The sequence below is a fragment of the Rossellomorea aquimaris genome (assembly GCF_003315075.1).
GTDB lineage: Bacteria > Bacillota > Bacilli > Bacillales > Bacillaceae_B > Rossellomorea > Rossellomorea aquimaris_C.
Genome location: NZ_QNRJ01000014.1, coordinates 1 through 57671 on the forward strand (window position 1 = coordinate 1; position 57671 = coordinate 57671).

General features: G+C 41.0%; 47 protein-coding genes, 23 tRNA genes and 1 pseudogene. 23 read left to right on the forward strand and 48 right to left on the reverse strand.

What is annotated here, in order from left to right; genetic code table 11:
* Positions 1-17: 17 nt before the first annotated feature.
* From DET59_RS15410 to DET59_RS15520, 23 genes are all read right to left on the reverse strand, one after another.
* Positions 18-94: transfer RNA gene (locus DET59_RS15410), tRNA-Ile, on the reverse strand.
* 9 nt (positions 95-103) lie between these two features.
* Positions 104-177, reverse strand: a tRNA-Gly gene (locus DET59_RS15415).
* A gap of 10 nt (positions 178-187) precedes the next feature.
* Positions 188-261 (reverse strand) — tRNA-Cys (locus tag DET59_RS15420).
* 2 nt (positions 262-263) lie between these two features.
* Positions 264-338: transfer RNA gene (locus DET59_RS15425), tRNA-Gln, on the reverse strand.
* Positions 339-346: 8 nt separating this feature from the next.
* Positions 347-419, reverse strand: a tRNA-His gene (locus tag DET59_RS15430).
* 17 nt (positions 420-436) lie between these two features.
* Positions 437-510 (reverse strand) — tRNA-Trp (locus tag DET59_RS15435).
* Between the two features lie 89 nt (positions 511-599).
* A tRNA-Tyr gene (locus DET59_RS15440) sits at positions 600-683 on the reverse strand.
* Between the two features lie 36 nt (positions 684-719).
* Positions 720-795: transfer RNA gene (locus tag DET59_RS15445), tRNA-Phe, on the reverse strand.
* Between the two features lie 49 nt (positions 796-844).
* Positions 845-921: transfer RNA gene (locus DET59_RS15450), tRNA-Asp, on the reverse strand.
* Between the two features lie 114 nt (positions 922-1035).
* Positions 1036-1109: transfer RNA gene (locus DET59_RS15455), tRNA-Met, on the reverse strand.
* Between the two features lie 34 nt (positions 1110-1143).
* A tRNA-Ser gene (locus DET59_RS15460) sits at positions 1144-1236 on the reverse strand.
* Positions 1237-1242: 6 nt separating this feature from the next.
* A tRNA-Ile gene (locus DET59_RS15465) sits at positions 1243-1316 on the reverse strand.
* Between the two features lie 35 nt (positions 1317-1351).
* Positions 1352-1425: transfer RNA gene (locus DET59_RS15470), tRNA-Met, on the reverse strand.
* A 78-nt stretch (positions 1426-1503) separates the two neighbouring features.
* Positions 1504-1579: transfer RNA gene (locus tag DET59_RS15475), tRNA-Ala, on the reverse strand.
* A gap of 8 nt (positions 1580-1587) precedes the next feature.
* Positions 1588-1664: transfer RNA gene (locus DET59_RS15480), tRNA-Pro, on the reverse strand.
* A gap of 5 nt (positions 1665-1669) precedes the next feature.
* Positions 1670-1746 (reverse strand) — tRNA-Arg (locus tag DET59_RS15485).
* Positions 1747-1820: 74 nt separating this feature from the next.
* Positions 1821-1909: transfer RNA gene (locus tag DET59_RS15490), tRNA-Leu, on the reverse strand.
* A 5-nt stretch (positions 1910-1914) separates the two neighbouring features.
* Positions 1915-1989, reverse strand: a tRNA-Gly gene (locus tag DET59_RS15495).
* Between the two features lie 8 nt (positions 1990-1997).
* Positions 1998-2082, reverse strand: a tRNA-Leu gene (locus DET59_RS15500).
* Positions 2083-2149: 67 nt separating this feature from the next.
* Positions 2150-2225, reverse strand: a tRNA-Lys gene (locus DET59_RS15505).
* Between the two features lie 21 nt (positions 2226-2246).
* Positions 2247-2322 (reverse strand) — tRNA-Thr (locus DET59_RS15510).
* Between the two features lie 117 nt (positions 2323-2439).
* Positions 2440-2515: transfer RNA gene (locus tag DET59_RS15515), tRNA-Val, on the reverse strand.
* A 31-nt stretch (positions 2516-2546) separates the two neighbouring features.
* Positions 2547-2621: transfer RNA gene (locus DET59_RS15520), tRNA-Glu, on the reverse strand.
* Between the two features lie 304 nt (positions 2622-2925).
* Between DET59_RS15520 and DET59_RS15525 the strand changes: the two are divergent.
* Both DET59_RS15525 and DET59_RS15530 read left to right on the forward strand, forming a co-directional pair.
* Positions 2926-4050, forward strand: a pseudogene (locus DET59_RS15525) (IS4 family transposase).
* Between the two features lie 345 nt (positions 4051-4395).
* Positions 4396-5166, forward strand: coding sequence for a metal-dependent hydrolase (locus tag DET59_RS15530; RefSeq protein ID WP_113970532.1), 771 nt, complete (start codon positions 4396-4398; stop codon positions 5164-5166).
* A 165-nt stretch (positions 5167-5331) separates the two neighbouring features.
* Here the strand turns inward: DET59_RS15530 and DET59_RS15535 are convergent, their stop codons facing one another.
* Complete coding sequence (locus DET59_RS15535) at positions 5332-5634, reverse strand: DUF5658 family protein (protein WP_113970533.1); 303 nt, start codon at positions 5632-5634, stop codon at positions 5332-5334.
* Between the two features lie 415 nt (positions 5635-6049).
* Between DET59_RS15535 and DET59_RS15540 the strand changes: the two genes are divergently transcribed.
* Entirely contained in the window at positions 6050-6529 is a 480-nt protein-coding gene (locus DET59_RS15540) for a hypothetical protein (protein WP_113970534.1), read from the forward strand.
* Positions 6530-6825: 296 nt separating this feature from the next.
* On the opposite strand, the gene DET59_RS15545 is transcribed toward DET59_RS15540, so the two are convergent.
* On the reverse strand, positions 6826-12420 hold the full coding sequence (locus DET59_RS15545) for a pullulanase (RefSeq protein ID WP_113970535.1): 5595 nt from the start codon (positions 12418-12420) through the stop codon (positions 6826-6828).
* Between the two features lie 353 nt (positions 12421-12773).
* Here DET59_RS15545 and DET59_RS21730 point away from each other — a divergent pair, with 353 nt between their 5' ends.
* Positions 12774-12920: a hypothetical protein gene (locus tag DET59_RS21730; RefSeq protein WP_181778189.1), complete on the forward strand. Its 147-nt coding sequence runs from the start codon at positions 12774-12776 to the stop codon at positions 12918-12920.
* 172 nt (positions 12921-13092) lie between these two features.
* Here DET59_RS21730 and DET59_RS15550 read toward each other — a convergent pair whose 3' ends face one another.
* The 5 genes from DET59_RS15550 to DET59_RS15565 all read right to left on the reverse strand — a co-directional run bounded on the left by DET59_RS15550 (position 13093) and on the right by DET59_RS15565 (position 20856).
* The gene (locus DET59_RS15550) at positions 13093-15195 is read right to left on the reverse strand and encodes an SA1320 family protein (RefSeq protein ID WP_113970536.1); all 2103 of its coding nucleotides are present in this window, start codon (positions 15193-15195) and stop codon (positions 13093-13095) included.
* A gap of 14 nt (positions 15196-15209) precedes the next feature.
* The gene (locus tag DET59_RS15555) at positions 15210-16085 is read right to left on the reverse strand and encodes a DUF1672 domain-containing protein (protein ID WP_258549700.1); all 876 of its coding nucleotides are present in this window, start codon (positions 16083-16085) and stop codon (positions 15210-15212) included.
* Between the two features lie 404 nt (positions 16086-16489).
* A complete protein-coding gene (locus tag DET59_RS15560; protein ID WP_113970538.1) occupies positions 16490-17224 on the reverse strand; it encodes a DUF1672 family protein in 735 nt (244 codons plus the stop codon).
* A gap of 36 nt (positions 17225-17260) precedes the next feature.
* On the reverse strand, positions 17261-17419 hold the full coding sequence (locus DET59_RS21735; RefSeq protein ID WP_181778190.1) for a hypothetical protein: 159 nt from the start codon (positions 17417-17419) through the stop codon (positions 17261-17263).
* A gap of 356 nt (positions 17420-17775) precedes the next feature.
* Positions 17776-20856, reverse strand: coding sequence for a S8 family serine peptidase (locus tag DET59_RS15565; protein ID WP_113970539.1), 3081 nt, complete (start codon positions 20854-20856; stop codon positions 17776-17778).
* Positions 20857-21267: 411 nt separating this feature from the next.
* On the opposite strand from DET59_RS15565, the gene DET59_RS15570 reads away from it, so the two are divergent.
* The 3 genes from DET59_RS15570 (at position 21268) to DET59_RS15580 (ending at position 24681) form a co-directional block, all read left to right on the forward strand.
* The gene (locus DET59_RS15570) at positions 21268-21591 is read left to right on the forward strand and encodes a DUF2628 domain-containing protein (RefSeq protein WP_113970540.1); all 324 of its coding nucleotides are present in this window, start codon (positions 21268-21270) and stop codon (positions 21589-21591) included.
* 355 nt (positions 21592-21946) lie between these two features.
* Entirely contained in the window at positions 21947-24049 is a 2103-nt protein-coding gene (locus DET59_RS15575; protein WP_113970541.1) for a GDYXXLXY domain-containing protein, read from the forward strand.
* A gap of 413 nt (positions 24050-24462) precedes the next feature.
* Positions 24463-24681, forward strand: coding sequence for a helix-turn-helix transcriptional regulator (locus DET59_RS15580; protein ID WP_113970542.1), 219 nt, complete (start codon positions 24463-24465; stop codon positions 24679-24681).
* Positions 24682-24728: 47 nt separating this feature from the next.
* Here the strand turns inward: DET59_RS15580 and DET59_RS15585 are convergent, their stop codons facing one another.
* A complete protein-coding gene (locus tag DET59_RS15585; RefSeq protein WP_113970543.1) occupies positions 24729-24965 on the reverse strand; it encodes a mersacidin family lantibiotic in 237 nt (78 codons plus the stop codon).
* A 13-nt stretch (positions 24966-24978) separates the two neighbouring features.
* Positions 24979-25218 carry a mersacidin family lantibiotic gene (locus DET59_RS15590; protein WP_113970544.1) on the reverse strand — a complete coding sequence of 80 codons (240 nt, stop codon included), beginning with the start codon at positions 25216-25218 and terminating at the stop codon, positions 24979-24981.
* Positions 25219-25384: 166 nt separating this feature from the next.
* Here DET59_RS15590 and DET59_RS15595 point away from each other — a divergent pair, with 166 nt between their 5' ends.
* The 3 genes from DET59_RS15595 to DET59_RS15605 are packed head-to-tail and all read left to right on the forward strand — an operon-like array spanning position 25385 to position 27805.
* Positions 25385-25672 carry a hypothetical protein gene (locus DET59_RS15595; protein ID WP_113970545.1) on the forward strand — a complete coding sequence of 96 codons (288 nt, stop codon included), beginning with the start codon at positions 25385-25387 and terminating at the stop codon, positions 25670-25672.
* 14 nt (positions 25673-25686) lie between these two features.
* Positions 25687-26586, forward strand: a complete 900-nt coding sequence (locus DET59_RS15600) for an ABC transporter ATP-binding protein (RefSeq protein WP_113970546.1) — start codon at positions 25687-25689, stop codon at positions 26584-26586.
* Positions 26579-27805, forward strand: coding sequence for an ABC transporter permease (locus tag DET59_RS15605; RefSeq protein ID WP_113970547.1), 1227 nt, complete (start codon positions 26579-26581; stop codon positions 27803-27805). The genes DET59_RS15600 and DET59_RS15605 overlap by 8 nt, the downstream gene beginning before the upstream one ends.
* Positions 27806-28475: 670 nt before the next feature.
* On the opposite strand, the gene DET59_RS22150 is transcribed toward DET59_RS15605, so the two are convergent.
* The 9 genes from DET59_RS22150 to DET59_RS15645 form a co-directional block, all read right to left on the reverse strand.
* Positions 28476-28598, reverse strand: a complete 123-nt coding sequence (locus tag DET59_RS22150) for a hypothetical protein (RefSeq protein WP_258549701.1) — start codon at positions 28596-28598, stop codon at positions 28476-28478.
* A gap of 18 nt (positions 28599-28616) precedes the next feature.
* Positions 28617-31721: a type 2 lanthipeptide synthetase LanM family protein gene (locus tag DET59_RS15610; RefSeq protein WP_113970548.1), complete on the reverse strand. Its 3105-nt coding sequence runs from the start codon at positions 31719-31721 to the stop codon at positions 28617-28619.
* A gap of 198 nt (positions 31722-31919) precedes the next feature.
* Positions 31920-32147 (reverse strand): mersacidin family lantibiotic, encoded by a 228-nt coding sequence (locus DET59_RS15615; protein ID WP_113970549.1) that lies wholly within the window; start codon positions 32145-32147, stop codon positions 31920-31922.
* 24 nt (positions 32148-32171) lie between these two features.
* Positions 32172-32399 carry a mersacidin family lantibiotic gene (locus DET59_RS15620; RefSeq protein WP_113970550.1) on the reverse strand — a complete coding sequence of 76 codons (228 nt, stop codon included), beginning with the start codon at positions 32397-32399 and terminating at the stop codon, positions 32172-32174.
* 77 nt (positions 32400-32476) lie between these two features.
* Positions 32477-33883, reverse strand: coding sequence for a S8 family serine peptidase (locus DET59_RS15625; protein WP_113970551.1), 1407 nt, complete (start codon positions 33881-33883; stop codon positions 32477-32479).
* Positions 33864-36020, reverse strand: coding sequence for a peptidase domain-containing ABC transporter (locus DET59_RS15630; RefSeq protein WP_113970552.1), 2157 nt, complete (start codon positions 36018-36020; stop codon positions 33864-33866). Before DET59_RS15630 ends, DET59_RS15625 begins: the two co-directional genes overlap by 20 nt.
* A 10-nt stretch (positions 36021-36030) precedes the next feature.
* Complete coding sequence (locus DET59_RS15635) at positions 36031-36276, reverse strand: response regulator transcription factor (RefSeq protein WP_113970553.1); 246 nt, start codon at positions 36274-36276, stop codon at positions 36031-36033.
* Between the two features lie 404 nt (positions 36277-36680).
* Positions 36681-37061: a hypothetical protein gene (locus DET59_RS15640; protein WP_113970554.1), complete on the reverse strand. Its 381-nt coding sequence runs from the start codon at positions 37059-37061 to the stop codon at positions 36681-36683.
* 5 nt (positions 37062-37066) lie between these two features.
* A complete protein-coding gene (locus DET59_RS15645) occupies positions 37067-38302 on the reverse strand; it encodes a helix-turn-helix domain-containing protein (protein ID WP_181778191.1) in 1236 nt (411 codons plus the stop codon).
* A gap of 507 nt (positions 38303-38809) precedes the next feature.
* On the opposite strand from DET59_RS15645, the gene DET59_RS15650 reads away from it, so the two are divergent.
* Positions 38810-39709 carry a helix-turn-helix domain-containing protein gene (locus DET59_RS15650; RefSeq protein WP_113970556.1) on the forward strand — a complete coding sequence of 300 codons (900 nt, stop codon included), beginning with the start codon at positions 38810-38812 and terminating at the stop codon, positions 39707-39709.
* A gap of 255 nt (positions 39710-39964) precedes the next feature.
* Here the strand turns inward: DET59_RS15650 and DET59_RS15660 are convergent, their stop codons facing one another.
* Complete coding sequence (locus DET59_RS15660; protein ID WP_220154068.1) at positions 39965-40699, reverse strand: plasmid pRiA4b ORF-3 family protein; 735 nt, start codon at positions 40697-40699, stop codon at positions 39965-39967.
* A 769-nt stretch (positions 40700-41468) separates the two neighbouring features.
* On the opposite strand from DET59_RS15660, the gene DET59_RS15665 reads away from it, so the two are divergent.
* The gene (locus DET59_RS15665; RefSeq protein ID WP_113970558.1) at positions 41469-41831 is read left to right on the forward strand and encodes a DUF948 domain-containing protein; all 363 of its coding nucleotides are present in this window, start codon (positions 41469-41471) and stop codon (positions 41829-41831) included.
* Between the two features lie 294 nt (positions 41832-42125).
* On the opposite strand, the gene DET59_RS15670 is transcribed toward DET59_RS15665, so the two are convergent.
* From DET59_RS15670 to DET59_RS15680, 3 genes are all read right to left on the reverse strand, one after another.
* On the reverse strand, positions 42126-42536 hold the full coding sequence (locus DET59_RS15670; RefSeq protein WP_113970559.1) for a hypothetical protein: 411 nt from the start codon (positions 42534-42536) through the stop codon (positions 42126-42128).
* A 236-nt stretch (positions 42537-42772) separates the two neighbouring features.
* Complete coding sequence (locus tag DET59_RS15675) at positions 42773-43084, reverse strand: hypothetical protein (protein ID WP_113970560.1); 312 nt, start codon at positions 43082-43084, stop codon at positions 42773-42775.
* 84 nt (positions 43085-43168) lie between these two features.
* Positions 43169-44203, reverse strand: coding sequence for a DnaD domain-containing protein (locus DET59_RS15680; RefSeq protein WP_113970561.1), 1035 nt, complete (start codon positions 44201-44203; stop codon positions 43169-43171).
* A 276-nt stretch (positions 44204-44479) separates the two neighbouring features.
* Between DET59_RS15680 and DET59_RS15685 the strand changes: the two genes are divergently transcribed.
* From DET59_RS15685 to DET59_RS15715, 7 genes are all read left to right on the forward strand, one after another.
* Positions 44480-45292: an alpha/beta fold hydrolase gene (locus DET59_RS15685; RefSeq protein WP_113970562.1), complete on the forward strand. Its 813-nt coding sequence runs from the start codon at positions 44480-44482 to the stop codon at positions 45290-45292.
* 439 nt (positions 45293-45731) lie between these two features.
* Positions 45732-46112 carry a YwqH-like family protein gene (locus DET59_RS15690; protein ID WP_181778192.1) on the forward strand — a complete coding sequence of 127 codons (381 nt, stop codon included), beginning with the start codon at positions 45732-45734 and terminating at the stop codon, positions 46110-46112.
* Complete coding sequence (locus DET59_RS15695; RefSeq protein ID WP_113970564.1) at positions 46105-46383, forward strand: DUF5344 family protein; 279 nt, start codon at positions 46105-46107, stop codon at positions 46381-46383. Before DET59_RS15690 ends, DET59_RS15695 begins: the two co-directional genes overlap by 8 nt.
* 13 nt (positions 46384-46396) lie before the next feature.
* Entirely contained in the window at positions 46397-47938 is a 1542-nt protein-coding gene (locus DET59_RS15700; protein WP_181778193.1) for an LXG domain-containing protein, read from the forward strand.
* Between the two features lie 22 nt (positions 47939-47960).
* Positions 47961-48305, forward strand: coding sequence for a hypothetical protein (locus DET59_RS15705; RefSeq protein ID WP_113970566.1), 345 nt, complete (start codon positions 47961-47963; stop codon positions 48303-48305).
* A gap of 60 nt (positions 48306-48365) precedes the next feature.
* Entirely contained in the window at positions 48366-48710 is a 345-nt protein-coding gene (locus tag DET59_RS15710; RefSeq protein WP_113970567.1) for a hypothetical protein, read from the forward strand.
* A 48-nt stretch (positions 48711-48758) separates the two neighbouring features.
* Positions 48759-49565 (forward strand): hypothetical protein, encoded by an 807-nt coding sequence (locus DET59_RS15715; protein ID WP_113970568.1) that lies wholly within the window; start codon positions 48759-48761, stop codon positions 49563-49565.
* A 731-nt stretch (positions 49566-50296) separates the two neighbouring features.
* Here the strand turns inward: DET59_RS15715 and DET59_RS15725 are convergent.
* Positions 50297-50587: a hypothetical protein gene (locus DET59_RS15725; RefSeq protein ID WP_113970570.1), complete on the reverse strand. Its 291-nt coding sequence runs from the start codon at positions 50585-50587 to the stop codon at positions 50297-50299.
* A 222-nt stretch (positions 50588-50809) separates the two neighbouring features.
* Between DET59_RS15725 and DET59_RS15730 the strand changes: the two genes are divergently transcribed.
* Both DET59_RS15730 and DET59_RS15735 read left to right on the forward strand, forming a co-directional pair.
* The gene (locus DET59_RS15730) at positions 50810-51865 is read left to right on the forward strand and encodes a YeiH family protein (RefSeq protein WP_113970571.1); all 1056 of its coding nucleotides are present in this window, start codon (positions 50810-50812) and stop codon (positions 51863-51865) included.
* 33 nt (positions 51866-51898) lie between these two features.
* Positions 51899-52801 carry a selenium metabolism-associated LysR family transcriptional regulator gene (locus DET59_RS15735; protein WP_113970572.1) on the forward strand — a complete coding sequence of 301 codons (903 nt, stop codon included), beginning with the start codon at positions 51899-51901 and terminating at the stop codon, positions 52799-52801.
* A 183-nt stretch (positions 52802-52984) separates the two neighbouring features.
* On the opposite strand, the gene DET59_RS15740 is transcribed toward DET59_RS15735, so the two are convergent.
* Positions 52985-53869, reverse strand: a complete 885-nt coding sequence (locus DET59_RS15740) for an alpha/beta hydrolase (protein ID WP_181778194.1) — start codon at positions 53867-53869, stop codon at positions 52985-52987.
* A 124-nt stretch (positions 53870-53993) separates the two neighbouring features.
* The gene (locus DET59_RS15745) at positions 53994-54866 is read right to left on the reverse strand and encodes a LysR family transcriptional regulator (protein WP_181778195.1); all 873 of its coding nucleotides are present in this window, start codon (positions 54864-54866) and stop codon (positions 53994-53996) included.
* Positions 54867-54994: 128 nt separating this feature from the next.
* On the opposite strand from DET59_RS15745, the gene cuyA reads away from it, so the two are divergent.
* Entirely contained in the window at positions 54995-55990 is a 996-nt protein-coding gene (gene cuyA, locus DET59_RS15750) for a D-cysteate sulfo-lyase (protein WP_113970575.1), read from the forward strand.
* Between the two features lie 76 nt (positions 55991-56066).
* The gene (locus DET59_RS15755) at positions 56067-57488 is read left to right on the forward strand and encodes a Na+/H+ antiporter NhaC family protein (RefSeq protein ID WP_113970576.1); all 1422 of its coding nucleotides are present in this window, start codon (positions 56067-56069) and stop codon (positions 57486-57488) included.
* Positions 57489-57671: the final 183 nt, after the last annotated feature.

The window sequence follows — 57671 nt, forward strand, 5'->3', positions numbered from 1 at the left end:
ACTGCGGAATAATGAAATGGTGGGCCTAAGTGGACTCGAACCACCGACCTCACGCTTATCAGGCGTGCGCTCTAACCAGCTGAGCTATAGGCCCATTAAGAATTGGAGCGGGTGAAGGGAATCGAACCCTCATCATCAGCTTGGAAGGCTGAGGTTTTACCACTAAACTACACCCGCATGAATAAATTGGAGGCGGCAACCGGATTTGAACCGGTGATAAAGGTTTTGCAGACCTCTGCCTTACCACTTGGCTATGCCGCCGTTGGCTGGGCTAGCTGGATTCGAACCAACGCATGTCGCAGTCAAAGTGCGATGCCTTACCGCTTGGCTATAGCCCAATATAAAGGGCGACTGATGGGAATCGAACCCACGAATGCCTGAACCACAATCAGGTGCGTTAACCACTTCGCCACAATCGCCATGTTATAAATTTCTTTGGCAGGGGCAGTAGGAATCGAACCCACACCAAAGGTTTTGGAGACCTTCGTTCTACCGTTAAACTATGCCCCTAAGAAATATAATTAGTTTTCAGAAGACCCTCATGCTTCGCAAAGTTTAAGGAATATTATTTTACTTCGCTGACGCTTCGTAAAAAATCTTGGTGGAGGGGGGCAGATTCGAACTGCCGAACCCGAAGGAGCGGATTTACAGTCCGCCGCGTTTAGCCACTTCGCTACCCCTCCAAATAAAAGAAATACTTAAAGGTTCTTAAGTATAAATGGTGGCTCAGGACGGAATCGAACCGCCGACACATGGATTTTCAGTCCATTGCTCTACCAACTGAGCTACTGAGCCATATTATATAGAAGATGAAATTATCAAATTGAACATTAAAAGAAATAAATGGCGGTCCGGACGGGACTCGAACCCGCGACCTCCTGCGTGACAGGCAGGCATTCTAACCAACTGAACTACCGGACCAAAGCTTTTTGCGCCAGCAAAATAGGTTTCAATTCTGCGACAGTGAAAATAACTATCCATGCGTGACTCATGAAAGATTAGCGATAACTCTTATAAAACAAGCCAAAAATGGTATTGCGGGGACAGGATTTGAACCTGCGACCTTCGGGTTATGAGCCCGACGAGCTACCGAACTGCTCCACCCCGCGACGATAAAAATGAAATTTTCCATTAAAGTAAATATGGAGGAGGAAGGGGGATTCGAACCCCCGCGGGCTGTTACACCCCTGTCGGTTTTCAAGACCGATCCCTTCAGCCGGACTTGGGTATTCCTCCGTATAATGGACCCTGTAGGACTCGAACCTACGACCGGACGGTTATGAGCCGTCTGCTCTAACCAACTGAGCTAAGGGTCCTTATAAATTTAAATTGCATGTTATGTATTAAGTAATAGCGGCGGAGGGGATCGAACCCCCGACCTCACGGGTATGAACCGTACGCTCTAGCCAGCTGAGCTACACCGCCACGAAAGTTTTACTATTGTATTTGATTTTTGCATGAGCGAAAATCAATGAAGTTTATTTTACTTTAGTGAAACAAACTTGGTGGAGCCTAGCGGGATCGAACCGCTGACCTCCTGCGTGCAAAGCAGGCGCTCTCCCAGCTGAGCTAAGGCCCCAAAAGAAGTGGTCGGGAAGACAGGATTCGAACCTGCGACCCCTTGGTCCCAAACCAAGTGCTCTACCAAGCTGAGCTACTTCCCGATATATGGCGCGCCCGAGAGGAGTCGAACCCCTAACCTTTTGATCCGTAGTCAAACGCTCTATCCAATTGAGCTACGGGCGCTAAATGTATGTTGGATTTATAGATATTTCACTGTAGCACCTTAAGGTAAGATATTTTGCTGACGCAAAAATCTTTGGTGCCGAGGACCGGAATCGAACCGGTACGGTAGTCACCTACCGCAGGATTTTAAGTCCTGTGCGTCTGCCAGTTCCGCCACCCCGGCTAGTCTGGAGCGGAAGACGGGATTCGAACCCGCGACCCCCACCTTGGCAAGGTGGTGTTCTACCACTGAACTACTTCCGCGCTAGTATTGGTGCGGGTGAAGGGACTTGAACCCCCACGCCTTGCGGCGCCAGATCCTAAGTCTGGTGCGTCTGCCAATTCCGCCACACCCGCATGTAATAGATGATTTTCGTAATAACGAAAACCCTATGGTAAGATATTTTGCTGACGCAAAAATCTTTGGTGAGCCATGAAGGATTCGAACCTTCGACCCTCTGATTAAAAGTCAGATGCTCTACCAACTGAGCTAATGGCTCATCCTATAACAGGAAACCAAATGGTGCCGGCAAGAGGACTTGAACCTCCAACCTACTGATTACAAGTCAGTTGCTCTACCAGTTGAGCTACACCGGCGTGTTTAATTTTTGATGAAGACTACTTAATGAAAAATTGTTTTCATATAGGGAATTCAAGAAGAGATATTTTGCTTCCGCAAAAATCTTTTGTTTATTTTACTTGCGTAAAAAAACTTGGTGGAGGATGACGGGATCGAACCGCCGACCCTCTGCTTGTAAGGCAGATGCTCTCCCAGCTGAGCTAATCCTCCATATAGATTTACTTTGCTTCGCAAAAAACTTTGGTGACCCATACGGGATTCGAACCCGTGTTACCGCCGTGAAAGGGCGGTGTCTTAACCGCTTGACCAATGGGCCTTATTTTCTAAGCGTCCCGCTTAAGGACATGTATAACTATATCAACTAATTTCGCAGAAGTCAACTTCTAAATCACGATAAAAAGAGATATTTTTTCAACTTACGCATCTTAACATTTTTGTAAGCCGAAAAAGAATATACCATATTATTTAAGTTTATATCAATAGTTCACTAGCGTCGCATTAAAATAATTTTGCACTATTAATAAAACTGAATTTTCTAAATTATAATCCAGGTATAAAAAAAGCCTTTATAATGGTAGGACGGTAGTAAACCTTCCAAATCCAAAATAAAGGACAATCTCATGGATAAGTTTACACGAAAAACATCATTTGAACAATGGTTTTCACCAATTCCACCCTCAAAATTAGAGGAACTGGCTGAACACCATCAATTAAATTACTATACCAAGAAGCTATACATTGTCTCATTTCTGAAGTTACTACTGTTTGCGCAACTGAACGAAACGGAAAGTATGCGTGCAGTCAGTGATACATTGTTTTCAGATGAATTACAAAAAACCACGAATTTAAAATCGATTAGCTTTTCTCAATTAGGACGTCGATTACATCAAGTTCCTACACACGTTTTTCAAGAGATTTTTCTGGACTTGGTGGCACAAATTCACGAAAAAACGCACTTTGAACAACGACGAAAGACCATGACACCGTTGAAAATCATTGACTCGAGCACGTTGCCATTGAATTTGAACAATCATAAGTGGGCTGATTTTCGGAAAACGAAATCGGGCATTAAGCTTCACTTGCGCCTTGTGTACTTAGAAAAAGGTTGTTCGTATCCGGATAAAGCCGTGCTGACAAACGCAAAAGAACATGATCGTGGCCAACTTGAGGTGCTCGTTGATGATAAAGAGTGCATGTATGTGTTTGACCGTGGTTACTTGGATTATGACCGATTTGATCGCATGACTGATGACGGATTTTTCTTTGTCTCACGCTTGCGCAAAAATGCGTTTACACGTGTGTTAGAGTCGTTTGAGCTCCCTGAAGATTCCGCTGTTTTATCAGATGAAATGACTTTGATTGGCACCACCCAAAATCGTGCTGAGAATGCATTTCGTCTCATTAATGTCTTGGATTCAAAAGGGAATGAGCTGCATCTGATTACAAATCGTTTCGATCTAAGCGCAGATGAAATCGCTGAACTGTACAAATCTCGTTGGGCAATCGAGCTATTTTTCAAATGGATGAAACAGCATTTAAACATCAAAAAATTTTAAGGGCAGAGCGAACAATCCGTACATAATCAAGTGTACATCGCGATGATCGTCTATTGTTTAAATGTACTGGCTCAGCTCAACACAAATAGTGCACGCAGCTACTTGCAGATCAGTCGGTGGTTGAAAGCAGCACCTTGGAAATCAGCACATATCTGGATTCGGAAAATCTCAGGGAAAGCTGTTCCGTAAAGGTTTTCACGTTTCTGTTGCCCTCGCCAAAGGTTATAGTAAAAAAATGGATGTTCACTACCTCTGCTTAGGTATCTTCGTTTTTATTCTAATAAGCAGAAAGTGAAAAACAGAAAATTCAGTCAAAATTCATGCGACACTAGTGTCAATAGTTAATTTAATAATTTCCCCAAATGTACTGTTGACTTCTATTCCATAAGAAAGATTATAGAACCCCCGTCTCATATAGTGAAGGTTAATACACTAACAATTATCTCTTTCCTTTTCCTCACTAAAAAACAGTTCTATCTCCTTCACACTCACATAGATATAGGAAATGAAAATAAGATAACAAAGGAGTTTTTTATGAATATAACCCGCTTAGGTCATTCATGTTTTGTCATTAAAACGAGTACCGGAAAGAACATTATGGTAGATCCTTTTTTAAAACAGAATCCCGCTTGTCCAAGAGAATTTGTTCAAGAGGACTATTTAAAACAGATAGATGTGGTTTTTCTCACACATGGTCATTTTGATCATGTTTCAGGGCTGGATGAAGTTAAGAAGTATAAACCCGACGCACTGGTCGTTGCTCAATATGAGCTTGCATTGAAATTAATGTCTGAAGGATATAACGTCTTTCCATTAAACTATGGTGGAACGTATAGGGAAAATAATTTTGAAGTAACGATGGTAAACGCAGTCCACACCTCTTCTTTCGGTGAAACACAAGGAGTTCCAGGACTGGTAGGACTACCGTGTGGATATATATTAAATGTTTTTGGAGAACAGGTTGTGTACATTTCCGGAGACACCGATGTGATGGCCGACATGAAGATCATCCAAGACATCTATCAACCGTCCGTTGCCATTCTTTCATGCTCCGGCCAATTCGTCATGGGGGTAAAAGAAGCAGCATACGCACTAACTCATCTATTAAATGTAAAGAAAGTTATCCCCTGCCATACCTTCCCTAAAGTAATGGATGCTGCCAGCCCGGAAATGATGGCGGAATTAGTAGAAGGTTTTCCGGTGATCCAGTATATGATGGGGCAGGATGAGGAATTAAAGGAGGTAATGAAGAATAGTGATGTTGAAGTTACGATTCTAGGGTTTGGAGAAACAAAGGAAGTGTAAATGTGGGTCATAAAGACAGGTCCATTGTTCAAGATCATTATTTAGCGGGAAGTAATCTGCCCTCTTGTCCCTCCCCCTCTTTATAAAGAAAGTAGATAAAGAAAGTTTACATTATACCTATTTGAATAAGGTGCTTCATCACTCATCCACTTATCTCACTACAGTTCAGATAATCTCCATTAGCCAATAACCATGCATCAAACAGATGAAACTATAGGAGACTGCCGCAATGACTGAAACACTGAATAGAACATTGGAAGACCTTTTATCCGGTTTGAGTCTATAAAGAAGAATAAATAAGGTTACTGAAAGTCCACCTTTCAATAGTAGAAATAACCAGGGATTGGTGAAGTAGAGATTACTCATAAGAGGATTGGCTTCTGTTATGTAATCGAAATGTAAGCCATACATGGTCAGAGATGTATCTAGGAGGTTTAGTATTGCGATGTAAAGGAGTAGTAGCCTCATGGTAAATTCTCCTATTCATATTATTAAGAATTAGCCATTCTTTTTAAAGAACGACTAATTCCATTGTAATACAATTCAACTTCATAAACTAGAATTTAATTCTTTATTAAGAACAACAGTGACCATTGTATGTAAAGCATTGTGTCTGAATTCTCGCCCGTCCCTAAACATGCGATGTGACCCAGCCTCTCATTCCAATTCCACTAAAAGCCCTCCAAATGATACCTACATAATACATATTTTTTGTTGTAAATTCCTTATTCCAACCTTTCATCTAAAAGAATACTTTTAGCAACCCTTTGTTTACGATATGTAAATTAAAGGAATAGCACAGGCCTATTTACTCATACATTCAAGGGTGAAGTTACTTATCGACTCATTCTGGCAAGTACATGATAGGAGAGGAGGATAAAGGATGAGGTTAAACATTTTTCTAATAGGGTTTGTCCTTTTAGCGATGTTATCAGGGTGCAGCGATCCAGTACAGGATGATTTACTGAACTACATCAATGAAGATATGAAGCCATTGGCTGTATTGGAGGAAGACGCTATTGCAGAGTATGACAGTGTGACAGGCAACAACTATGTGGATGATTTGACCACCTATATTCACATCGAAGAAGTAGTCGTACCCATGTACCGGGATTTTATTGAACAACTTGAAGCAGTAAACCCGAAAACATCAGAGGTGCAAGAGTTACACGAAAGCTATATAGAAGCTGTGAATATTCAAAATAACGCTATGATCAAAATACTTGCTGCAATCGATCAGCAAGACTATGACATGGTCGCGGATGCGAATAAAATGTTAGCTGAAGGAAGAGCAGGTATAAGAAGCTTTACAAATGAACTTGAAAAATTGGCTGAAGAACATAATGTTGAAATAACAGATTAGGAATTGGATCGGTAAGATCGCCCTCGTCCAAACAGTTTCCATCTAAAAAACACCCACTTACACGGATTTGGTAGCTTAAAAACTTCAATACTCTTAAACAAGCGTTTGTTTAGTTGATTTCTTGTCTGTCCTCATAAGGTTTTAGCAATTAATCAAACGTTTGTTTAAAAAACGAAATCTACTTGATACTTCCTCACTCTATCAATAGTCTCAATACCAAACAAAACCTCAACCCTTTTTACCAGGGTTGAGGTTTTATGATTTTGTATGTTGCTATAGATCCTCAGTGGTCAAGTCTATTGCTTCTTTTTCTTCCCCTTCTCCTCCACCTTAATCACAACAGTGGTCAAAGGATCCAAAGTCAACGTATCTTCCGTCAATGTAAATCCGGACTTCTTGGAAACCGGCTTGGTTCCCGCTTCGTCGTTGTCTACTACAACCTTGCCTTTCGAGAAGTCATAGTCTCCTATTGATAGGGTACGTGCTTCGCTATCCGCATTGACGAATACGTAATACTCACCCGTACCATCCGTGGATACATTCTTGTAGGCAAGCATTAAGTCTGTAGCAGCAATTTCAGGTAAATCAAGCAGCGATACATTCTGATCGACCAGCTCTTGCTCACCTAAACGGAAAGCGTTGGTTGATCTTCTTAGCTCAATCAAACCTTCAGTATATTCTCTCGTCGTTGTATTGATTCCATACTTCTTCTTGTTCGTTGCTTTTTCCCAGTCAAACTTGTTGATGGCGTCTGATGAGTCGTATGAGTCGTGGATGAAGTAACCGAATGGGTCTCCATTCTCATCCTCCAGCTCATGATATTTCTGTTCCGGTACGCCTTCACCAAGCCATTGCTTCGTTCTTCCATATTCCTGGCCTGCGTGGATAAAGGCCGTTCCTTGTGATGTCAGAATCATGGAGTTACCAAGTCGAATGCGCTTGTGAATCTCCAGGTTGTTTTCCGGAATGGCCGGGTCCTTTTTGATCGATTGGGCAATGACGTCGTATAACGGCAGGTTGTCATGTGCTGCGATGTATTGGACCATGTCGCCCGGGTCGTCGTCTGCCGTGTTGCCTGGCTGCCCTTTGATGTTGTTGAAAATCGTGCTGATGTCGCGTGCGCCGCCTGTCAGGAATCTCGGCTCTCCTTCTGAACCGAATCCGGACTTCAGTTCATTTCGGATTTCGTCGGAGAAGACTCCCACGTCGTCGGTTTTGTCCATCCAATCCTGGTCGGCACCCATTCCTTCAAGGGAAGGATCGGATAGGTGTCCGGCAAATGTTCTCCAGCCTTCACCGATGAACAATGCATCCGGGTTGATTTCAGCCGCAGCGTCATAGGCTTTTTGGATGGATGGATACGTTGCGTCACCCATCATATCGAAGCGCATGCCATCGATCTTGTATTCGTCGAACCAGTATTTCACTGAGTCGACCATCAATTTTTCAGCCATGGTATGGTTGGTTGCCAGGTTGTTCCCGAACCCTCCAAGGAAGTTTCCTTTGTCATCCTGGAACGCATAGTAGTTAGGCACGATATCGTTCAGAGTGCTTGTTTTCGCCATATGCGTGTAGACGACGTCGAGGACGACCCCCATACCCTTATCATGAATGGCGTCGATCAATCGTTTTGTTTCTTCGATTCGTAATTGCGGATCAGTGGCATCCTGTGAATACGCACCATCCGGGGAGAAGTAGCTGTGTGGGTCATAGCCCCAGTTGTACTCATTGCCTCCCGCTGAATACTCAAGCTCACGTTCGCCCATATTCGTTTCATCGCCGTAGTACCAGGCCATGATCGGAAGCAGTTGGACGTGTGTCACTCCCATCGACTTGATATAATCAAGCTTTTTGATGAAGGCGTCATAGGTGCCCCATCTTTCCTTCTTCAAATCTTTTTCAATCGAAGGGTCGGACGTAAAGTCACGGACGTGAACCTCATAAATGACCGCGTCTTCACGTTTTTCATAGCCATCAATGGAAGCATGGCTGAATTTCTTGGGATCGGTTCCTTTTAAATCGACGATCGCCGCTTTTCCGACGTTATCGCCGTCAGGTCCCGCTTCACCCTCTGTGGTCACTGTAAAAGCAGCCATAGATTTGGCGTAAGGATCCAATACTTTTTTCGTTACGCCGTCGTTGGTTACTTCATATTGATAGTAGTAACCCTTCAGATCTTTCACCTTTAAGTCTTTCGCTTTCACGTCTGTTGACCAGACGCCTTTTTCACCAAGGGTCAGTTCCACACTGCCGATCGGTTTCGCAGCATCTTTTTTATCAAAGAAGTTCGCGACGACCTTGCTTGCTTTCGGTGCCCATAGTTTTAAGGTCGCGTTTCCTTTTTTATAAGTGGCACCGAGATCGTCACCATCGTAGGCATACTTGTTATCAATCAGTCTCCAACCAGCTGCCGCTTTAACGGTTCTGCCTGAGTAGGTGATGGATAACGGCAGTTTTCCCAGGTCAAAATCAGCTTTTACTTCCACTGTTTTGTCTCCGGTGATTTCAGCACTTTCCACTGTCACGTCGGATCCAGCGCTGTCTTTGATGGCTAAACCTGACAATAACGCTTCTTCTGTCAAACCATCTGTCATCGTGAAGTTCAGACGGATCGTATCGTCAGAAGTGACCTCGGAAGAAATCAGTCCTGTTGCGACATCCCCGTGTGGAGAAATGTAGACGGTATCGTCACCCTGCTTCACCCATAAGTGATTATATTTATCTAACAGATTGAACGTTTTGTTGCCCCCATCCTTACCGGCATCGCCTTTCGACTCATCCAGCATAAGGAAGCCGATTTCTTTCGCATTTTCGTTTAACGGGATGTCTACATAAGCACCATAACGGTCTTTACCCGCTAAATCAGCCGCACCTGTCGGCCAGTTATCCGATGGAGCCGCGACATCTCCCCAATTCCAGACACCGTAGTTCTCATAATTCCCGTCTTCACGCTCATAATGAATACGCACCGTGTTCTCCGGCAGATCAACCGGCTCATACGTATACACCTTATCAGAACCTTGTTGGATCCAAATCTCGTTTACCTCCGGTGAAGGAATGGTAAATCCTTTATCTCCACCATCTTTACCGGCATCCCCTTTGGTTATATCCATCACCAGGAAGCCGATATTTTTCGCTCCTTCAGCAAGTGGTACATCAATGTACGCACCGTAGCTGTCGGTCTTTTCGAACATAGTAGCACCTGTTGGCCAATTAGCCGATGGTGATTCCACATCATTCCATAGCCATGCACCGAAGTTTTCGTAGTTTCCATCGGTACGGTTGTAGTGAATGCGGATGTTGTTTTCCGGAACAGGCTCTACTTCAGGATCTTCTCCCCCTGAACCTGACCCTGCTTCAGCACCTGTAACCTTACCGCCTTCAACGGTCAACAACGCAGTACCGCCTTCTGCTTTAGAAGGAAGTGTCAACGTAATTTCATTTCCTCCGTCAGCATTGAATGCTTCCCCGGAATACGCATTCGTCACGACTGCATCCGGAGAATCCACTGTCAACGTAATTTCTTTCGCTTCGTCCGCCACGTTCAAACCAACGTATACGGAATCCTCTTTATAGTCACGAGAGAAAACGAGGAATTTATCGCTATTCGAACCACCGACAGTTTTCCTCTCCCCTTTAGCGAACACATCGGAATGCGCCCCTCTAAAGTTTAAAATCTTCGTATAGTGCTCCAACACGTCATTATTTTCTACATCATCCCAGGCAAAATCATAGCGGTTATCATATTCCGGATAATTATTCGCCCCGCTTTGCCCAAGCTCTTCACCGTAATAAATGACCGGCTGTCCTTTCGACGTTGCCTGAAGAGAAGCCGCCACTTTCAGCTTGCCTTCATCTCCGCCTAACGAATGCAGGAATCCGTCTTCATCATGACTTCCTAAAAATTGACCGAGTGTTGCCGTGTTATCGATCTTTCCGTTTCGTGCCGTCAGTTTATCATTGGCTGCTTTCAGGTCGCCGTCCACAAATTCACGGGCGATTCCTTTGAAACCAAAGTCCAGAAGGGAGTCCATCATTCCAGTATCAAGATACCCTAACTGGTTATCTGCGCTGGCTCCCCACGCTTCACCAATCATTTTGTGCTTAGGCATTTTTTCCGTGATGGCGTTTTTAAAGGCCATCCATGTCGTATCTTCCACGTGCTTCACAGTGTCGACGCGGAAATAGTCGATCGTATTCCCTTTTGCAGTTGTCGCTTTTTCAATCCAATCCGTTTGCCAATCGATGATTTGTTGGCGAACTTCTGGATTTTCCGTGATGACGTCTGGAAGTCCTGCTAGTTCTCCGACCACTTCATCATCGCCGACATCGGTACCTTGACGAACGATGTCGCTGTACTTGTCTCTTTCTGCATCCGTCGGATAACCGGCAGGACGCTGCTCCTCAGCAAGTTCTCCATTGATTTCTTTCAATCCATATCCCGTATGATTCAAGACCACATCGACCATAATTTTAATACCCCGGTCATGTGCTTCATCAATTAAGGTATGGAACTCCTCCATGGATCCAAAGTGAGGATTCAGCTCACCGAAGTTACTTGCCCAGTAACCATGGTAACCAAAATAAGGCTGATCCGATTCTCCGTTTGTTTCAACGGAACGGACATCATACTTGATGTTTTCCACGACCGGACTGATCCAGATCGTATTCACACCAAGGTTATCCAGGTAATCAAGCTTCTCCGTGATCCCTTTAAAATCTCCACCTTGATACGTACCGCGTTTGCTTTTATCATAATTCAGATTGTAAGGATCATCATTCGATGTATCCCCATTGAAGAACCGGTCCGTCAGCATGAAATAAATGATAGATTCATCCCAATCGAGATCCGAATCACCGACAGACTGTCTTGCCTTCACTTCGATTTCAGCCGTTCCCTCATAATAGTTCCCGTAAGAATCCACTACGGTCAGAGGAATCGATTTTGTTCCTGCCGTTATGTCATCATTGACAGCTAATGTCACTTCTTTTAATGAAGGATCGATTTCAAGTTTCTTTGATCCTCCCAGTGAAGAAACATCCGCCGTGATCTTTTGGATTCTCACATCCTCTGTCAGTCCATCGACATCAACAGATAAGACAGCGTTTTCATTATAGTCCACGGCAGTTGGTGACACTGAACCCGTAACCGTCAGATCCGCTTTTTGGAAATCAAGAAACGATTCCCCGTCCACTGTATTGTAAGGGTCACTAACTTCTGTCGTTTCACCATCCTTCGTTACTAAAAAGGAGTACGGGTTTTTCCCGTTTGGAATGTTGTCGTAGGCAAGTACGAATCTCTCATTCTCCGGTTCATACGTCATTTCTCTCGTTTCCCCGTTGTACTTCAACTCTACCTTTTCAATCGTATCCATCGCATCGTTTGCGAATAATTCTTTATCACGATAATAGAACGTCGCATTTCCCTGATCGATGACAGGAGCCGATCCATCCGGTACAATGCGGATCTCCTCGACACCGCTTGTTATGTATGCCTTGGTGATGGAGTCGTTTTGGTTCACTTTAATAAAACGGTCGCCAAACTCCTTCTCCGCCGTACCCCAATCCTCGGTACTGCGAAGAACAAAGCCGAATTGCTCTGTTTCAGGTGCAACGGCAATGTTTGCTACCGCCACTCCGTTTTCGTAGGAGTCAAAGTTGATTTGATCATTCTTTACTCCTGTGTTCCAAGCCCAAATATTCCAGCCGTCATACGTTTGGTCTTCACGGTCATACGTGAAGCGTACTGTGCGATCACTGGACTCTGCTGATTCCACCGTGGCATTGCCATCTGCCACTGCAGATGCTGTCGGTGCAAATGGTGACCACAGACTGATGAGCATCATTAAAGTCATAAAAATTGAGAATCGACGCTTAGTCCAATTTCCCATTCATGTTTTCCCCCTCTTAAATTGGATTAATAGAATAATAGTAGTGCTCTTGATGATTATGAAAACGTTTGCGCAAGTAGTTAAAAAAATGTGAGGTGATTCTTATGGTAGTTATTTCGAACTAGTGCAAACGCTTGCAATTTTCTGTCTTTTTTATTTTACAATAAATTCAAAGGAGTGGCTATATGACAAAAGGGGGGTTTTTTTCCTATTTTCTAAAAGGCTTTTATCGTAAACAAAGAAAAAGTAGTAGCTGATTTACCTGCAGGCTGCTTCTTTTAGGATGGCGCTGTGCTCGTTTGGAGATCCAACGGCTAGAATGTGTCTGCTTTTGGACGAAAAATGAGGTTAGATTGTCTTTTTTAAGCTGGAGTGGGAAACTGGACGGATTGGAGGGGGCCGGTGTGGCTTATGATCCTGATACGAAACCTTCTCGCAGAGAAATCGATCCGGATTGGGCAATTTTCAATCCTAATATAAAATTTTCAATCCTGATTTGAGATTATTAATCCTGATTTTGATTTTTTGATCCTCTTTCCGAATAATTGATCCTCCGTGTCGAATTTTCATCTAGTAGGGGCTGCTCAGAAGCAGTGATCACCTGAGTCGAAGTTCCATATTTATTGATTACTAAAAAAAACAAAAAAATAGGAACAAGCGGATGCCTTGTTCCTACAATGTCACACGATCCACCTGTTGACGCAGTTGGATCATGTTGTCTTTCACTCGTTGTGAGATTTCACATAGAGCTTGAATGGAATTTCCCTTGTGTTGACTGAGCTGGTGGACGATGTCGTCAAAGAGCATTTCCATTTCTTCATGGATGGCCATGGCGGATACATTGTAAATATGGATATTGGAGTAGCTCGTCAGATCAAAAATCGCCGAGTCGATATAAGGTCTGAAGCTGTCAAGTAACGCGGGAAATCCAATCGTCAATCTGGTTAATCCATCACGGAGTCCCTCTATGGTTGCAGCCAGCTCGTCGATCGGCTCCAGTGCGGAAGAAACGTACGAGCGGATTTTGTCATCGAAGTCCGAGAACATACTGATGAGCTTTCCAGGGACCGTTCCACTCAGGGCAATATTCATGGCACCCTTGATTTGAGCGGAAATGACCTCCAATGTGTTTTCGATGGCAAAAGCAAGTCCAGTCAACCCGCCTAAAAGCGGTAGAAGAAAGCGGTGGGAAACTCCCTTGAAGGCTTCAAAGGATCCATCCAGGTAGATCTCTTTCACCTTCATACCGATGAGCATGTGGTTAGACGTTTCAAGAACGTAGTCATTTTTCTTCGGCATCACTACTTCATGTTGAACCGAAGCTCCTCCAGAGATACTTGCACTTAAAGAAGAATCACGTTCTCCAAAGTTTTTGGCAAGGTCCCCAACCTGACTCTGAAACTCTGCTATGTGACTATTCATTTTCACACTATTGGCTTTGATAATCTCATAGTGTGCCAGCATCTCGTTCACAAGGAGATCCTCCAGGGTTTCCTTTCCCCCGCTAAACAGTTCCGGGATTTCTTTATGAAGGATGTTCTGCAGGAATCCTGTCAGACTGGTAATCTCCTGTTTGAATTCAAGCAGCTGATTCCGAGCCTGGCCGAAAATGCTTTCGACACTGATGCTTCGGTTGAATAAATGCTCCACGAGTTCGACAGGTGGGGAATTCAACACACCATTGAGAGATTTACTGGCGTTTTCAGCCATATTCAAAAGAGAAATAAGATGGTCGATTTCCGAGGTCAGGCGATGTCCCGTCGTCGTGATTCCAATGAATAAAGGATTTCCGATCAAGTTTTCGAACGACTCCTCAAAGGTCATCTGCAGGCGGCTCAACCGCTCCGAGTATCGGTCTCCTTCATGCTTGGCGATTTCCTGTGAATTGGACAGGTAGTCCTGGGCATACCCCAACCTTGTACTGACATCCCCGGCCAGGGCCTCAGCCAACAGGTTCAGATTGTCTCGATTGATTTCAATTCTATCCGAATGGCCGCCATAGAGGGGTTCTCCCGTCCAGATGCTTGTCATGATATGGGCATCAGCTTCGTCATGGATTTTGCCGTAACCAGGTTCTCCTAGTTGACCAATCTCATAGGCTCCTTTGTCGTTATAACCCGTATGATTGTTCGTCAGAATGCTGAAGTTCTCGCCGGTGACCGGTATGCCTGTCGAAATATCGTATCTCTTTCCAGGGATACGGGAATCGAGATTCAGGGCGATAAGAGTTCCGGTTAAGACGTCATAGTTGGTGAAGTAGTTGGTGATGTTGTCGTAGCTTTTGTTGGGATCGGCCATCCCTTTTGGAAGAAGTGCAGGGTTAAGCGTCACGGATGTAACTTCGGGATGATTAATGGCGACAGAGTTGGCCAATGGTCCACCCAATGAATTACCCGCAACGGATTTAACCCCTCCAATAGATTCATATTTTTTGTTCATTTTATTATAGTAATCCTGTGCTGCTTCCAGCTGGGGAAGGGTAAGGTCACTAAGGAGTTGAGCATCGGTTAGTAAGTCTTGTTTTCCGTTATCGGCTGCTGCATCAGTGCCTACATAGATAATAGATACTTCCCTTGACTTTTGGTTGATAACCGTCATTGCATCCAAGCCCGTGATGTCTCCATATACGGTATCCAATACCAAATAATCTACTTCATTTACAGTTATAATTTCTCGCGTAGGGATATCCTTATAAGCGTGTAATCCTGCTAATTCAACTAAATTTTTATCATTATTTACTGTTGTGACTCCGGTTTGACTGTTTGGACTACTCATTAGGTTATACCCCCTTACTCTTTAATAATCTCATCTGGGGTCGTTTTTTCGAGCGAATTTTCTTTTACCCCTTCAAACGACTGTTTGAGGACTGTATTGTCATTGACGAAAATACTGTATGTTCCTTTTGGTATATCATCCATGCTTTCAATATCGTTTACAACTCTATTAAATACCTTCTCATCCGGGTCAGTTTCTTTCTCTTTCATAAATAAATTAATGACTACCTCAAAATAAGTTGGATTAAACGCTTTTTTATTGTAAGCAGCCCTTAATTTTTCTCTACTAACTTGGGGATCTTCCATATATAGCTCAAAAACTGGTTTAATTGCTTCATCATTTGAAACGGAGGAAGATAAAAAGTAATAAGGCGTCATATATCCTGAACCACCAACATTTTGAAGGGATTTAATCGTTCTTCCAGTAACAGCTTCTTCATTTGCAATTTTCTCTAAATACTCATCCAAACGATCAAACTCGTCTTTAAATATTTCCCTGTATAAACCTTCTGTTATGGCACTCTCCACCTGTCCTTCTTGGGAAAACACTTTGTCTGACAGGATTTTTTCATTTGATTGATCAATTGGAACAACTGCATACGTGTAAAAATGAAGCGGATCAGTTGATTCCACAAATACTGTAGCTCCGTCTACATTACCCACAATATTATGAACCTTTACATCTGTCTTATATTCTTTCAAGAAAAAATCTTTAACCGCTTTCTCTACTTCTTCACGATTTTCTTCCGCAATCTTGTCTGTTTCTTCCCCATTTTTTAGGGTGTATCCCTCCCCATTGTACTCCTGCACACTTACATATTGATTCTTAACTTGCTTTTCAGCTTTCTCTTTTTCATCCACACCATTACCATTCGCATTATCCATATTCATACATCCTCCAAGTAGTAATGAAAGTCCGATTCCGCATATAATCCATTTATTTTTCGTATTCATGAATGTCTGATCCTCCTAATTGGATGGGTTCATTTAAAGAATTACCTTTATATTGTATAAAAGTCTGTAAAGTATTAACAGTTCAATCGGGTAATACTTAAAGTAATCAGGTAAAACAGGAAAAAAGTAGGGGGAACAGACTTCCTTTTCACATTTCTTTAATCCTATTGATTTAGCTTATTCAACTCATGTCTTCAGACTCATATATTTGTATAATTACCCCAATTATTCAAATGATAACCTATAAGTCCTGAAAATAATCTCCTGAAATTTATAACTAACCGACGTTATCACCAGACTGGGAGTAGTTAGATAAGGTCATACAGCTCACCACTTTAACATCACTTCTTAACAATGGCATCCGGAAACGATAACTGCAAAGAATTGTCTTTGATCCCATCGTCTACTTTTTCATTAATTAAATTATCATTAATGATTACACTGTAATTTCCTTTAGGTATCGAACTCATTGACTTAATATCCTGTTGAACTTTATTGAATATTTCTCTATCAGGTTCTACATTTTCATTCTCCATATATAACTGAATCGTAATATTATAATCTTCTGCTACAAAATCATCTTTTGAGAAGAAAGATTTAAGTTCACTGATGGGTGTGCGAGGATCTTTCAGATACGCCTCATACACTGGTTGGATAGCCTTGTCGTCCGGTGGAGTGGATAGATAATAATAGGGGATCATATAACCTGCCCCTCCGACATTTTCAAGTGATTCTTTCCTTTTCCCTACAACTTCATTTTCGGATATTATCTTACTTAGATACTGATCAAGGTTATTAAATTCATCTTCAAATATAAGGCGGTATACGCCTCCTTGAATAGCACTCTCAATTTCTCCATCTAAAGATGTAATACTATCTTCTAAAACCTTTTTTTGACTCAAATCAATTGGCACTATAGCGGGCGTATAGAAGTGAACAGGTCCTGTTGATTCTACAAACACAGTCGCACCATCCACATTCCCTACTATATTGTGCACTTTGACATCTATTTTATATTTTTCCATAAAAAAATCTTTAACGGCTTTTTGAACTTCATCACTCTTCTCTTCTGCAATTTTATCTGCGTCTTCTCCATTTCTGAGTACATATCCTTAACCTTTGTAATCTTGCACTCTCACAAAAGTATCTTTATATGGACCTGTTACCTCTTTTGAATCCACATTATTTTTTTCATTATCCCTATTCATACATCCTCCAAGTAGTAATGAAAGTCCAATTCCGCATATAATCAATTTATTTTTCGTATTCATGAATGTCTGATCCTCCTAATTGGATGGGTTCATTTAAAGAATTACCTTTATATTGTATAAAAGTCTGTAAAGTATTAACAGTTCAATCAGGTTAAGTATCGAGATGGCTCTCACATTTTTGCAGTAATCATGGATACTTGTCCATCTGCTATGGAAAACGTCTTTAACGGGACCTGATTCTAGAGGGTTTTGGTGGATGTAAAGGTGAATTGGGGTTAGTTGTAAATATCACTCAACATTAGTTCTACAAATCCTGCAATCCACCTTCCAAATGTAGAAATCCTTTTAATCATTTATACTGAAAAAGAAAAAGAAGCCAAGAGAACTATCCCCTTTGGCTCCTTTACTAATCCACATCAATCCATATACTTTAATACCTCTCCAACGACTCCTTCATTAATTCCTCCACCAATCTGATGAACTTGTGAAGAAGTCTTATCTTCTATAGTAGCAATCTGAGATCTTTCCAGACCTTTTTGTGAAACGAGCAGTACTGGTACGCCGAGTTTAGACGCAAGCGGACCCGCTGATAAGGCGTCAACCAGTTTAGCTGTTTCGGATTTGGCAATTAAAATAGTTGGATAGTGATTTTCTGTGTAGAATTTTTCTATCACTTTCGCATTGGTATCATGGCGGGAAAGACCGCTGATTCGGTTGCCCTCCACATTCTTAGTTGTGATGCTATTCATTTCTTTCATGATGGCTGAATCAAGTACCGCCGCTCCCCCGATAAAGTGAGCGTTCGATAAACTTTCTGATTTCAACCATTCATAGGTAGCTTTAGGAACAGACTTTTTCTCTGAAAGAATGATTGGCTGTTTCACTTTCCCGGATTGGGCCGCAATCGATAGGGCATCCGGCTCCCCTCTTCCATAAGCAATATACGCTTCCGTCACATCGACTGATTTATCGAGCTGTTTCGCAATGAATAAAGATGTTTCGTAGCGATCTTTTCCTCCAATACGAGAAACATTATACCCCAGCTTCACAAGTGCTCCTTTTACCTCATCGGAGATCACTCCGCTACCACCGATTAATACAATATTCTTCGTGCCTAGTCGTTTTAATTCTGCTTCTGTTTCTGCTGGCAACGTCCCCTTTGTAGTCAGGAGAATAGGTGCATCATGGGCAGAGGCTAATGGAGTAGCCGTTAAACCATCCGCAATGGCACCACCATTAACTAAAAACACTGTAGAAGATGTGTCCCATCCCTGCTTTGATACTTCAACCGCTGTTGAATACCTTGTTGTACCGATCAGGGTTTTCAGTTGAGGCTTTTCATTCGCAACCTGCACTTTTTCAACAGCACTTATGTTACCTGCTTGATCTACTGCATACACATTGATTTCTGTGCCTGCTTTTTGCTTGCTGATGGATATCGTGAATTCTCCATCTTTGTTTGCCGATGTTTTTCCGATCTCGGATGATCCGGCTTTTGCATACACAGTAGTATTCGCTTCCGCTTTTCCTGAAATAGAAGTTGATTGATCTCCTACTGGATTAACAGTCGGCTTTGTTGGTGCCGTTTTATCATCAACTGTTACTTTTACAGTTTCACTCTGGTTCCCTGCAGCATCCACTGCATACACACTTACTTCGGTACCTATTTTTTGTTTGCTGATTGTAATGGAATAAGCACCATTACTGTTAGTCTTTGCTCGTCCCAGCTCTGTAGAACCCACTTTTGCAACCACAGTAGAGTTCGCTTCTGCATTCCCTGTGACGGTAGTCGAGTTGTCTCCTACCGGATTAACGGTGGGCTTCACTGGCGCCGTTTTATCTTTTACCGTGACCATAGCTGAATCACTTTGATTTCCGGCTCCATCGATGGCATAAACGCTTAATTCCGTTCCCGCTTTTTGTTTAGCGATTGCGACTGTGAATGATCCATTGCTTGTCGAAGACCCGATGGTTTCAGATCCGGCTTTGACTTCTACCGTCGATCCAGCTTCCGCTTTTCCAGTTACGGAAGTGTGGCGGTCGGTTACTTCGTTCACCGTTGGAACATCAGGGCTTGTCCCATCCATTACCGTAATCGTAGTTGCTTCACTTGTGGCATCACCGTCTGTCAAGGTTACCCATAGAGTGGTCTCTGCCGTTTGTTTTGGTATATCAATATTAAAACTTCCCCAATAGGGATAGCCGTTCCCAATGACTTCTTCTCCATTGCTTACTTCAATGTAACTGTCATCGTCTGTATCTACGGTTCCACTTACATATGTAGAGTAGTCATATACTTGTGAAACCTGAGGCGGTGCTACATATCTGGCAACTCCGACTGCTTTTCTTGCATTCACCCGGCCATGGCCGTAGAAGTAATCCTTCCCGGATGTTCCAAGATCATCAGCCGAAGTATACAATCGGTCCGCTACCTGATCATTTGTCAAATTAGGTTCATTGGCTAGAATAAGCGCGGCCACTCCCGCTACTACAGGTGAAGCCATGGAAGTCCCGCTCATGTATTGATAGTCAAAATATGGGAGCGTTGATAAGATGTTAGACCCTGGTGCCGCGATATCAATGTCATACCCATAGTTAGAAAAACCTGATTTAGTATCATACTCAGTAGTCGACGCGACTGAGATGACATTTGGATAAGAAGAAGGATAATGTGAATCACTTGTATTATCGTTGCCTGCCGCTGCAATCACAACTACTCCATTATCGTACGCGTATTGAATCGCATCATTATAAATACTGCTGTAATAATAATTTCCTAAACTCATATTAATGATGTCCGCACCATTATTCACCGCATAATAAATACCCTCGATAACATCGGAAGAATAAGCAGATTCTTCATTAAAGAATGCATCAATTGGCATAATATTCGTCTCTGGTGCAACACCGGTCAAGCCCATCCAATTATCCATGGAACTCCCTATTATTCCTGCTACATGGGTCCCGTGGTCACCTTTCGTCATGGTTGTTGTACCGTACACCGTATCATAGGGAGCAACAATCCGCCCCGCAAATTCCGGATGATCCACATCCACACCATTATCAATCACAGCTACCACTACCTCAGAAGAACCTTTTGTCTGATCCCAAGTTCTCTCCGACTCAATGTTTTGATGGAGCCATTGAAGACTATAATAAGGGTCATTCGGTACGTGGTTCAGTTTAATTAAGTGATCAGGTTCCGCATACTCTACATCACTATTATTCTCTAAATCTTTTATAAAAGATTCCACTTTCTGCCCTTCAGGGACATCCACCGTCACGATAGGAGCAGCAGCATTTTCTTGATTTGCCAACACCTCATATCCCTCAATGGCTGCTTTATCCACTGGTTTTTTCAACTTCACAATCACTCGGTCTGCTATCTTATTATCTGAAGGAACATCAGTATCTCCATTTGCCTTTGCCACTTCAACAGAATAAAAAGGCATGCTAAATAAACCTAAAACCATCATCCAAATCAAAACTTTTTTCATACGTAATCCCCTTTTAATATATTGTTTAGTCAACCGAATGTCACATAGAAAAAGGGACAGTACCGTACCTGTAACCTTTTATACAAATAGGAAATTTTTGGTTGTAAATACACAATACTTTTATCCTATAAAATTAGCAATATGTGTTGGTGAAAACTTCATATTAATCCTCTAATACTTAAAGGTGTTAATACCTGAATGCGAATAGGCTGTTTCTGCTAAAAAAGTCAGTCTGGTTTCAATCACTTTTTATTAGATGAAACCTTAACTAGTTTCTTGCATCCTTCAAGCAATAGTAATAGATTTACCAAAATATTAATAAATTAATATTTTTTTCTTGTAATATTTTGAAATAATTACAAAATTTTATTGTATAATCTAAAAGAACTATTACAAAAGGAGGATAAAATAATGAAAGCAAAATTTCGAAACGAAGCAGGTGTCACAAAGGAGGTTAAAATTGGATTCAGCTGGACTACATTTTTTTTTGGTTTTTTTCCGGCACTTATTAGAGGAGATTTAAAATGGGCAGCCATAATGTTTATTACTGCTGCTATAGTTGGAGCATTTACCTTTGGGTTTGGAGCTTGGATTCCTGGAATCATATTTTCTTTTGTATATAATAAGATTTTCATTAAAGATCTACTTGAAAAGGGCTACCGTCCTGCAGATGAACAAACCCAAACAGAACTGCAATCCAGAGGAATTATTTCACCACTTTCTAAAGCAGTTTAATAGATTAAAAGCTGATTATTTTGTAATCAGCTTTTTTATTATTTAAATATAATTGAATAAATTTATGATACTTTGTAAAAGTTTAAAGATTATCTTATAAACTAAAGAACTGGCACATGAAGCACGGGTCCTTTGTAAGAAATCAGAAGGTGCTTTTATGATATATAAAGAAGAAATGACTCCTAAGATTGGTACGCGTCATTTCTTTTTTTTTGAAACTTTCAACAAGACACAATCCCAATTCACTTATTATCCCTTCCCCCGTCCTGTACGGCTATATTTCCCCTTTCCCTCATATATTAGAGTAAGGAATATGTATCCTAAAGGTTGAATCAACCAAAAAGGGGTGAACCATATGAAAAAAGTGATTTCACTGACGTATTTATTCGGGGTTGTGTTTCTTTTGGCAAGTGCACTTTATTTTTTTGCTTCTAACTGGCAGGTGTTTTCCCGACTTGAGAAAGTCGCTCTGGCGGGATCTTTGATTGTATTGTTCTATGGAGCAGCTTTTCTGTTGGACCGTGTTTTAAAGGGGGCCCATTTTCTTTCAAATTGGCTGTTGGTCGGCGGATTGATTTCCTTTGGCTTGTCCGTAGCTTTACTAGGTCAGCTGTACAATTCCCACGCTGACAGTTACTTGTTGTTTCTAGTGTGGTCTATTCCGGCCCTACTGTTCAGCTTGTACACAAGGTACGGCGGATTTTACGCATTAACCCATATCCTCATCCATTTGACGATTTACTTTTATCTGTTCCCTTCGTCTCCATTCGAGCTCTGGACACTCGCCCATACATGGATCACGTTTGGAGTCGGAATTCTGAACACACTCTTATTTTTAATCATAAAAAAGGGGGACATCGCTTCAAAGCCCTTGCTTTATCTGAGTCTGATCTCAGCGAATCTCCTTCTTATGGTCACTGCATTCGATAACGAGTATTCGGTTTTCTTCACCCTGTTTTATATAGTCATGTTAGGAGTTGGGGTGTATCGCTTCTTTCATAAAGAAACATCCATCTTCATCATTCTTTCGATATTCGGCACGGGCTTTATCATCATCAAAATGTTTGAGTTAATGGCCCGATATGTATCCAGCCTTTTCTTTGTCGGTCTCCTGTTAGCAGCCGTTCTGTTATTAACGGGAAGTGTTTTCCTTGTGAACTACTTACGGAAGCATTCCTCTTCCCGTCATTGGACAAAGACGATCTTCGTTGCAAGTGTCACCACGATCGCCTCTGTCTTCATCGTAGCATCAGTTTTCGGACTGCTTTCATTGCTCATGGTGAATGTCTCAATGGTCACTCTATTTGTTTTCGCGACGGTGTTTCTCGTCATCCCAAGTACGTTGACCAGCTGGCCGTCTCCTGTAAAGTATTCACTCATGATGACCGGCATCATCATCGGAATGATGGCAAGTGTGTTTGATGAATTTTCCTTTGTTATGTTCTTCGTTTTGACCTATGTGTTTTATGTTGAGAAACGATTCACCGCGAGGTTTGTATTCTACGTTCTGTTTCAATTGAACACAGCGATCTTCTTAGGGCAAACGATGAATTTAGGCGCTCATGCCCTCCTCGTTGTGATGATGCTCTTGAATGTTGCCGTGTACCTTGCTACTTATAAAAAACATGTCCTCCAATATGGAGCGTTTCTCATTGGTTTCCTTGCCTTTTTCTCGTTAACTACGATCGACCTATCATTGACGCTTCACATTACCTATACCGCTCTGTTCTTTCTGACCGCAACAGGCTGCGTCTATTTTTTCAAAAAGCAGGATCGCACCTTCTATTGGGTTTCATCCCTTGTGTTCTGGTTCATGCTTATCGTTCAGCTGTATTACGATTTGGCCTGGAAACTCGTTCATAAATCCCTGCTCTTTGCCGTGTTGGGGATCCTCTTCTTGATGGTGGCGGTTTACCTGGATAGGAAGGTTGGCTCCGGTCAGCAATCGCACTCAGTGCTTGCCGGGAAAAGAATGGGAATCCTCCTCATCATCTGCCTTCAAGCGGGGTGGATAGGGTATCAGGTCTATTCAAACGAAACCCTTTTACAAAACGGGGAAACAATCGTATTAGAACTTCAACCTGTCGATCCGAGATCTCTCCTCCAGGGTGACTATGTGGAATTGAATTACACGATTTCTCAGCTTGAAGACACCTCCATTGATGACAACGGTTCTATCACCATTGTTTTACGTAAAAATGCACAAGGCATCCACGAATATTCAGGTGTTCATAGCTTTAATGGGAAATGGAATGCTTCTTACGAAAAGAAGCCCGGGGATGTGCTCCTAAACGGAAAGGTTACAAGCTCCTGGGATAACAGTGCCCAGGTCACTTACGGAATCGAACATTTCTTCATCCCGGAAGGAACGGGGCTTGATGTGGAAGGGAAAGTGAAGGCTGCGGTGGTGAAGGTGAGTGATAAAGGGGATGGGATTTTGGAGCGGTTGCGGGACTAGGGAACAGGTCCCTTGTCCCATTTCATAATAAAAGAGGTTGACTAATACTGCTTATTAGTCAACCTCTATTTCATTTAGCTTTTTATAAAAATTGGTAGCTTGAGCTATTTCAATCATAATAATTAATGCTCTCTCTGTATAGCTGAGAGAGCTCCAAGTCTCATCCTCCTGGCCAAGTGACTGTTTTCAACTCCACGTCTACATCTATTTAGCTGAAGGATTACCGATCTTTTGATTATTCTAGAATTCGTCCATTTGAGGCTCATTTCATCCCTCGACTCTACAACTTTAGAATAGTACAGGAGGACCTTCCTACCCCCTAGTAATATATTTCAAACTTTTTGTAATATATTTTTGACATTTAGTTTAGAATATATTACAATGAACGTAATCAAATAAAAGAGGGTAGGTATATGAAGAAAAAAGGCAGTTATACAAATCGAATCCATGTATTTAGGGCTGAAAGGAAATGGTCACAAGATGATCTGGCAAAGAGAGTCGGTGTTAGCCGGCAGACCATTGCTTCATTAGAAGGTAATCGCTATAACCCTTCATTACTATTGGCTTTTGAAATTGCACGAGTATTTGATACTACGATACTAGAGATATTCACTTATATTCCAGATGAATAAAAAAACGCCCAGCATATTAATATGCTGAGCACTTTGCAAAGTTACGTTTAGCAGAATTGAAGAGATAGAGTGACACCTACACCGATTGTTGTTACTGCACAAAATCCAGAACTTGCAATGGTAGTAGTTGGAGTCGTCTCTGGCTGAACATCTCCCGCACCTTGGATATTCATCATTTCTTCTGTAGATAATTCACCATAAGATAAACCGGCAGGGTGGCTAAAAGAGATATTTGCACGAGCTTCCGGGTTTTTCCAAGCATTGATAATTTCAGTTTTAGTCATTTTATTTTCCCCCTTAACAATTTTTAACGCTATATACGATTGAAATTCCGGCAGTCAGACCAGCAATGCATGGTGCAGAGCTTGTAGAGATAACAGTAGCTGGAGTCGTTTCCGGCTGCACATCCCCTGCCCCTTGAATATTCATCATTTCATCTGCGGATAATTCCCCAAATGACTGTCCTGCAGGATGATGAAGACTTGCACCACGTAATTCCGGGTTTTTCCATGCTTTAATGATTTGTTCGTTTGACATTCTAATTCCTCCTCACTTGATTTATGGTACAACTAAAGTCTATCACGTGGTTGAATATGGAAAAACGTACATCTTTAGGAAGTATTGTAATATTTTTTTGACATTTAGTTATAAATATTTTACAATTTAGTCAAAATTAACAAAAAATTATTCAGGAGGATCCATTATGTTATCTACACTAAGCTATATCTTTACACTCGTTTTAATGTTTTCAGTCTTTTACTTTGGAAACTTTGTGGCGACAGAAGGCAAGGATGAACGAGGGAAACAAATATTAGGGATGGCAAGTATATGGATATACGTACTTGTTACAGTAGGGTTTGTCATTACCGTTCTTATAGAACTAACAACTGAATTAACCGTTTCAGAACTGATCGATCTATTAACGATTCTATATGGCCTATTGGCATTTATTCACTCGGCACTCATCTTTCATTATAAAAAGAAAATCTAGGGGGTTTGTGGGGAATGGGATTAGAATTACGGAATATCAATAAGATTTTTGGTGATTTTGTTGCAATTGAGAATTTATCTATACATGCAGGAGACAACAGGATATTTGGGTTAATCGGACAAAATGGTGCAGGGAAGACCACTACATTCCGAATGGTCTTAGGTCTATTAAAGCCTGACAAAGGGGAAATCATTTGGAATGGTAAGAAAGTACGAAGCATTGATCCTGATCAAATCGGGTATCTTCCTGAAGAACGGGGGCTCTATCAGGACTTATCATTAGAGGATCAATTGCTCTTTTTTGGGAGATTAAGAGGGAAAAATAGAAAAGAACTATTGCCTAAAATTAATTATTGGCTGGATCGATTGGAACTCAGTGATAAAAGGACCCAAAAAGTGAAAACACTTTCAAAAGGGAATCAGCAAAAACTTCAACTGATAAGCACTATTCTACATGAGCCCAGTATCCTTATATTAGACGAACCATTTAGTGGGCTTGATCCTGTAAACGCTGAATCACTTAAAGATATCGTATTGGAACTCAGGGACACTGGAACAACCATTATATTCTCAAGTCACCGAATGGAACACGTAGAGGAAATGTGCGATGATATCTGCATGTTAAGAGCAGGAAGATCCATACTTCAAGGAGACATCTATCAAGTCAAGAAACAATTTGGCACGAAAAAAGTAATATTGAAATCCAATCATAAGGAAGAAGAATTAAATATGCTGCCTTATGTATCTTCGGTAAAGAAGGAATTAGATAAATTAAATATATATGTCCATCACGATAGAGATATTGAGAAAATATTTGATTATGTCACTAAAGATGGTTTCGTTTCCACATTTAGCGCAGAGACACCCAGTTTAAACGAAATTTTCAAGATGAAAGTGGGTGAGCTCAGTGTATAAATTTTGGGTGCTGGTATCTCAGACATATAAAAGCAAAATTAAATCCAAAGGGTTTGTTTGGTCAACTCTGTTAACGATGATTTTCCTATTCGCAGGCGTTACAGTACCAAATTTAATCGATAAGATGAATAGTAACAAAGAACTTCAATCTATTGCAGTTGTTGGTTCAGATGAGGTTACAAAGGACATACTTGAAAACAGCTTGGCAAATATTTCAGTTCAAACGGCAGACAGCAGCGAAGAAGCAAAAGAGTGGTTAAATCAAAAAGAAGTCAGCGGTTATTTAGAAATGAAGAATGATGAAAACACTTTAGTAACATTAGACCCTGTAAACTCAGAGGACATCACTTCCCTGTCACAGGCTCTTCAAATGACAAAGGTACAGCAGGTTTCAAATGAGCTGGATGTGAGTGGATCGGACTTACAAAACATATTGTCACCCATTAACTTGGATACAACAGTTTTAAATGATAATCAAAAGTCCCTGTCAGAAAAAGAAAAGAACGCTGCAGAAAATTTAGCGATCGGATTATTGTTTCTTTTGTATACTTTCGTCACATTGTATGGAACGATGATCGCGATGGAAATTGCAAAGGAAAAAGGATCTAGAATAATGGAAGTCATTATCTCAAGTTCTTCAGCTACCACGCATTTCTTCGGGAAGCTTGTTGGAGTGTTTCTGATCAGTGTCACACAATTAAGTATATTCGGGATCCTTGGTTACTTCATCATCACTAATTTTGGATCGGATATGATTAAAGGTTTCATGATCGACACCATTCAAAGTGTATCAAGTGTTGTATGGGTCTATGCAGTGATTTTCGCCTTGCTAGGCTATCTATTCTACGGGGTTTTAGCAGCTTTTGTAGGCTCTTTAGTATCCAAAGTAGAAGACATCAATCATTATATGTCTCCACTTTCGTATATCCTGATGATTGCCTTCATCCTCTCACTGCTTGGTGTAAGTACCCCATCGTCACTCTTGGTAACTGTCGGATCATATATTCCTTTCTTTGCTCCTATGCTCATGTTTATCAGGATCAGCCTGCTGGAGACTTCTAACCTTGAAATCATCGCATCGATGTTGATTCTCATTACTTCGGTGGCCTCACTGATGTGGCTATGCGTAAGATTCTATCAAGGAAGTGTATTGATTTACAGTAACCAGTCCATTTTAAAATCAATAAAAAGCGCTTGGAAGCTAGCAGCAGAAAAGTGAAACTTGATTTGCCCATCAGCTATTAAATGAAAAAAAGCTCAGAACTCTGAGCTTTTTTTCATATGCGAAATAGGTGTTTTCATTCATTCCATGCTGCAAAAGGGCTTCCAGCTTAATTACCAGAATTCATTGGAGAAGGCTTTTTTGAGGCATACTTTGGTCTCAAACTTTTCCCGTCCTTCTTCTTCTGGCTTTGTGTAATAGGAATCGTTTGTTCGATATGCAGATTAAAGGAATGCCAGTCGACTATGCGAGGTGACCAGAAGGAACATCCGCAAACAACATTCCTACTCCCTCCTTTTTATGTTGCCATTTAAAGAAGGTAGTAGTAGCTGATTGGCTGCAGTGTTCCCGCTTTTGCGAAAAGACGTTGAGAGTGCCCCGCTTCGGCTAAGGGCTCTCTACGTAAAATGGGCAAGATGTCAAAGAAAATCATCTGAGGCCGTCTCGTATAGCTTATGTTGGCCGTCGTGTCTGAACGAGATGCATACGTTTTTCATACTGTCCCACTTCTTCACCGGGAGCCGGGTACCTTATCGCTCCATTCAACTTTATCAGCATGAGGGGGGCTCCCCTCAAATTTCGCGCAATAAGACCAACCTTAGGGAGAGTGACATATAAATAACAAAACACTCCAACCTAAAGATTGGAGTGTTGAATGCAGTATGGTTTAATCCAACTTACCTTCTGCGTGATCGGAAAGAAATCCAATCAGTTTTTGGCCTGGTTGATTCTTTTCTTCATTCTTCTTTTTACTTGCCTCGTTTTCTTCCATCAATGTCTCATTTTTCATTTTTCACGTCTCCTTAAATTAATATAAAAGCGAAGGAACAGATTCCGGCTTGGCCAACCTTAATAATTGATACCCTACTCCAGCCTGGCCGGTAAATAAACCAATCGCATCAAAGCCTGGAATATCTCTTAGAGCATAACTGCCTTTTTGTTTCATTCTATCCAGTACACTTTGGGTGATAGCATGGGCCGTGTGAAGATGGGACGGGTCTTTAAGCTGTTTGTAGAGCGTTAAATACAGCTCAGTATCCCCCATGTTCCCGTGACAGATGCCATCATCTGTTTTTAATCCTTGCTTAAGAATATTTTTTGCAGCTGTGTTCATTTCACTTATAAGATTATTATCTTGATAATAGGTGTTAGTTAAAGCGCGGCTTAATCCAATCCCGGCACTGCCGTGACACCATTGATGCAGGCATACCTGATCTTCTTTTCTTCCGTCTTGCCACGCTCCGGTTTCCTCAACATAATAGTTCCTGTCTATCTCCAAGAGCTCGATTGCCGCTTGATAATATTTAGCATACGTAAGCTGGTCATGCAATCTGAATAGCACATAGCTTATCCCTGCTGCTCCATGAGCCATCCCCCCGATAAGGGACTGTTTTTCTGTCTCCAATGCTGTAAGCAGTTTATCACCATAAAGTCCTGCTATTTCCAACAGCCTGTCTTTCTCATCCACATTCTTTTCCGCTAAGTGTAATAATGCTTGAATCACTCCTGCAATTCCACTTAAGAAGTCGATATGATCGGCTTCTTCATTCAGACTTTTCTCCAGTTCTTCAACCTGTTCCAGCCATAACTCGGTGCTGCTTCCATCTGTTAATCGGCTTCCTAATTGAAGAATGGACGTTTTCCCGTAATATGCGGATATTTGCTTGGTGAACTCAGGGACACTTTTAATATTCTCGACTATTTTTTCATATGCTTCCTTGTATCTTGCTTCCTCTGTCACTTCATAGAGATGATGATAAAATAGGGCAACCCCCGAAAGCCCATCGTAGAAATCTGCAGGAAGAGCTTCGATCGACCACGATTGATTACGCCCTAATGTTACATCCAGCCAGGTCATGGTTTTTTCATCCTCAGATAAGATGCTGCTCTTTAATAAATGGTCTCCAATTTTCTGAGCTTCACTGATCAATGTTTGGGCGTCAATCATCGTTTCATTACCTGGATCAACTATTTGATTGGAATATTTCTCCTGCTGATTCACATCATAATCCCCAAGAGAAACTCTTAACCATGAAACCTGGGTTTCTATTTCATCAACGCTTAAATCCCTGATTCTTTCCCTTACAAGTTCATAGGAGGATCTGTCCAGGAAATTGGTTATCCGATTCCCGTTTCCGTCGATCAGGTCCCGGGAATCCGGATAATTAAAGAACACAGGAATATCTCCTTCAAGCATATCGTTGATTTCATGAAGAATGACTTCTTTATTTTTAAACGGATATGTCCACATGTTTTCCATCAGGTGTTCTCTGTATAAAGCATCACGGGTGTAGTCCGGATGGGTCCCTTCACTTAACATATTGACATATCTTTGAGTTGCTCTCAGGATGACTCTGACAACCTTATCCTTGAAATCATCAATTAAACCGTCATTCAATAGCTCAGATTTATACTTTACAAAAAGGGCAGTAGAATTCCTGAAACCATCGATGATTTGTTGAACATAGGCTGTAAAGGAAACAGGTTCATTATTCAGTTTCGGTAAGTTGTCCTTGTTTGTCAGCATGATTTCAGAGTAGTCAAATACCATTTCATCCGTTGAGAAATTTTTCGGTGACAATACTTTATATGGAAGCTTTTGTTCTTTTCCATTCAGGCCGCTCATGTCGATTCCCTCAGTATCTGTTACATCTCTGTAAAACCTTTGAGGTAATAATGAAGTGAACAGTACAGACTCTACATGAGCGTCTTTTGCTTTAATATTGGCAAAGTCCGGAAAGTTCAATGGCGGAGATTGTTGAAACAGTGTTTCTAAATCAATAATATAAGGATATTCCCCTTGGGCTATAAGATTTTCATAGTGAAAGTCCCCACCTTTAAGGCAATACATGATGCCCAGTATTTGCCCGAAGCGCTCATAAAAGTTAGCTATCTGTTTTTCGTTCACACATTCTTTTTTCTCTATATTATATTCCCAGCTGTATGTGTCCCGGCAGATGATTTTATAGAACGGCATATCGAGAAGCTCATTCTTACTATTAATCCATTTGATCAAATGATTATAGGATAGAGCCACCTTCAGATTCTTAGGCTTATAAAAGACGGTTTGCCCAGAGTCAAACTCAAAACGGATAACAGTGTGACCTTTTTGATGAGTATCCCCCATCCCCGGCTTTAAAGCGACGATCTTTGCATTTCCTATTTCCATGGTCGATACTAACTCGTCATAATCCGCAACATAATGATCAAGGGTTTCTTTCATATTATTAACAAAGAATATCGTTCTCGTCGTTAATAAACGGGCCAATGTCACATATTCTGTATAAAAACTTACCAGTTGATGCGGATCGCCAAATTGTTTCTCTATAAAGGAGGAAAATCTCTCTTCCGGTGTATCTCCTGTCAGCTCTTCCTTCAGTTTATATATATGTAGTTCAAGGACGGCGCTTCGACTAAGGAGCGAAACCAGCTCATTCGCTAAGTTTTGTATTAATTCCCGCACGATGACTTCTACGGACACTGAATGATCTTTTATTTTCTCAAAGTGATTCTTCCATTCTTCAACTGCCCATAGTAAAAAGGGTTTAACAGGATAGGACCAATCAAAACTGGGTATTGGAGTTTCATCTTCTTCCAACAATGCCAGAGAAGTGTTAAACACCTTAAACCATTCACTATTTTCAACTGCTGAAGTGTAATGGTGGAGTTCGTTATCAGGAATCACTTTCGTCAAGTTATTATATTCCTCTTCTAAATACCCCTCATAATCAAGCTTTAGCTGAAACGCCTCATCCGAAACAATGTTCTTTTTTTCTCTCCATTTTTTCAATGAAGATAATTCGTCGTCAAGTCCAATGGGGTTATTCTTGAGAATGTTGTAACGCTCTCTCATCCAAAGGGCATGTACGGCAGCTTTTGAGTCAAGATGAAGTCCAAGTTTTGTGGTGGTCATATAATGTTAACTCCCTTTTTTTCTAGATTATGTATAATCCGCCCTTGCCCCCATAAAGGTCAAAGACGGATGAAAGATTTCATTAAACTATCAGGAATTAGTAATAAAGTATGGATCACGATTCTTTATGTAAAAGTGACATTCCTTATACTGATCCTTATTTTTTGATTAAAAGATTTTTGGCTTGCCGACAACTGATCAGCAAGTGGCATATGAGATGGTAATGGATATTCCCACTGTCGCCCAGCCAAGGCAATAGCCGCTGGAAAGGCTTGGAGTCGTCTCCGGTTGAACATCGCCAGCACCTTGAATACTTCTCATTTCATCGGCTGACAGCTCAGAGAAAGCCTGTCCTGCCGGGTGATTCGTAAGATCACTTCGTAGTTCTGGATTCTTCCATGCTTGAATCATCATTTCTTTCGTCATTTGTCATTCCTCCATTCAATTTGATTAACACTTGGCGTAAGATACTGTGATCGAGATTCCTACAGTCAACCATCCGGCGCAAGGAGCACTTGAGAGAGTAGGAGTCGTTTCCGGCTGTACATCTCCGGCACCTTGAACGTTCATCATTTCTTCGGCTGACAGCTCAGAGAAAGCCTGTCCTGCCGGGTGATTCATGAACTCTTTTCGCATTTCTGGATTCTTCCATGCCTGAATCATCATTTCTTTCGACATTTGTCATCCCTCCTTTCCCTTCTATTTAATTGTATAATTTTTCTTTATTTTCAAAAAGATTCCTTTTTATGAACCGTTCACTTCACCAGTTGCAATGATTGGTAGGCATTCACAATGCCATGTTTAAATTGTTTGTTCTTTCTGGCCGTTTCATTTTCTTCCGCACCTTTAATAAGGGTTTTTTCGATTTTGTTAAGAGAGGGTTTTTTTCCATGTTTATCTTTATACTCTTCAATGATCAGACCGGCTGTAGCTGCGACCTTAGGGGAGGCAAGACTGGATCCGGCACTGAAGTCATATCCTTGTGGAATCCCAAGATATGTAGCAAAGATGGATTGCGGAATTTGAATCGGGTAAGTGGTTAAGATCATTGATTGAATATCAAACACTTGTTCCTCTTTGAAATTCACGCCATAGTCCCCTCCAGGAGCTCCCATATCCACGTTCTTTCCATAATTCGAGTAGGATGCCATTGTATTTTCTTTCGTAGTGGCCGCAACCGTAAATACGTCTTTCATACCGCCCGGCAAGTGAATGACGTCTTGAATATCTTCGTTCTGATCAAATGGCCGGGAAATATCATACCCGCTTGAACCCGCAGAGGCTACTACAAATACCCCATGCTTCTTTGCATATTTAACTGCTTTTTCATACGCTTTGATCACCATTTTATCTTCTTTATTTTTGGGAGATTTATAAGTTCCCAGACTTAGATTAATGACATCCATTCCATCATTTGCTGCCTCAACAATCGCTTGAATGATCCAAAAAGAATCAGCCGAACCATCATGGAATACTTTGTAGGGAACGATGCCAAGTTCCGGTCCTACCCCGATTTGCTCACCGTCAGCCGCAATGGCACCAGCCACCATCGTACCGTGACCAAGGACGTCTTGCGTGTCTTCAATCCCCGGTACAAAGGATTTACCCGGACCCACGATATTTTTCATAAGATCGGGATGTTGAAAATCGACACCACTATCAATTAGTCCGATCTTGACATCATGACTACCTTTCTGGAGATGATGGGATTCACCATTATTCGTCACTGCCTCAATATCCCATTGAGCATTACGGAGAAAGCTCATTGAGTTTGTTTGTACGGTTTGCATGGGAACACGTTCAGCACTTGTTTCCAACGTGACTCTCTCTTCATCACCAAGCTGATCAGAATCTAAATGGAATGTCTGCTTCAAGTGCTTTTCTATCAATTCCTTTTGTTTGGCGGAGCTTGCCTGAACCTTCATCACATTGATTTCTTCAATTTCAACTGTTTCCACTTCAGGCTGCAATGAATTTAAAAAGCTTTTAATATCGTTTTCTTCTCTTATATTTTCAAATTCTATTAATAATTGAGATTCGACATTCTCTTTACCAACTGAATTTTGTGCCTGGGTTGTGTCCACACTCCAATGGGCCGTCCCACCCAGGAGTACTAATAGCACAATGAATAACTTTGTAAAATTAGGCATATATTTTTTCATTTACTCGATTCCCTTTCTTATTGGCGGTATACAACTCAGCGTAATAACCAGACTGGTCCAGAAGGCTTTGATGGTTACCTTCCTCAATGATTTCCCCATCCTTTAATACAAAAATCTTATCAGCATTAATAATGGTACTCAGCCGATGCGCGATAATGATCCTTGTACAATTCAGCTCGGAAATACTCTTATCGATTTTTTTCTCTGAAATATTATCGAGGGCACTTGTGGCTTCATCCAGAATCAATACTGCCGGTTCATTATACAAAGCCCTTGCCAAAGCAAGACGCTGTCTCTGACCTCCGGAAAAATTGACCCCTTTCTCTGAAACATTCGTCTGGAATCCCAGTGGACATACTAATATATCCTGGAGAACATCCGCTCTCCCGCATGTTTCAATTAATCTTTCTTGATCTATATCTCCATCTTGCATCGCTATGTTCTCAATGACAGGTTTATTAAATAATTTGGTTTCCTGTAAAACTGTGCCCAGTTGACTACGAAGTGTGTGCAGATTGAAATCTTCTATATTCGTATTATCGTAGTGGATTTCTCCCGAGGAAGGAGTATATAGACCAAGAAGGAGCTTGGCTATCGTACTTTTACCAGACCCCGAGTCTCCGACGATGGCCACCTTCTCACCGGGCTTCACGTCTAGAGAAACGTTTTTTAAAACAGGATCGGAAAACTTGCTGTAACGGAAAGAAACGTTCTTTAAGGAAACGGCCCCTTTCAGTTTGGCATGATCCCTGTCAGGATTGAGGTTTTCTTTGTTGCTTTTGATTACATCGTACAAACGTTGAATATAGGATTTTAATGAAATGATTTCTGTGTATCCTAAACCCAAAGATGATATTGGTGCGATAAACGATAAAGCCAAGGTGCTGAATGCCACTAATGTTCCTAGCGTGATGGACCCATCCACAACAAGATAACCACCCGACCATAATAAGAAAATCGGCAGGCCGAATTGAATGGTGGACGGAAGTATGTTCAAGGTAGTAGTCCAAATACTGCGTCTTTCTGAGCTCTTCAGTTGTTGTTTAAATGAACGGCTCCACTCATTAAAGAACGTATTTTCTAATCCCATCACTTTAATGTCTGAAATTCCATTGATCGATTCAGCCAGCACATTTTGTACCTTTGTTTGATTGGTTACATCCTTACTGGTTATTCTGTGTGTGATATTGGTACTTAATAAAAGGGATCCGAATAATAAGATTCCCATCCCTAATACACCCGCACCCAGAATACTTGACATATTAAACATTAAGATGGCATAAGAGAAAAGCATGATCCCATCGATAATAAATGTAATAAGTCTCGTTGATAAAATCTGTCTTATGTACACATTCGAATTTGCCCTGAAAATCAGTTCTCCATTAGACCGGTTTTCGAAGAACTGATAGGGAAGCCGGTAAAGATGCTCCATGAAATGACTCATCATTTGGTCATCCATCGAAGTTTGTAGTTTGGCAATCAGGACCCCTCTACAAAAACTTAAAATCTTGTATGCCACTAAGATGAGGAGTACCGCATACCCGATTGTGTTTAAATAACTAATATCTTTCGGAACTAACACATGATCCGTCACCCATTTGGTCACAAGGGGCAAAACAATTCCCAATCCCTGCAGCAGCAACGAAAAAAGCAAAATGCTCACGACAAGTTTTGGTTTTTTGAAAGCAAATGTCAGGAGAAATAAGTATGGATTCAGGCGTGCTTTCTCTTCGAAATTCTCAGACGGTACAGGGACAAGCATGATTTGAGAAAAGTGCTTAGTGAACTCTTCTCCAGACAGTTTCACCCGACCCACTGCAGGGTCGACGATATAGAACATCCCCCTGTGCACTTTCTCCAGGACCACGAAATGCTTGGAGTCCCAAAATAGAATGGCAGGAAGAAAGCCATTATTCTTCACTCCTTCAGCATCAACCCTGAATGCTTTGGACTCCAAGCCTTTTTCCTTTCCTATTTCTGTCAAGTGAAGGACGGAAAATCCACCTTTGGGCACCCCGTATTCTTCTCTCAAGTCCGATAAAGAAATATGGTGCTTATAGTAACTGAGTACCATAGCCATGCAGGCGATCCCGCATTCACTATGCTCCATCTGTTCAATAAAGGGTACTTTTCTCATAAACAACCACCTAATCTACTTTTTCTAATTGAAAATAGGAAAAATCAATCAATCTCAAATGATATGAAATAATGCCTATTTCCACTCTTGATTCAATCGACCATTTTTGCTTTATATTAGAAACAATTTCACCCACTCTTCTTTGGCTGATACTTAAGTTAAATGCGATTTCTTTGTTCGTTAATCCTTTAGCGACCAGTGCAGCGATTTCAGTCTCTCTCTTGCTTAATTTGTTTTCTAACTTAGTTAAGGTCATGTACGCTTCTCCTTTTTTCAGTTAGGGTTGCCTCCCGATCGAGAGGATTTAAACATTCAACCAGCAACTTTTCATTAGTATTTTTTACTTAGAACCTGAAAGATACGTTACCTCCTGTTCATGACGTATTTCTTATTCGTTACTAATCGTATACTACATTCTTCTCTTTTTGTATTGAGAAAATTCTAAAAATAAGGGGTGGGATATTGAGTGAAAAGGGAGAAGATTTTTCAACATTTTCATTATGTCGAGGATGTTTTTCGGAACTTTATAATTGTTTTAAAAATTCCTGAATACATAAAAAAAACCCATTTTCCTGAGGAAGAAACCCCCATAAAAAATGAGTCGAATACTAAATTTATAGTAACCATATAAGATCGTGATATGGTTTATCTTGGATTTGGTCAGTTCTCGTCAACCAATGGGTCAACCACTCCCAGGATATCCGGATAGTCTTCGTCACCCAATGGGTTAACTACGCCCAGGATATCCGGATAGTCTTCGTCACCCAATGGGTTAACTACACCCAGGATATCCGGATAGTCTTCGTCACTCAATGGGTTAACTACGCCCAGGATATCCGGATAGTCTTCGTCACTCAATGGGTTAACTACGCCCAGGATATCCGGATAGTCTTCGTCGCCCGATGGGTTAACAGAGGATAAATGATTGGCGTTACTTAGGGTATTGTGGGCATCTTTATCTATGGATGATGCAGAAGCAGCCGCTCCTCCACCAACTACTAAAGCTAAGATGGCACCGCTGATAAACGTTAATTTTTTCATTGTAATTACCTCATTTCAATTTGAATTTTATTTGCCATTGCATACGCCTCACTTGCATCCTTATATGAAAACTTACCGGCATAATAGTCTCCGAGTTTTTCATAGCACATATGCATGTTCATACGATCCTTTTTCAATTTAAAGAAGTTCAATGCTTCCTTAAGCAAAAGAACATACTCCTCTTTGCCTTGATCCTTTTTTAGTGAACTATCCAAAATTTTTAATTTATATAGGAAAGTAGATGGTTTTCCTTCTTCTTCAATTCCTTTATTTATCCAATACTGAGCTTGGCTTAAGTTCTCTAATTCATAATACTGTTTTGCAATTAGATACACTCTATGTAAATACAATTTATTATCTAATTCCAGACTATTGAACAAGAATTCCAAAGCTTTCATATGGTGTTTCTTTTTGGAATGCAACAGAGCCAGGTTATGATAGATCCTGCTCTTTAAGATTGTAGAATCAGGAAGTATTCTTATAGCATTCAATGCATTCGTTAAGTGATGCTCTGCATTGTCGTAATCCCCAATCCGGATGTAGCATATCCCAATCAGTATATGGCAATCCACACTCCTTTCATAATTAGCGTTTTTATCAAATTCAGTCAGTGCGGTCTGAGCTGATAAAATAGACTGTAAATTCTTTCCCAACCGACTATTAACGATACTTAACTGATAAACGAACTCTGGTTCAATGATGTTTGCAATACCACTGCATCTTTCTGCTTTTTTATATTCTTCAAGAGCGTCTTCGAGGTGTCCTTCCAGATACTTTAGCAATCCATGGAAACTGTGGTAATAATAATTCAACTCTTCTGAAAATAACTTTTCCATATTTTCGGCTTCTTTCAAACACTCTTTCGCCTTTACCAGATCCTTTTGAAGCATGTAATACCTAGAAGAATACAAATTAAACAAACACAGGATTAAGGGATCATCTGCTTTTTCTACTAAACTCGACAACTCATTCCATAGGTCTGAGGCTTTCCGGGAGTCTCTCTCTTTCATGACTGCATACCATTCATTCAACAACCTTCTCAATTCAGAGCTTGATAGTTGACTGGAATCACCCTCAATACCAAGCCTTGAAAATAATAACTCGATTACTTCGCTACTCGCTTCGATTTTATTATTTTCAATTTTGCTAAGGTACGAAATTGAACAGATTCCTCTACACAACTCACTTTGAGTAATACCTTTCTTAACTCTATGATAATATATTTTTTCCCCAAGCTGCATACAAATCCTCCTATATCCCATTGAGAAATTCATTCAGAGAACACCTGTTATTTACTCCTTTATTTGTATAATTTTATCAAAAATTATCAGAATTAACTAATATTATATGGTGCCAATAGTATTATGAATGTGTAAATTATTTGAAAAAACTTTTTGGTAAGAGACTTTGGGACAGGTCTCTTGTACCGGAATGCTAGTAGAGGCAAGGGATTTCATCCCTTGCCTCTGCCATTTCCCAGGGACAAGATACCCACCCTTTAATTGGAGGTTCTTCGGGTGGTGATCTTTTCAGTGAGGAATTTTTTATTGGATCTCTTCAGTAGCCTGCGTCCACTTTTATAGAAAGGGGCTACTATTTAAACACTTGTTTAATGGTCCAAAAAGGAGAGTCAGTCCTAAGCAATAGGACAGGTCCACTGTCCCAACACCCTCCTGAAAACGGGACACGATGCCCGTCCCACCATCTGTTAAAATAAGAGAAAAGGATTTGTACGAAGGGGTGAGGAGATGGATTACTCCGTTATTGGAAAGAAGATAAGAGAGTTGAGGAAAGTGGTGGGTTTGACCCAGGGGGATTTGGCTGAAGACATATGCACGCAGGCACTCATCAGCCGGATTGAGAAGGGAGATATTTACCCAAGTGCCACGGCGTTATATCAAATTTCCTTGAAACTAGGAGTGGATGTGAACTACTTCTTTGAAATCGGAACCACCCCTCGCATCGATTATTTTCGAGAGGTAGAAAGACAACTGAGGAGTCTTCGATTGAAACGAAGATTTACTGAAATAATGGAAATGGTCAGGACAGAGTTAAAAAATCCTTTTTTCAATAAAGATAGCGATAAGCTGCAGCTGCTTTACTGGCATAAAGCCATCTATCTGTTTGAAATCGAGAAAGATCCAGAGACTGCTTTCGCCCTATTGGAACAAGCCTATCAGCTGACAGCCCATCAAAAAAAAGCCGCAACTGAAAGAGAGATGGAAATCCTGATGACCTTCGGGACATGGGAAACACTCTCACACAATAATCAAAGGGCTCTCTACTATTATAAAAAGGTAGAAGGAATCTTGAACCATACTGAACAGCTTCATGATAAATCGATTAAAACCCGGTTATTTTATAATCTATCCCGGGTCCTGACACAATCAGGTCATTATGAAGAGGCCATTGATTATTGTCTCAGAGCCATTAGATGGTGCATCGAAGAAGAACATCTGTGGGGGCTCGGGGAGCTACATTATCATGTCGGCTACAATTATGAACTAGTGGGAGATTATGAAAAAGCACTTCCTTATGTAAATAAGGCCATCCTTATGTTTGAATTGAGGAATGATGATACCCATCTTGCGTTTCTTAAAAGGAGAAAAGAAGAGATTTTGGAACGGGTCCCTTGTCCTGGAACCTAAAGAGAGTTATGATAAGCTCCCCTTAAAGTCGTCAGATTAAAAAACAAAAATCTATTTGTCTTTAGGGGGAGCTTTCATCATAAAGAGCTTTCTTTGGTAATAAGTGAGTACATACATTTTTATAATAATAAACGGTACCAAAAACGTTTAGTGTGATATTATTATTTCGACTGTCTGCTTGACAGGGGACAGTTTACAGGTTTTTTGTCCCAGCCTCTTCTCAATTTCCGAGCCAAAGTACCTCCCCAAAAAAACCTAGCTCTTCCGATACTTATCCTCAATGATTCTGTAATTATCGTGGTTAATCTTATCCCACTCAGTCTTCTTATAATTAAGTCCTTTTAGTATCTGATTGATCCAATCAGGATCATATTCCCTGAAATATATTGAATTGGCCCACGCCTTCACATCCCGATGTGCCGGGTGCTTCTCATCACGGTATTTTTCAAGAAACTCATAGAACCCGTGCATCCCACCAACATCTTCAGGCGGTGCCGTCTCTGCTCCATCAAGAAGAGTTGGATAACCAAAATAGTAATCGTCGACAATCTGCTCAAGCTTAACGATGAACTGCCAACCATCACCGAAATCATAGCTATACCGGATTTCTTTATTTTTCTCCAGATACTCATCGATCTTTAAACCGGTGGGTTTCCGCACTTCAATCTTCAATCTTTCCTGGTACTTCTTTTCAAATTCCAGCATTTCAGATGGCACCGATTTTAGACGTTCTTCATACAAAGCCTTGTTCTTCTTATAATGCTGGTGCTCAAGGTAGGCTTCTTCGTGATCCGTGACAATCCTATGATCCTTCGTCAGGTCGAATTCAAAGAGGTGATAGCCTTCATGAGGATATCCACTCTGAAAATTCGTCACGTTCTGGATAATATCATGAAGCCTTCTATATGTCGCTCCTGCTGGCAAGATCACTCTTCTCCATATTGACGGATTGGACTCTTCTAATTCAATTTTGACAATGTAGGATTTCAATTTGGATTCACTCCTTTTTGATTTTCGCTCTTTTCGTAAAGATTGTTGTTTTAACATACGTTCTGCAAGGCTCTGTCAATTAGTGTGTGCTGGATGGTGAGGGGAACTGCTCCGCTTGCAGCTAGCGTTCGGCCGAGCCTCCTCAGCTTACCCGAACGGGGTCTCGGCACGCCCGTACTTCCACAGGAGTCTGCGCAGTTCCCCTCACCATCTTTAACAGGGTCTTTGTGTCAGAGCTTCAAGGTGTACCTGAAAACAAAATATCTCTCCTTCCCTTAAAAGAGATTGTTTGCTAGAAAGCTTGTTTAAATTGTTTGCGATTAAGGATTCATGCTCAAAAAGTTGATTCTCGCTGCAGGATGGTCGACTCCTGCGGGAATAGCTGGACAGTAGGAAAAGCGGAGGCTTTGCCCAGGGGCGACAAGCATAAGACGAGTCTGCCGGAAATGCGCTCTTTGCCTTTTTGGCAGACTTGGCGTATGACCTCGAGCCCCTAAGCCCAGTAGCTGGACAGGTGAGACCCAGGAGGCTCACCGCCAGCCCCCGCGGAAAGCGAGCATCCTGTAGCGGAAATCCAACTATTACTTTCGTGTCTACAATAGCAACAAACTTTACGAATCTAGAAACACGGAGCTCTCCTCCTCGTTTCTTTCATTTTCACGGAAGTCGTGAACTGCGCCCCCACCTTTCATACCCATCCTGCTCAGGAAAAGGAATAACTTTCCCCCCATTCCCATAGATTTAGAATAAACGAAGGGAGCTGGTCTCAATGCTTGAGTGGAGTGCTGTTATTGCAGCCATCGCGTTTTCCGTTCTCGTCATCTATTTAATTATGACATTAAGAAAAGTAATGACAACACTATCTGAAACGGAAAAGACGCTGTCTGACGCCAGGAAAGCCGTGAATGGAGTGACAGAGGAAGCAGAAGAACTGATTCATACAGCCAACCAGATTTCGGATGATGTAAAAGGAAAGATGAAAGCTGTTGACCCTTTACTTGAGTCCGTACATGATGTAGGTGATATGTTACAAAATGTGACCAGCTCGGTTAAAAGGACCGCTTTGCAAAAGAGGACTCCCAAGACGATTCATACGCAGGACAGTAATTCGGTTCAAATTAAATTGAAGTAAGTCATAAGAGGCCGGGGCAGCCGGCCTCTTTCTTGTGATTTTTCCCATCACCTGTTTAGAACAGAAACGGTATAACCGTCTCGACGCTTCCTGAATTTCCGATATGAAACAACGTTAGGACGAAAATACTTTTGAAACAAGTGGAACCAGGAATCGAATTGTGCAGAGTACCGCCCCATTGTATTTCCGGTTAAGACAGACCTCCGATAATAAAAATCAGTGTACTTTCACACTGAAGAACGCATACTTTTTTCTATTTTCTTCCTTTATAACCATCCCAGTTCCACCTTCAACTCAATCCCCATATCTAGCTCGCAGACACCATAAAATATGAAAATAGGTGAAAACGGGAATGATAATCATAAAATACCCTTCAAAATCATTATTTAATAGGTAAAAGGAGAAAATTAAAGAGACTATAGAGTAACCGATTAAAAGGGTTACATACTCTTTAAGACGGTGTGCATGAGGAGAAAACTTTAGAACAAGAAAGTCAATAAGGTAAGTAACGGGTATGCCGACAATAATATAAACAGGTATTTCATATAAAGCTACCACCACTACTGTTGCCCAAATGGGAGGATTATAATTATAACCTTGAATTTCAACTGGTTCAGTGAACAAGTAATCAGCTCCCACTGATAGTAGAGCAGATATGGGAGCTGAAAGAAAAATGGCCAATAAAATTAAAGCGAGTTTCTTCATTTATATATATACCTCTTTCAATCATAGAATAGCTATACTGGAACTAATATATCACAATTAGATTTTTTTCTCGTTTCTATCTATGAAGAGAAAAGCTTCATTTATCTTTACATCCGCTAAGGGTAAAGGAGATGAAGTATATCTGAGATTTTTGAACAGTAGACTATGTAAAGAGCGCCATAATTGGTGATCCTTACGATTAGGGGCCAAAGACCTTCGGGGGGATAAACGTTTGTTTATCCCTCCGGCTGACCTTCCCCATCCCCATTCATCAACACGACTCCATTTTCGACAACACGTATCAATCCATGCTTCTCAAGCCTCTTTAGACACCTTTTAATCCAGTCGGTCGAATACCAATCTAATTTCTTCCCGTTGTAATACCAAAGCGACTCCCTCCATTCACGGATCATTCTTCCATTCTGGTGAATATATTCACCATCCGGTCCTGCTTGGATCAGAATCCATACATACATCCGCAAATCCCCCGGCTCTCTAAACACATCATGATCGACCATATCATTCTTCATCCATACGGTATGTTCCATTTTCGTCTCCCCCTTCACCCCTTATATACAAGGATCCGGTTCAGAGGGACACCGTAGAACAATCTTTTTTCATTCATAATCGCTTCACATGACAACCCCAGCCCCACGCTCCCGGTACGCTTCAAGCTCCGCCATCAACTTGGCTTTCTCCGCTTCAAACTCCTCGTCATCATCACCTTGGACTTCCACTGCCTCTCCGGTGAACCAATCCGGCAGCTTCTCCGTCCGGATCGGCCTTCTACCTGCATTATGTGATTTTTTCTTATAGACTTTCTCGAACATGTTCTGGATCTCTTTCTCCCTCGCATCCTTCACATCCCGTACGTTCAACTGCTCCCACTTCACGAGGATCGCATCCACATAGCTCCAATAATGCTTCCCCTGTTCAACCGCCCGCTTCATCGCTTCCACGACGAGGCTCTCGGAAAGACTTTCACACCAACTTTTGATTTTCTTTTGAATGTAAGATCCCAGCCTCCCGAATTCATTTTCTTTGAAAAAAGTAACGGGACACTCGTACGCGCTTTGTTGTTGTTCATTATTTTCTGAAGGATTCTTTGAAGTACTCTCTGTATACGTCCCCTCTTCCACATCAGGAGCCCACTCCTCCTGATGGGAGAGACCTTCCTTTGAAGGGGGTGACGTGGTACGTTCGGGCGTATCAGGTGGGCAAATGGAAACGAGTTCAGACACATGACAGCGCCCTCCCATCACCCGTTTGACATTCTCAGCGACCGGTTGCACAAACATCACATTGCTTAAAATAATGCTCGATGACGAAATCGTCCTGAACTCCCGGACAAGCAATTGATGTTCCACAAGAAAGTCGATGGCATCCTTCACCTGCCGCTTCGTAAATCCGTATGTATCGGCAAAAGCCTGATAGCTCTTCTGCAGCATATCCCCCTTGAATTTCGTCCTGGCCCCTCTGATCAGTCCACTGTCATCCCTGATCATCGTCGGTCTGTACCAATACACGATATCCGCGAGTAGGGTAATCGCAACAAAATGAGCTTTTCCGCTTGAAAAAGTAATGTTCTTATACCATAAATGAGGAACGATATTCCCCACGATCTCCAATTCACCGATTTGATCCACTACCTGACATCCTGATTTCATTCAAAACTCCACCCTTCTAATCTATTCACCTTTTAAATAGGATTGAAGAGTAAAAAAGGACACCCTATTGATAAATTTTTTTTACAATGGGACGGAGGGACAGGTCCCTTGTCCATAATTTAAAAAGTGACGCGGGGATTTAGCCTAGCCCCGCATCTCTGTTACTTTTTAGGACAGAGTGCCTGTCCCCCTGTCCCTAAATAATTTCCGATATGAAATGACGTTATGACGAATATAATGTAGAAACAAACTGACAAACATTCAGGAGGAACAGCCATGAACACTTATATCGAAGTAGAACCAGGAATCGAATTATTCGTGCAGGATATCGGCAGTGGGGAGCCCATTGTATTTATTCCCGGTTTTACCTTTACGACTGAAGTCTTTTCCGAGCAGGTCAAGCATTTTTCAAAAACTCACCGTGTGATTGTAATGGATCCCAGAAGCCATGGACGATCGACCATGACACTTCACGGGAATGACTATGTCACACATGGAACGGATCTCGAAAAGGTATTGAAGCAATTAAAGGTCGAGAATGTAACGCTTGTCGGCTGGTCATTCGGATGCTTAACGGTTTGGGAATATATCCGTCAATTCGGTACGGATGGTATTAAATCCATTGTCTTAATTGATATGCCACCTAAATCTCTATCCATTCAGCAAGACGAGGATTGGGTGGAAGGCAAGCTTGATGACATGGCTGCGGCCTACACGAACTACCTTCGCAATCCAAAAGGACAGCGGGATTTCATCTCTGCTTATGCCACCGGAGTCATGATCCAACGGGAACTGAAGGAAGAAGAATTAGATTGGATCGTTTCCCAATCACTAAAGACACCTTACTACATTGCCGCCAATCTGTTTTCTTCGGGGCTTTTCTCGGATTATCGGGAGGAAGCGGCAGAGAGCAGTGAATCCGTACCGACCCTTTTTGTGGTCGCCGAGCACTGGGCGGAGGCCGCAACTTCATACCTGAGCAAGCTGGCTCCTAAAGCATCGGTGGAAGTATTGGGAGGGCATCTGATGTTTTGGGAGTATAGTGAGAAGTTTAATGAAATTGTTGAGGGGTTTTTAGAAGGGAATTAATAACACCGCATTTTTTATACTTCTTTTGTTCTGCAGAAGTCTAGAACAACAGATAAGACTGCCTTTTTCGCTGAGAAGGCAGTCTTTTCTTTGATTTTTCATTTATGACTTGATTGATTCACGATGCTTGATCAAAAAAATACCTCCAATAATCAAAATCAGTGTCCTATTATTATCTGAGGTTCTATGCCCGAAACAATGGCTCAAATCATCCTCCCTCCCCATGCTTATGTAAATGTAGAGTAAATGTCTCCATCTTTCTTTCGTAAAAAGGAGTTTATTTTACATTTTATGGGTAAATCAACTTTATAAACCTCCAAACAAAGGACAAAAGACTTAGAACAGCGTTGTAAATATGTGTTTATTTTCCTATTACCATCCATCTTTCCATTTGATACCATTTATACTGGAGAAACTACGACATTTTTTTATAAAGGGGATGAATCCACTGTCCTATCTATCATACTTGCAATCTCAACTCACTGAAAAAAAAGAGCAGATCAACCGCTTAGAATCCAGTATTCGAGAGTTAGAAAACATACAAAATGAGTTCGTTCACCACCGGAACTCCATAGAAGATCCTGAACTCTCCCCACATACATGGAAGGGTCAGTTAGCGAATGCTTTTAACGAAATTCGTAAAGATATTTCTTTGAGCTACAGGGACCTCTACCAACTACAATTAACGGAGTCCATCAATATCATTGAAAATAAAATAACGGCTCTCTATTCTGAAATTCAGGCGTTGCAATACAGTATCTCTCAAGAGATATCCAGAATCAATGAAGAAAAGAGGAAAGGGGAAAACGTCGGTGGGTGAAGAACTGAAAATACGCTACAGTGCTGTTGAACAAGCGGTTACAGATATTGATCATGCCTCAGAATCTCTTACGACAGAGATGCCGGTAAAAACTGCCGGAAGTAATCGGCTGGACGTCACGAAACGAATCAATGTACTGAACCACCAATTGTCGGAAATCAGCAAGATGTATAGAGAACTTCTGGCAGAGAATAATCAATCAGTCAAGCAATCATTAATCAGCATGGAGGAAGCAGATCGCGAATTATCCTCCTCCATCAAATTGCGTTAAGGAGCGATATATTGTGAAGATATTGGATTCACAGTCACTGCATAATGGCATTGATGAACTGACAAGCATGCTTTCTACTGAATTAGAGCAGATTGAAAAGCTTGAAAATGAGATTGCTGCCTTCACCCATCTCAACGATTCTTTTGAGGGGAAGGGTGGAGAATCTATTCGTTCTTTCTATCAGGACTTTCACCAAAAGATCCTCTCTGCCTATGCATTCACATTAAAAAATTACGAACGAATTCTTAACACCATCAAAAGTGCCGCTAAAGACTTAGAACCTGATCAAACAGGGTACATTGACCAGTCGTTTCTTTCTAATGACTTGAACAACGGTCTACGTAAAGGAGAAAACCTGGCAACCGAACTCGTCGTTGAAGCAAACTCAGCTATCAGCCGGGTGAGCGATATTGTCTATGCACCGCCCCTTCAAGACGATCGGTTTATGAGTTTACAAGTATTGGCTCATAAACAAATCGATCAAACTGTTGAAGATCTCTCTACTTTTGATTCTGTTCAGACAAAAGGACTTGATACGGTTGAACGTGATATTCAAATGTTAAGAAATTATCTACTCGAAGTAAACGGAATGTTTGAGAGTGGAAACTTGGAGATAGAAAAATACCAACCTTCCCAGTTGAATAAACTAAACTCTAATGAACAAATCAATTCATTTGTTATAAATAATCAACTAAATGATTTAGGAGAAAAAATTCTAAATCCCTTTGAATTAGTCAATAGTAAATTAAGTTTAGGCGATAATATTTTAGCTGGATATCAAACGCTCTCTATTTTCACTACTTCCATTCTTTCTCGTAATCTATCTATTAATTACTTAGGAAGTAAACCTACTCTTTGGGAAAAGGTAAGAGGGAAATATAAATTCAGCGTCAAAATGAATCCATCGTGGACTAGTAAAACCAAGCATAGTTCACCTCTTGCAAAAAAACTGATTAATTTCTCTAGGCAAGCCTCTCCATCCAATCCTTTGCTGGGAAACTTACAGAAGTTTGTTCAGTCATATGAAAGTCCTTCTCATTTATATAAGCATATAGCAGGTTTCCCTAAAAATTCTAACGTGCTAACGGGATCCGATCTCTCAAAAGGGACACTGGATAGAATGAAGACAGGCTCAAAAGAATTATTGAGTAAAGCCGCTAACGTAAAAGGTTTAACAACAATCAGTAAAAGAATTCCATTAGTAGCCAATGTTATTTCATTCGCTTCCAATTTTGGTGAATTTACAGATCCTGAAAACTCGGATAAGAGCACTTTCGAGAAAGGCGGCCGTTTCTTAGCAGGTTGGGGTACGGATGTAGCAGCAATCGGAATAGGGGCTAAAGTTGGGGCAACAATCGGGAGTATTGGTGGTCCAGTTGGTATTGTCGTTGGAGGGGCAGTTGGTGGATTAGTCGGTGGCCTAGCCAGCTCTAAGTATGGAGATAAAGTGAAAGATTTAGGCGGTAGCATTGGAAAATCCGCTGAGAAAGGTCTAGAGAATGTAAAAGAACTCTCTGGAAAAATTACCGGGTCTGTAGCCAGTTGGTTTAACTAATACAAACATAAAGGAGAAATAAATGCTGTTAACACTACCCACGATCATTGTATTCATCAAGTATTTATTGATTGCCATTTTACTTACACAACTTGGTTATGGTTTTTTGATTTTATTATTAGGAAAAACCATGGTGGATTTTTACACGATTTCCATTTATGAAAAACCTAATAATTCCTTCCAGAAAGCGACTAACTTTTTTCAAAAATCCACCATCGGATTTGGATATTTCATTTACACCAAGGTCTCAAAATTCAATTGGATAGTAAGTAAATTCTTATTACTTGTTTGTTTAATTATCCAGGCCATCTTATCTATATTGATCTATGAATTGATTTTTGGATTATTGAAGTGGTTATTTTTATAACTATTACAAGCCTTTAAAGACACTTGGTTTATCCTAATTGGATTAGAGAAAGGAAAACCTATGTACTTAACACTCTATAGTGCAGCTGATATTTTCTTATTAACATTCGGGATTATACTATCTACCCAGTTCGCATACGGATGTACCATATTCATCTTAGAAAAGACAATGTTGGGTTACTATGAAGTGGCTATCTACGATCCCCCTACTACAGTTTTCCAAAAAATTACGAATACATTCCAAAAGGGGATGTTTGGCTCTGGCTACTATATTTATACTAAAATCGGAAAATACAACTGGTTTGTACGAAAAGTACTATATTTAATTGCACTACTTGTTCAAGGTGTTCTCTCCATTATCATCTATTATATACTTGCCTGGTTAATAGACCTTATCATTTATTGAAAACATCCATTAACAAAATTAAATAACTACTAAATAAGGAGTGAGCCCATGAACCATATACTAACCTGCACATCTGAAGAACTTGCCTTAATGGTCAGCTTATCAGGCTACGACAGTGTAGCAAAGGGGATAGCAGAGGCAGCGATCGGGAATAAGACCGAACAGGAATGGATTGCCATCATGGAGGCGACGAGTAAACAACTGATTATGAAGCGCATCCTGGATGAAGAGCGGGACACAAGAGGAGAAAATCCTTTAAAGGAAGAAATGCTCCACTTCATCAAAAACTATGTAGAATCCAAGAGGATGATCCGTTGTTCCAATACACCCACTCAGTCTGTTCTGATGATCCATCACTACGAAAACGATGACTGGCTGATCCACCTTATTGAAAAGGATATCATCCATGAATTCTCCATCATTTCTTCAAATGAGATGGATCATTATATGAAAGAATACTATGGCATACAGAAGCTTCATACGAACGAGCATCGATCATTCATTCTCAGCGAGAAGAACTTCGACCGCTTAAGCAATCCGGACAAACTAAAAAAGGTCCGAAAAAGCTCAAACTTCACACCTGAAGAAGAAATGAGCTTTGACCTGTTTACAGAGGATTTAAAACGCTTTGAGTGGACATTATTCAATATATCCAACTTCGGAATTGTGTCACTGGAGGACGAAATGTATCTGGAGAATATCTTATTCTTCCTTCCATCCTCTCAAGGGATCTGGCTGAGCGAATACAGCGATGATACAGAGACGATCCATTTCCATTTAGCGGATGAGAAAGAATGGGAAGACATGTTGCGGAGCATCGGGGAGTTCGCCTCACACCTGGTTGAACAAGGTTGATCCTTCAAAAAAAAAGAGGCTGGGACAAAAGTGTTTTAGTCTAAGTAAAACCCGAACAAATCTGCTTCCTAGTTGGCAGATATGTTCGGGTTTATTATTTGTTTTCGGTACATTTGATTTTACCTGTTTCCAGCGGTTGATTGGAGTGCAAGACGAAGACTCCTGCGGGAAAAGTAGCTTATGTGAGACCCCGCAGGCTTGCCGAGGAGGCTCACGGGCTACCCGCGGAAAGCGTAGTCTTGCACGGAAATCATTAGCGGTATTAGGAACCTAAACTTCTATTGTTCGTCTTTATATCGTGGGATTTTAGTTTTGTCCCAGCCTCTTTTTTATATGGACGTGAGAGGACAAACCGCCCATACTCACCGTTCAGATTTATAAGCAATATACCCACCCCAAATGGCTAAACATATGGTCACGATAACCCAAAAACCGAACATTGAATTCACCTCAATTTCTTCTATTCAAGCGATTCTACCTATCTTATGGTATATTATACCTTACTATTTTTGATACGATAATAAGTGATAAGTCTGGTTTTTCAACGCATGAAACCTACATATCGACCAATATTTTTTAAAAAACCAGCCCTTCCCATAATTAGGTAAAAAGTAGAGTGAGACCCGTCCCCGCCGATTAACCAAAGTGAAAAAACACAACCACAATAGTACCCTAGTTGTGTCTTTTTGCGCGCAAAACTTCCGATAGACCCTTTTAACCGTCCCCATGATTCAAAAAACCATTTCCACTTGATAATCCCCAACTGATTGTTTCCATTCCTCCAGTTTCGTTTCCCCGGCCACTACTTCTTGAAGAAGCTGATTATCCTGATAGACCTGATATTCTGACACACCCGTTTGATCGTCAGCCCGTGACCATGACAGGGTCAGCTTACTTTCTTTCACATCTAGAGCTTCTATTATAGTATCTTCTGGCCATATCGGTGCTGTGGCATCAACGATCATGACTTCTGTCGGTTTACTCACATTGCCTGCTGTATCTTGTACAGATATGGCAACCACTGAATTTGCTACTTGTTTCTGAATTGCGATCTGGGTGGGGGTCTGACCCCAAAATTCACTTTTTCTTCTGTATGAAATCTTGATTTGACGCGGATTCTTAGCACTACAAGAGTCACCCCCCTACATTTATTCAAATATCTAATAGCACTTATTAGCATTTCAATTAAATGAATGCCCTTCATTCGTGTTAAGTTGAAAGAAAGTTGAAGAGGAGGCATTTGAATGGGATTACCAAAAGTTCGGGAAGAAGAGTTTGTCCATTATCAAAAAGAAAGCAAGGCTCTGGGTTACGGAAAGGGTGTCTTACTGACATTTGGGTTGGCGATGCTCGCTAGCCTCATTGCGAAACTCCCATTTTTTTCAATATTGGGGATCATGATTTTAGCCATTTTATTAGGGGTTCTTTGGGGGAATACCCTTTCCATTCCTACGGGTGCCGGGGCAGGAGTGAAATTCAGCAGTAAAGTACTTCTTCGGGCCGGAATTATCTTGCTGGGCTTCAGGCTCAACCTTCAGGAAATCATGGCAGCGGGGATGGCTGTATTCGTTGTGGATTTCATAGTGATTGCGTTTACAATGGTATTTATGATATTTTTAGGAAAAGCCTTTGGGATCAATAAGCAGCTGGCTTCATTGTTGGCAGCCGGGACAGCCATTTGCGGTGCTGCAGCCATTGTAGCGATTGCCCCCATTGTAAAAAGCAAGGAAGAGCATACGGCCATCGCCGTTTCATGCATAGCCGTGCTGGGAACGATCGGTGCCATCATATATATTATGCTGTTCCCTCTTCTCCCCATCAGCGAGCAGGAGTACGGCATGCTAGTCGGTGCGACTTTACATGAATTGGCCCACGTCATCGCGGCAGGTATTTCAGGCGGGGACTTGAGCGCCGATTCCGCCGTTTTAGTGAAATTGGGTCGTGTCCTTTTACTCATTCCCGTAGCTTTCGTCATCAGCTATCTTTTCAATAGAAAAAGCCATCGAGACCCTGCGAGAAAATCCCGTTTAAAGGATTTTCCTTTTCCGTGGTTCATTCTAGGCTTCTTATGTATGAGTCTAATAAATACATTCAGTACGGTCCCGAACCAGGCCCTCGACATCCTTTTATTGCTGAGCACTTATCTATTGGCAATGGGGATGGCTGGATTAGGACTGAATATCAAATGGGGAGATTTTGTGAAAGTGGGCCTGAAGCCTGTAGGCACAGCCGTCCTTGGCTTTCTTGGTCTATTAGCTTTGACTCCTCTGCTATTATTCATCTACCGCCTCCTGTCCTGAAACTATCAATAAGCGAAAGAAAGTGAAGATACTATGAACCTCGATTATTTAAAAGTATTTTATGTTGTAGCCAATAATAAAAGCTTTTCAAAAACAGCAACGGATCTTCACCTTTCACAATCGAGCGTGAGCATTCAGATTAAGCAACTGGAAGAACAATGGGGGTGTCAATTACTAGAACGGACAACAAAGAAGATTTCACTGACCCCTGCTGGCGAAATACTCTATAAGAAAGTGAACCAATTCTTTGCTTTGATGAATGAAACGAAGAACGAGCTGGAAGAATTGAAAGGTACAGTCCACGGAGATTTAAAGATAGGTGCAAGCTTGACCATCGGGGAACATATCCTCCCCGTTCTATTGGCCAATTTCCTAAAGGCCTATCCGAGGGTCAAGCCACAATTAAAAGTATATAATTCTGAACAAATAGTCGAAAAGCTTCTCAAACATGAAATCAACTTGGGTTTCATTGAATCCATGCTTTCATACCCAACACTGAAACAAGTCCCATTCTTACGGGATGAACTCATGATCATCACCTCACCTCAGCATCCACTTACACAGCATCAACACGTGTCCATTGAAGATTTCTTAACCCTCCCTTTCATCATCCGTGAGAAAGGATCCGGCACAAGGCAAGTAATGGAAGATACTCTTAGAAAAGGAGGGGTAGATGCTTCCAAACTCAACGTCATTCTGGAGCTCGAACACACCGAATCAATCAAGTCTTCGGTCGAAGCCGGAATGGGAATTTCCATCATATCCAAATCAGCCGTCCAAAAAGAACTGGAGCTCCAAACCTTGAAACAGTTAACAATCGAAGGAATCTCACTCTACCGGGATTTATACATGATCTATCATGAAGATGCACTACAGCATACGAGCAGAAAATTGCTTGAATTTATTCATTCAAGGGATGGGTTCCTTGTTCCATAAAAGGTAGAGAGTTCCTGGTATAGAACCCTACAAGGTTTGGCAAATCCAATCTTGTAGGGTTCTTTATATCAACGGTGCTTTGTTAAAGCCTCCTAGTGATCCCCAAATAATACCATGTTTTGTCAGAAGGATAGATACTAGATTTTAAAAAATTTGATATCTATTAATTGAATCGGTTTAATATTAAACTCCTAACTCAAACTGCCGTTTCATCCAATTCACAACCATTTCCGCCATCTCCTGTTCATTTCCTTCATAGTTGTGATTGGCACCTTCCATAACCATATATTCGAACTTTAGGCACGCTGTCGCTTTTCCCTGCATTAACGCTAAATCTTCACTCGGTGTGTGAATGTTTACTTCATTTACGTCTCCCATGAACGCAAGAATAGGGATTCGTAAGGTAGATAACACGGCAAAGGTGTCTGGATTTTCCAAGATAGGAAGATTATCTGCCTCACATCCTTCTAAGCAACGCTCCAAGTATGTTTGCGAGCTAATTTCAAACCATCCATCGTGAAGATGTGAGAGAAGCTTCGTTGGTTCACCGTTATTCACGTTCATTTTCGCTTCGTGAATCATGTCGTTTCGCTTAGGGTCATACCGTTTAGACAGCCCCACCAGATCAGGAGGGGATGCGAGGATTAAACCAGTAATAGCCGGGGCACTCTCTTCAGATAGATAGTGGATGGCTTTATTCGCACCTAAACTATGGCCCATGAGGATAATGGATTCATACCCCAATTCACGTACTTTACTCACCCATAAGTCAATGTCGTAGAGGCACTCGCTGAAGATTTCAAACCTGGCGCCAATCGTGCGATGGTTTCCATCTTTCGTCCTAATGTCATTCATGTGATTGTATCCACGGGTGTGGCCGTAAAAGAAACCATACCCTTTCTCCACTAAGTGTTGAGCTAAAACGTGAGCAAAGTAATTTTCGATCATATTCCCACTTGTACCGTGGATAAACAATACACACGTGTTGTGTCGAAATTCCTGCCAATGAACTCCTTGTAGACGTAACCCGTCTTTTGTCCAATCATACACAAATGATACGTTTGACACGGGCATCTTCCTCTCTTGTATGTGAATGGTGGTTTGACCCCAATATTACGGTGTTTCTAAAGGAGCTGGAGTTTGGGAATGTTGGCGAAGGAATGAGCCTTATAGCTTTAATCGCCTCTTAAACTTAAAACTTGAAGTCAATTGTATCAATAAACATTTCTAATATCTTAGTTGAAGGTCGGGACTTATTAATAACATAGTAAAACTTTCTCGTATCTTTATAATTCTCTAAAGGAAAAGATTTTATCGTACCCTTTTTTAATTCGCTTTGTACAGCCAATTTCGAAATATATGATACTCCCAGGCCTTTTCTTACGGCTTCTTTAATTATTTGGGTACTACCAAACTCTAAAATATTTTTAGGATTAATCCCCGTATTGTTAAACATATTATCCGTAACCTGCCTTGTCCCTGATCCATTCTCTCTGATTATCCACGTTTTATCAGAGAGATAACGGATATCAGCTTCATTATGATTTATAAAATTAGTTGGTACTATAACCACCATGTCATCCTCTGCAAACGGTGTGGTTTGAAGGAGGTCGTCTGTAACCTCCCGCTCGATGATGCCAATATCCAAGTCATTTTCTCTAACTTGATTTGCAATGCGGATGGAATTTTTAATAGTGATTTTAGGTCTTATTTTGGGGTGCTTGGTTATAAATTTTGAAATTAGATCAGGTAATAGGTATTCTCCGAATGTAAAACCTGATCCTATATTCAATGGACCACTAATACCTTCTTGTAATTCGTAAATTAACCTTTCCGTTAGGGTATATTGATTTATTATTTGCCGTGCATGAAAATAAAGAATTTCTCCTGGTTTTGTTAAACTAATTTGCTTGTTTGTTCTATTTAATAATTGGGCATTAAATTTTCTCTCCAATATTTTTAGGTTCTGACTTATTGCGGATTGAGTGATGAACAGTTTTTCGCCAGCACGAGTCAAATTTTTTTCTTCCACTACAGTGATAAAAATATTTAGCAAACGATCCATAAATAACAGACTCCCCCTTCTATAATTAGATTTTCTTATGATCATAGTAATTAAAATTAATTTCACTAATAACCATCTTAATGCTAATATTGAGAATATTCAAACAAAATTATTAGGAGGGTTAAAAGATGAATTTATCTAGTATACCTAGAAGGAAGTACAACTATGGACCAACACCAATTGAACGGTTGAATAACTTATCTGAATATTTAGATGGACCTGATGTTTATATAAAAAGAGATGATCTTCTTGGACTAACTGGAGGAGGTAACAAAACAAGAAAATTAGAATTTTTGGTTGCAGATGCATTAAAAAATAACGCCGATACCTTAATCACTTGTGGAGCGGTACAGTCCAACCATTGCCGGTTAACGTTATCGGCAGCAAAGAAAGAACAGTTAGATTGTCGGCTTGTGTTAGAGGAACGAGTATCTGATAGTTACAATTTAAACGCCAATGGCAATAACTTTCTTTTTAATTTGCTTGATGCGGGAGATATTACAGTAGTACCAGGTGGGTCAGATATGATGAAGGAAATGGAAAAAGTTGCAGACCAGGTCCGTTCAGAGGGTAAGTCCCCATATATTATTCCAGGAGGTGGTTCAAATGAGATAGGTGCTACTGGATATGTTGCCTGTGCACAAGAGATAATGACACAACTGTTCGAACATTCTTTAGATATTGATTACATTGTCACAACTAGTGGCAGCGCTGGCACTCATGCCGGACTTCTCGTGGGAATGGAAGGTAACAACAATCACATCCCGATTGTTGGCATCAGTGTTAATAAAGAAAAGAAAGTACAGGAAGAAAATGTTTATAATCTAGTCAAGAAAACATCAGATTATTTGAATGTACAAAATAGAATAGACAGAAAATCAGTAAACGTTTTTGATGATTATGTGGGTCCCGGTTACTCTTTGCCTACAGATCGTATGAAAGAAGCTATCAAGCTACTAGCACAGAAGGAAGGTATTCTATTAGATCCAGTGTATACAGGTAAAACAATGGCTGGATTCATTGATCTGACACGTCAAGGTTATTTTAAAAAAGGGGATAAAATTTTATTTATTCATACTGGTGGTTCTCCAGCTCTTTATGATTATACTTCTCTATTTCAATAGTAGGGTTCACTTTAAATTTGTATATGAGGCTAAATAGATTTCATGTTAATAAAGGAGACATTAAGGGGGGAAAGTAATGAATCCAGAAAGTAAAAAGCTAGAAATGTATGGTGGTACTTTTGGAGGGATATTACCTTTACTGGTTTTTCTCACTTTTTTAATTGTACTGTCTGTATTTGAGCGAGGAGGTACCCAAGCATTTTGGGCTGGAGGCTGGATAGCTATAGTAATCGGTTTGTTCTTAGCTAAAAACAAGCTTTCGTATAGTGAAACAATCATGAAAGGTATTGGTGACAAGAATGGTATAGTTATCATCACTGCATGGATTTTTGCAGGTGTCTTCGGAAAACTAATGCAGGCAGGAGGTTTAGTTGATGGCCTGATATGGTTTGGCCTGGAAGTGGGAGCACAGGGAGCGGTTTATACGGCACTCGCCTTTGTAACCGCTGCAATTTTTGCCACGGGTGTAGGTACCAGCACAGGTACAGTCATCGCCTTAACGCCTGTATTATATCCAGCGGGTATCTTTATGGGTGCTGATCCAGCTATGCTTGCAGTCGCTATTTTGGCTGGGGGGGCATTTGGTGATAATTTGTCCCCAGTCTCAGATACAACAATTGTTTCCTCCTATACCCAAGGTGCCACCATGCGTGAAGTTATTTTAACTCGTCTTCCACTCGTAGTCGCTGCAGGAATCATTACGATTATCGTATTATTGTTAACTGGTGGAGGAAGTGAAGTCAGAGAGCTGGCAGACATTGACCAAAATGTAAATGCTTCCGGACTGTTGATGTTGTTAAGTTTAATTATTGTAGTAAGTGCAGCATTATTCAATAGGCATATTATAGAGGCATTAATTTATGGTAATATTACGGCAGTAATCATTGGGGTGATTATAGGTAATATACAACTAACAAATTTATTCCATATCCCTTCTGAGAGAGGACAATCTACAGGCTTAATTGAGGATGGGATACTGGGAGTAACTGGAGCAATCATGTTTGTTTTGCTTGTTTTGGCCATAACACAGGTTTTAATCGAAAGTGGAGCCATGTCAAAACTTTTAAAATTAATACAAAAATCAGTAGCCAAAACTGTAAGAAAAGCAGAGGCTGCCATAATACTTGTAACTTTGATAGTTTCAATACCGATTGCGAATAACGCACCCGCATTAATGGTAATTGGACCTAGTTTCGTAAAACCACTTGGGGAAAAATTTCGTTTGGCACCATCAAGAAGAGCCAATTTAATGGATTGTGCCGTAAATACAATTTTCTTTATTTTACCCTGGCATGTAGCTGTAATCGTATGGCACAGTACCTTAGCTACAACAGCAGAGACATATAACATACCGCTTCCCTCAATATTAGTTGCGGCATTTAATCCGTATACTTGGGGCTTATTGCTAGTATTAGTTTTTTCAGTAATTACCGGTTGGCGTCGGACATTTTCTGAGCAAAGCCAAGAGGAAGAGAGCATCAAAAAGGCAGCATTATAAATCAAAAAGTATTCTTAGCTGCATTAAATAATTCACTCTGCTAAGCTTCTAATTTATCACCCTGGATGTTTCTATCAAAAACTTAATTTTGTAGAAACATCCAGGGTGATCTATAATAGCTAAGGCCGCTGTAAAAGTCAATTATACCCATGATTTCTTGCTGCCACTAACTATATCACCTGG

Coding starts and splice junctions, on each gene's coding strand:
- DET59_RS15690 (WP_181778192.1), top strand. CDS start 45,732: ATGAATCCACTGTCCTATCTATCATACTTGCAATCTCAACTCACTGAA.
- DET59_RS15580 (WP_113970542.1), top strand. CDS start 24,463: ATGAAGAAAAAAGGCAGTTATACAAATCGAATCCATGTATTTAGGGCT.
- DET59_RS15570 (WP_113970540.1), top strand. CDS start 21,268: ATGAAAGCAAAATTTCGAAACGAAGCAGGTGTCACAAAGGAGGTTAAA.
- DET59_RS15640 (WP_113970554.1), bottom strand. CDS start 37,061: ATGAAAAAATTAACGTTTATCAGCGGTGCCATCTTAGCTTTAGTAGTT.
- DET59_RS15685 (WP_113970562.1), top strand. CDS start 44,480: ATGAACACTTATATCGAAGTAGAACCAGGAATCGAATTATTCGTGCAG.
- DET59_RS15535 (WP_113970533.1), bottom strand. CDS start 5,634: ATGAGGCTACTACTCCTTTACATCGCAATACTAAACCTCCTAGATACA.
- DET59_RS15625 (WP_113970551.1), bottom strand. CDS start 33,883: ATGAAAAAATATATGCCTAATTTTACAAAGTTATTCATTGTGCTATTA.
- DET59_RS15610 (WP_113970548.1), bottom strand. CDS start 31,721: ATGACCACCACAAAACTTGGACTTCATCTTGACTCAAAAGCTGCCGTA.
- DET59_RS15705 (WP_113970566.1), top strand. CDS start 47,961: ATGCTGTTAACACTACCCACGATCATTGTATTCATCAAGTATTTATTG.
- DET59_RS15600 (WP_113970546.1), top strand. CDS start 25,687: ATGGGATTAGAATTACGGAATATCAATAAGATTTTTGGTGATTTTGTT.
- DET59_RS15715 (WP_113970568.1), top strand. CDS start 48,759: ATGAACCATATACTAACCTGCACATCTGAAGAACTTGCCTTAATGGTC.
- DET59_RS15710 (WP_113970567.1), top strand. CDS start 48,366: ATGTACTTAACACTCTATAGTGCAGCTGATATTTTCTTATTAACATTC.
- DET59_RS15645 (WP_181778191.1), bottom strand. CDS start 38,302: ATGCAGCTTGGGGAAAAAATATATTATCATAGAGTTAAGAAAGGTATT.
- DET59_RS15595 (WP_113970545.1), top strand. CDS start 25,385: ATGTTATCTACACTAAGCTATATCTTTACACTCGTTTTAATGTTTTCA.
- DET59_RS15735 (WP_113970572.1), top strand. CDS start 51,899: ATGAACCTCGATTATTTAAAAGTATTTTATGTTGTAGCCAATAATAAA.
- DET59_RS22150 (WP_258549701.1), bottom strand. CDS start 28,598: ATGAAAAATGAGACATTGATGGAAGAAAACGAGGCAAGTAAAAAGAAG.
- DET59_RS21735 (WP_181778190.1), bottom strand. CDS start 17,419: ATGAATACGAAAAATAAATTGATTATATGCGGAATTGGACTTTCATTA.
- DET59_RS15530 (WP_113970532.1), top strand. CDS start 4,396: ATGAATATAACCCGCTTAGGTCATTCATGTTTTGTCATTAAAACGAGT.
- DET59_RS15575 (WP_113970541.1), top strand. CDS start 21,947: ATGAAAAAAGTGATTTCACTGACGTATTTATTCGGGGTTGTGTTTCTT.
- DET59_RS15755 (WP_113970576.1), top strand. CDS start 56,067: ATGAATCCAGAAAGTAAAAAGCTAGAAATGTATGGTGGTACTTTTGGA.
- DET59_RS15550 (WP_113970536.1), bottom strand. CDS start 15,195: ATGAGTAGTCCAAACAGTCAAACCGGAGTCACAACAGTAAATAATGAT.
- DET59_RS15635 (WP_113970553.1), bottom strand. CDS start 36,276: ATGACCTTAACTAAGTTAGAAAACAAATTAAGCAAGAGAGAGACTGAA.
- DET59_RS15540 (WP_113970534.1), top strand. CDS start 6,050: ATGAGGTTAAACATTTTTCTAATAGGGTTTGTCCTTTTAGCGATGTTA.
- DET59_RS15670 (WP_113970559.1), bottom strand. CDS start 42,536: ATGAAGAAACTCGCTTTAATTTTATTGGCCATTTTTCTTTCAGCTCCC.
- DET59_RS15585 (WP_113970543.1), bottom strand. CDS start 24,965: ATGACTAAAACTGAAATTATCAATGCTTGGAAAAACCCGGAAGCTCGT.
- DET59_RS15650 (WP_113970556.1), top strand. CDS start 38,810: ATGGATTACTCCGTTATTGGAAAGAAGATAAGAGAGTTGAGGAAAGTG.
- DET59_RS15680 (WP_113970561.1), bottom strand. CDS start 44,203: ATGAAATCAGGATGTCAGGTAGTGGATCAAATCGGTGAATTGGAGATC.
- DET59_RS15730 (WP_113970571.1), top strand. CDS start 50,810: ATGGGATTACCAAAAGTTCGGGAAGAAGAGTTTGTCCATTATCAAAAA.
- DET59_RS15675 (WP_113970560.1), bottom strand. CDS start 43,084: ATGGAACATACCGTATGGATGAAGAATGATATGGTCGATCATGATGTG.
- DET59_RS15565 (WP_113970539.1), bottom strand. CDS start 20,856: ATGAAAAAAGTTTTGATTTGGATGATGGTTTTAGGTTTATTTAGCATG.
- DET59_RS15590 (WP_113970544.1), bottom strand. CDS start 25,218: ATGTCAAACGAACAAATCATTAAAGCATGGAAAAACCCGGAATTACGT.
- DET59_RS15745 (WP_181778195.1), bottom strand. CDS start 54,866: ATGGATCGTTTGCTAAATATTTTTATCACTGTAGTGGAAGAAAAAAAT.
- DET59_RS15665 (WP_113970558.1), top strand. CDS start 41,469: ATGCTTGAGTGGAGTGCTGTTATTGCAGCCATCGCGTTTTCCGTTCTC.
- DET59_RS15545 (WP_113970535.1), bottom strand. CDS start 12,420: ATGGGAAATTGGACTAAGCGTCGATTCTCAATTTTTATGACTTTAATG.
- DET59_RS15615 (WP_113970549.1), bottom strand. CDS start 32,147: ATGACGAAAGAAATGATGATTCAAGCATGGAAGAATCCAGAACTACGA.
- DET59_RS15620 (WP_113970550.1), bottom strand. CDS start 32,399: ATGTCGAAAGAAATGATGATTCAGGCATGGAAGAATCCAGAAATGCGA.
- DET59_RS15630 (WP_113970552.1), bottom strand. CDS start 36,020: ATGAGAAAAGTACCCTTTATTGAACAGATGGAGCATAGTGAATGCGGG.
- DET59_RS15555 (WP_258549700.1), bottom strand. CDS start 16,085: ATGAATATGGATAATGCGAATGGTAATGGTGTGGATGAAAAAGAGAAA.
- cuyA (WP_113970575.1), top strand. CDS start 54,995: ATGAATTTATCTAGTATACCTAGAAGGAAGTACAACTATGGACCAACA.